Source organism: Synechococcus sp. UW179A (assembly GCF_900473965.1).
Lineage (GTDB): Bacteria > Cyanobacteriota > Cyanobacteriia > PCC-6307 > Cyanobiaceae > Synechococcus_C.
In genome coordinates, this window is the sequence record NZ_UCNJ01000013.1 from 1 (window position 1) to 52,663 (window position 52,663).

Annotated in this window: 69 protein-coding genes (1 of these 69 cut by a window edge); 32 read left to right on the top strand and 37 right to left on the bottom strand. The window is 54.5% G+C overall.

Annotation, left to right across the window (positions count from 1 at the left end):
* Positions 1-564: 564 nt before the first annotated feature.
* The 5 genes from DXY31_RS07120 to DXY31_RS17345 form a co-directional block, all read right to left on the bottom strand.
* Positions 565-744 (bottom strand): hypothetical protein, encoded by a 180-nt coding sequence (locus DXY31_RS07120; protein ID WP_170953596.1) that lies wholly within the window; start codon positions 742-744, stop codon positions 565-567.
* Positions 745-759: 15 nt separating this feature from the next.
* A complete protein-coding gene (locus tag DXY31_RS07125; protein ID WP_244279620.1) occupies positions 760-957 on the bottom strand; it encodes a hypothetical protein in 198 nt (65 codons plus the stop codon).
* Positions 958-1,134: 177 nt separating this feature from the next.
* Positions 1,135-1,278: a chlorophyll a/b-binding protein gene (locus DXY31_RS07135; RefSeq protein WP_066907841.1), complete on the bottom strand. Its 144-nt coding sequence runs from the start codon at positions 1,276-1,278 to the stop codon at positions 1,135-1,137.
* Between the two features lie 45 nt (positions 1,279-1,323).
* Positions 1,324-1,497 (bottom strand): conjugal transfer protein TrbI, encoded by a 174-nt coding sequence (locus DXY31_RS07140; protein WP_114993139.1) that lies wholly within the window; start codon positions 1,495-1,497, stop codon positions 1,324-1,326.
* Positions 1,498-1,640: 143 nt separating this feature from the next.
* Positions 1,641-1,781: a hypothetical protein gene (locus tag DXY31_RS17345; protein ID WP_206749801.1), complete on the bottom strand. Its 141-nt coding sequence runs from the start codon at positions 1,779-1,781 to the stop codon at positions 1,641-1,643.
* Here DXY31_RS17345 and DXY31_RS17350 point away from each other — a divergent pair.
* From DXY31_RS17350 to DXY31_RS07165, 5 genes are all read left to right on the top strand, one after another.
* Positions 1,775-2,008, top strand: coding sequence for a hypothetical protein (locus tag DXY31_RS17350; RefSeq protein ID WP_137024931.1), 234 nt, complete (start codon positions 1,775-1,777; stop codon positions 2,006-2,008). The two genes, DXY31_RS17345 and DXY31_RS17350, sit on opposite strands and share 7 nt — an antisense overlap.
* Entirely contained in the window at positions 1,974-3,926 is a 1,953-nt protein-coding gene (locus DXY31_RS07150; RefSeq protein WP_114993141.1) for a DNA polymerase, read from the top strand. Before DXY31_RS17350 ends, DXY31_RS07150 begins: the two co-directional genes overlap by 35 nt.
* A gap of 178 nt (positions 3,927-4,104) precedes the next feature.
* Positions 4,105-4,473 (top strand): AbrB family transcriptional regulator, encoded by a 369-nt coding sequence (locus DXY31_RS07155; protein WP_067093102.1) that lies wholly within the window; start codon positions 4,105-4,107, stop codon positions 4,471-4,473.
* Between the two features lie 134 nt (positions 4,474-4,607).
* Positions 4,608-4,850 carry a hypothetical protein gene (locus DXY31_RS07160; protein ID WP_114993142.1) on the top strand — a complete coding sequence of 81 codons (243 nt, stop codon included), beginning with the start codon at positions 4,608-4,610 and terminating at the stop codon, positions 4,848-4,850.
* 204 nt (positions 4,851-5,054) lie between these two features.
* The gene (locus tag DXY31_RS07165) at positions 5,055-5,495 is read left to right on the top strand and encodes a DUF3750 domain-containing protein (RefSeq protein ID WP_244279621.1); all 441 of its coding nucleotides are present in this window, start codon (positions 5,055-5,057) and stop codon (positions 5,493-5,495) included.
* A gap of 444 nt (positions 5,496-5,939) precedes the next feature.
* Here the strand turns inward: DXY31_RS07165 and DXY31_RS16850 are convergent, their stop codons facing one another.
* Both DXY31_RS16850 and DXY31_RS07170 read right to left on the bottom strand, forming a co-directional pair.
* A complete protein-coding gene (locus DXY31_RS16850; RefSeq protein WP_170953597.1) occupies positions 5,940-6,116 on the bottom strand; it encodes a hypothetical protein in 177 nt (58 codons plus the stop codon).
* A complete protein-coding gene (locus tag DXY31_RS07170; RefSeq protein WP_114993143.1) occupies positions 6,113-6,592 on the bottom strand; it encodes a hypothetical protein in 480 nt (159 codons plus the stop codon). The genes DXY31_RS16850 and DXY31_RS07170 overlap by 4 nt, the downstream gene beginning before the upstream one ends.
* A gap of 270 nt (positions 6,593-6,862) precedes the next feature.
* On the opposite strand from DXY31_RS07170, the gene DXY31_RS07175 reads away from it, so the two are divergent.
* Positions 6,863-7,096 carry a Nif11-like leader peptide family natural product precursor gene (locus DXY31_RS07175; RefSeq protein ID WP_114993144.1) on the top strand — a complete coding sequence of 78 codons (234 nt, stop codon included), beginning with the start codon at positions 6,863-6,865 and terminating at the stop codon, positions 7,094-7,096.
* 13 nt (positions 7,097-7,109) lie between these two features.
* On the opposite strand, the gene DXY31_RS16855 is transcribed toward DXY31_RS07175, so the two are convergent.
* Positions 7,110-7,286 (bottom strand): hypothetical protein, encoded by a 177-nt coding sequence (locus DXY31_RS16855; protein WP_170953598.1) that lies wholly within the window; start codon positions 7,284-7,286, stop codon positions 7,110-7,112.
* A gap of 516 nt (positions 7,287-7,802) precedes the next feature.
* Positions 7,803-7,967 (bottom strand): hypothetical protein, encoded by a 165-nt coding sequence (locus DXY31_RS16860; protein ID WP_170953599.1) that lies wholly within the window; start codon positions 7,965-7,967, stop codon positions 7,803-7,805.
* A 625-nt stretch (positions 7,968-8,592) separates the two neighbouring features.
* Between DXY31_RS16860 and DXY31_RS07190 the strand changes: the two genes are divergently transcribed.
* Entirely contained in the window at positions 8,593-9,477 is an 885-nt protein-coding gene (locus tag DXY31_RS07190; protein ID WP_114993147.1) for a GNAT family N-acetyltransferase, read from the top strand.
* 113 nt (positions 9,478-9,590) lie between these two features.
* On the opposite strand, the gene DXY31_RS07195 is transcribed toward DXY31_RS07190, so the two are convergent.
* Both DXY31_RS07195 and DXY31_RS07205 read right to left on the bottom strand, forming a co-directional pair.
* Positions 9,591-9,776 (bottom strand): chlorophyll a/b-binding protein, encoded by a 186-nt coding sequence (locus DXY31_RS07195; RefSeq protein WP_114990956.1) that lies wholly within the window; start codon positions 9,774-9,776, stop codon positions 9,591-9,593.
* A 508-nt stretch (positions 9,777-10,284) separates the two neighbouring features.
* Positions 10,285-10,995, bottom strand: coding sequence for a Coq4 family protein (locus tag DXY31_RS07205; protein WP_114993149.1), 711 nt, complete (start codon positions 10,993-10,995; stop codon positions 10,285-10,287).
* A gap of 113 nt (positions 10,996-11,108) precedes the next feature.
* Between DXY31_RS07205 and DXY31_RS07210 the strand changes: the two genes are divergently transcribed.
* Entirely contained in the window at positions 11,109-11,375 is a 267-nt protein-coding gene (locus DXY31_RS07210; RefSeq protein WP_114993150.1) for a hypothetical protein, read from the top strand.
* Between the two features lie 29 nt (positions 11,376-11,404).
* Here DXY31_RS07210 and DXY31_RS07215 read toward each other — a convergent pair whose 3' ends face one another.
* Positions 11,405-11,590 (bottom strand): hypothetical protein, encoded by a 186-nt coding sequence (locus DXY31_RS07215; protein WP_114993151.1) that lies wholly within the window; start codon positions 11,588-11,590, stop codon positions 11,405-11,407.
* Between the two features lie 104 nt (positions 11,591-11,694).
* Here DXY31_RS07215 and DXY31_RS16865 point away from each other — a divergent pair, with 104 nt between their 5' ends.
* The gene (locus tag DXY31_RS16865) at positions 11,695-11,871 is read left to right on the top strand and encodes a hypothetical protein (protein WP_170953601.1); all 177 of its coding nucleotides are present in this window, start codon (positions 11,695-11,697) and stop codon (positions 11,869-11,871) included.
* 367 nt (positions 11,872-12,238) lie between these two features.
* On the opposite strand, the gene DXY31_RS07220 is transcribed toward DXY31_RS16865, so the two are convergent.
* Both DXY31_RS07220 and DXY31_RS17355 read right to left on the bottom strand, forming a co-directional pair.
* Positions 12,239-12,535 (bottom strand): DUF1651 domain-containing protein, encoded by a 297-nt coding sequence (locus DXY31_RS07220; protein ID WP_244279622.1) that lies wholly within the window; start codon positions 12,533-12,535, stop codon positions 12,239-12,241.
* Between the two features lie 18 nt (positions 12,536-12,553).
* The gene (locus tag DXY31_RS17355) at positions 12,554-12,721 is read right to left on the bottom strand and encodes a hypothetical protein (protein WP_206749802.1); all 168 of its coding nucleotides are present in this window, start codon (positions 12,719-12,721) and stop codon (positions 12,554-12,556) included.
* A gap of 206 nt (positions 12,722-12,927) precedes the next feature.
* Between DXY31_RS17355 and DXY31_RS07230 the strand changes: the two genes are divergently transcribed.
* A complete protein-coding gene (locus DXY31_RS07230; protein ID WP_244279623.1) occupies positions 12,928-13,869 on the top strand; it encodes a M28 family peptidase in 942 nt (313 codons plus the stop codon).
* Between the two features lie 401 nt (positions 13,870-14,270).
* On the opposite strand, the gene DXY31_RS07235 is transcribed toward DXY31_RS07230, so the two are convergent.
* From DXY31_RS07235 to DXY31_RS07245, 3 genes are all read right to left on the bottom strand, one after another.
* Complete coding sequence (locus DXY31_RS07235; protein WP_137024933.1) at positions 14,271-15,212, bottom strand: PspC domain-containing protein; 942 nt, start codon at positions 15,210-15,212, stop codon at positions 14,271-14,273.
* Positions 15,213-15,666: 454 nt separating this feature from the next.
* The gene (locus DXY31_RS16875; protein WP_170953603.1) at positions 15,667-15,804 is read right to left on the bottom strand and encodes a hypothetical protein; all 138 of its coding nucleotides are present in this window, start codon (positions 15,802-15,804) and stop codon (positions 15,667-15,669) included.
* 631 nt (positions 15,805-16,435) lie between these two features.
* Positions 16,436-16,993, bottom strand: coding sequence for a hypothetical protein (locus DXY31_RS07245; protein WP_114993156.1), 558 nt, complete (start codon positions 16,991-16,993; stop codon positions 16,436-16,438).
* Between the two features lie 117 nt (positions 16,994-17,110).
* On the opposite strand from DXY31_RS07245, the gene DXY31_RS16880 reads away from it, so the two are divergent.
* From DXY31_RS16880 to DXY31_RS07260, 3 genes are all read left to right on the top strand, one after another.
* A complete protein-coding gene (locus DXY31_RS16880) occupies positions 17,111-17,281 on the top strand; it encodes a hypothetical protein (protein ID WP_170953604.1) in 171 nt (56 codons plus the stop codon).
* Positions 17,278-18,198 carry an alpha/beta hydrolase gene (locus DXY31_RS07250; RefSeq protein WP_114993157.1) on the top strand — a complete coding sequence of 307 codons (921 nt, stop codon included), beginning with the start codon at positions 17,278-17,280 and terminating at the stop codon, positions 18,196-18,198. The genes DXY31_RS16880 and DXY31_RS07250 overlap by 4 nt, the downstream gene beginning before the upstream one ends.
* Before the next feature lie 557 nt (positions 18,199-18,755).
* The gene (locus tag DXY31_RS07260; RefSeq protein WP_114993159.1) at positions 18,756-20,534 is read left to right on the top strand and encodes an amidase; all 1,779 of its coding nucleotides are present in this window, start codon (positions 18,756-18,758) and stop codon (positions 20,532-20,534) included.
* Here the strand turns inward: DXY31_RS07260 and DXY31_RS07265 are convergent.
* Together DXY31_RS07265 and DXY31_RS16885 are read right to left on the bottom strand one after the other, a co-directional pair.
* On the bottom strand, positions 20,528-20,761 hold the full coding sequence (locus DXY31_RS07265) for a hypothetical protein (protein ID WP_114993160.1): 234 nt from the start codon (positions 20,759-20,761) through the stop codon (positions 20,528-20,530). The two genes, DXY31_RS07260 and DXY31_RS07265, sit on opposite strands and share 7 nt — an antisense overlap.
* A gap of 478 nt (positions 20,762-21,239) precedes the next feature.
* Complete coding sequence (locus tag DXY31_RS16885; RefSeq protein ID WP_206749803.1) at positions 21,240-21,407, bottom strand: hypothetical protein; 168 nt, start codon at positions 21,405-21,407, stop codon at positions 21,240-21,242.
* Positions 21,408-21,696: 289 nt separating this feature from the next.
* Between DXY31_RS16885 and DXY31_RS07270 the strand changes: the two genes are divergently transcribed.
* Both DXY31_RS07270 and DXY31_RS07275 read left to right on the top strand, forming a co-directional pair.
* A complete protein-coding gene (locus tag DXY31_RS07270; RefSeq protein ID WP_114993219.1) occupies positions 21,697-22,203 on the top strand; it encodes a DUF3828 domain-containing protein in 507 nt (168 codons plus the stop codon).
* 101 nt (positions 22,204-22,304) lie between these two features.
* Entirely contained in the window at positions 22,305-24,041 is a 1,737-nt protein-coding gene (locus DXY31_RS07275; RefSeq protein WP_114993220.1) for a gamma-glutamyltransferase family protein, read from the top strand.
* Positions 24,042-24,225: 184 nt separating this feature from the next.
* Here DXY31_RS07275 and DXY31_RS16420 read toward each other — a convergent pair whose 3' ends face one another.
* Positions 24,226-24,456, bottom strand: a complete 231-nt coding sequence (locus DXY31_RS16420) for a hypothetical protein (protein ID WP_137024934.1) — start codon at positions 24,454-24,456, stop codon at positions 24,226-24,228.
* A 205-nt stretch (positions 24,457-24,661) separates the two neighbouring features.
* On the opposite strand from DXY31_RS16420, the gene DXY31_RS07280 reads away from it, so the two are divergent.
* Entirely contained in the window at positions 24,662-27,391 is a 2,730-nt protein-coding gene (locus DXY31_RS07280) for a DUF1254 domain-containing protein (RefSeq protein ID WP_114993161.1), read from the top strand.
* 51 nt (positions 27,392-27,442) lie between these two features.
* Here the strand turns inward: DXY31_RS07280 and DXY31_RS07285 are convergent, their stop codons facing one another.
* The 3 genes from DXY31_RS07285 to DXY31_RS07295 are packed head-to-tail and all read right to left on the bottom strand — an operon-like array spanning position 27,443 to position 30,896.
* The gene (locus DXY31_RS07285) at positions 27,443-29,077 is read right to left on the bottom strand and encodes an FAD-dependent oxidoreductase (protein WP_114993162.1); all 1,635 of its coding nucleotides are present in this window, start codon (positions 29,075-29,077) and stop codon (positions 27,443-27,445) included.
* A gap of 45 nt (positions 29,078-29,122) precedes the next feature.
* Positions 29,123-30,088, bottom strand: coding sequence for an SDR family NAD(P)-dependent oxidoreductase (locus DXY31_RS07290; RefSeq protein ID WP_114993163.1), 966 nt, complete (start codon positions 30,086-30,088; stop codon positions 29,123-29,125).
* A complete protein-coding gene (locus tag DXY31_RS07295) occupies positions 30,081-30,896 on the bottom strand; it encodes an SdiA-regulated domain-containing protein (protein WP_244279624.1) in 816 nt (271 codons plus the stop codon). The genes DXY31_RS07290 and DXY31_RS07295 overlap by 8 nt, the downstream gene beginning before the upstream one ends.
* A 144-nt stretch (positions 30,897-31,040) precedes the next feature.
* Here DXY31_RS07295 and DXY31_RS16890 point away from each other — a divergent pair, with 144 nt between their 5' ends.
* Positions 31,041-31,187, top strand: coding sequence for a hypothetical protein (locus DXY31_RS16890; protein WP_170953607.1), 147 nt, complete (start codon positions 31,041-31,043; stop codon positions 31,185-31,187).
* A 94-nt stretch (positions 31,188-31,281) separates the two neighbouring features.
* On the top strand, positions 31,282-31,476 hold the full coding sequence (locus DXY31_RS07300) for a hypothetical protein (protein WP_066907954.1): 195 nt from the start codon (positions 31,282-31,284) through the stop codon (positions 31,474-31,476).
* Between the two features lie 71 nt (positions 31,477-31,547).
* Here the strand turns inward: DXY31_RS07300 and DXY31_RS07305 are convergent, their stop codons facing one another.
* Positions 31,548-31,967 (bottom strand): DoxX family protein, encoded by a 420-nt coding sequence (locus tag DXY31_RS07305; protein ID WP_114993164.1) that lies wholly within the window; start codon positions 31,965-31,967, stop codon positions 31,548-31,550.
* A gap of 69 nt (positions 31,968-32,036) precedes the next feature.
* Between DXY31_RS07305 and DXY31_RS07310 the strand changes: the two genes are divergently transcribed.
* Positions 32,037-32,513, top strand: a complete 477-nt coding sequence (locus tag DXY31_RS07310) for a cupin domain-containing protein (protein WP_170953608.1) — start codon at positions 32,037-32,039, stop codon at positions 32,511-32,513.
* A 49-nt stretch (positions 32,514-32,562) separates the two neighbouring features.
* A complete protein-coding gene (locus tag DXY31_RS07315; protein WP_170953609.1) occupies positions 32,563-33,303 on the top strand; it encodes a class I SAM-dependent methyltransferase in 741 nt (246 codons plus the stop codon).
* A 21-nt stretch (positions 33,304-33,324) separates the two neighbouring features.
* Here the strand turns inward: DXY31_RS07315 and DXY31_RS07320 are convergent, their stop codons facing one another.
* Positions 33,325-33,861: a cupin domain-containing protein gene (locus DXY31_RS07320; RefSeq protein ID WP_244279626.1), complete on the bottom strand. Its 537-nt coding sequence runs from the start codon at positions 33,859-33,861 to the stop codon at positions 33,325-33,327.
* A 54-nt stretch (positions 33,862-33,915) separates the two neighbouring features.
* On the opposite strand from DXY31_RS07320, the gene DXY31_RS07325 reads away from it, so the two are divergent.
* Positions 33,916-34,305 carry a putative quinol monooxygenase gene (locus DXY31_RS07325; RefSeq protein ID WP_114993166.1) on the top strand — a complete coding sequence of 130 codons (390 nt, stop codon included), beginning with the start codon at positions 33,916-33,918 and terminating at the stop codon, positions 34,303-34,305.
* Between the two features lie 496 nt (positions 34,306-34,801).
* The gene (locus DXY31_RS07330) at positions 34,802-35,566 is read left to right on the top strand and encodes a GAF domain-containing protein (RefSeq protein ID WP_114993224.1); all 765 of its coding nucleotides are present in this window, start codon (positions 34,802-34,804) and stop codon (positions 35,564-35,566) included.
* On the opposite strand, the gene DXY31_RS07335 is transcribed toward DXY31_RS07330, so the two are convergent.
* Positions 35,567-36,772 (bottom strand): glycosyltransferase family 2 protein, encoded by a 1,206-nt coding sequence (locus DXY31_RS07335; RefSeq protein ID WP_114993225.1) that lies wholly within the window; start codon positions 36,770-36,772, stop codon positions 35,567-35,569.
* Between the two features lie 86 nt (positions 36,773-36,858).
* Entirely contained in the window at positions 36,859-37,041 is a 183-nt protein-coding gene (locus DXY31_RS07340) for a hypothetical protein (RefSeq protein ID WP_114993167.1), read from the bottom strand.
* A 256-nt stretch (positions 37,042-37,297) separates the two neighbouring features.
* Between DXY31_RS07340 and DXY31_RS07345 the strand changes: the two genes are divergently transcribed.
* Positions 37,298-37,717 carry a lipocalin-like domain-containing protein gene (locus DXY31_RS07345; RefSeq protein ID WP_256359619.1) on the top strand — a complete coding sequence of 140 codons (420 nt, stop codon included), beginning with the start codon at positions 37,298-37,300 and terminating at the stop codon, positions 37,715-37,717.
* A 7-nt stretch (positions 37,718-37,724) separates the two neighbouring features.
* On the opposite strand, the gene DXY31_RS07350 is transcribed toward DXY31_RS07345, so the two are convergent.
* From DXY31_RS07350 to DXY31_RS07365, 4 genes are read right to left on the bottom strand one after another with little or no spacing between them, the layout of a single operon-like run.
* Complete coding sequence (locus tag DXY31_RS07350; RefSeq protein ID WP_114993169.1) at positions 37,725-37,985, bottom strand: hypothetical protein; 261 nt, start codon at positions 37,983-37,985, stop codon at positions 37,725-37,727.
* Positions 37,986-38,037: 52 nt separating this feature from the next.
* Entirely contained in the window at positions 38,038-38,847 is an 810-nt protein-coding gene (locus tag DXY31_RS07355) for a VanW family protein (protein ID WP_114993170.1), read from the bottom strand.
* A 25-nt stretch (positions 38,848-38,872) separates the two neighbouring features.
* Positions 38,873-39,922, bottom strand: coding sequence for a WD40 repeat domain-containing protein (locus DXY31_RS07360; RefSeq protein WP_114993171.1), 1,050 nt, complete (start codon positions 39,920-39,922; stop codon positions 38,873-38,875).
* Complete coding sequence (locus tag DXY31_RS07365; RefSeq protein WP_114993172.1) at positions 39,910-41,247, bottom strand: GTP-binding protein; 1,338 nt, start codon at positions 41,245-41,247, stop codon at positions 39,910-39,912. The genes DXY31_RS07360 and DXY31_RS07365 overlap by 13 nt, the downstream gene beginning before the upstream one ends.
* Before the next feature lie 128 nt (positions 41,248-41,375).
* On the opposite strand from DXY31_RS07365, the gene DXY31_RS07370 reads away from it, so the two are divergent.
* From DXY31_RS07370 to DXY31_RS07395, 6 genes are all read left to right on the top strand, one after another.
* Positions 41,376-42,392, top strand: a complete 1,017-nt coding sequence (locus tag DXY31_RS07370) for a metal ABC transporter solute-binding protein, Zn/Mn family (RefSeq protein ID WP_114993173.1) — start codon at positions 41,376-41,378, stop codon at positions 42,390-42,392.
* Between the two features lie 6 nt (positions 42,393-42,398).
* Positions 42,399-43,169: a metal ABC transporter ATP-binding protein gene (locus DXY31_RS07375; protein ID WP_114993174.1), complete on the top strand. Its 771-nt coding sequence runs from the start codon at positions 42,399-42,401 to the stop codon at positions 43,167-43,169.
* Positions 43,162-44,019, top strand: a complete 858-nt coding sequence (locus DXY31_RS07380) for a metal ABC transporter permease (RefSeq protein WP_114993175.1) — start codon at positions 43,162-43,164, stop codon at positions 44,017-44,019. The genes DXY31_RS07375 and DXY31_RS07380 overlap by 8 nt, the downstream gene beginning before the upstream one ends.
* A 39-nt stretch (positions 44,020-44,058) precedes the next feature.
* Complete coding sequence (locus DXY31_RS07385) at positions 44,059-45,321, top strand: cytochrome P450 (protein ID WP_114993176.1); 1,263 nt, start codon at positions 44,059-44,061, stop codon at positions 45,319-45,321.
* Between the two features lie 381 nt (positions 45,322-45,702).
* On the top strand, positions 45,703-46,689 hold the full coding sequence (locus tag DXY31_RS07390; RefSeq protein WP_114993177.1) for a GRP family sugar transporter: 987 nt from the start codon (positions 45,703-45,705) through the stop codon (positions 46,687-46,689).
* A gap of 30 nt (positions 46,690-46,719) precedes the next feature.
* Positions 46,720-47,601 carry a ribokinase gene (locus DXY31_RS07395; protein ID WP_170953610.1) on the top strand — a complete coding sequence of 294 codons (882 nt, stop codon included), beginning with the start codon at positions 46,720-46,722 and terminating at the stop codon, positions 47,599-47,601.
* 56 nt (positions 47,602-47,657) lie between these two features.
* Here the strand turns inward: DXY31_RS07395 and DXY31_RS07400 are convergent, their stop codons facing one another.
* From DXY31_RS07400 to DXY31_RS17365, 5 genes are all read right to left on the bottom strand, one after another.
* Positions 47,658-47,882: a hypothetical protein gene (locus DXY31_RS07400; protein WP_114993179.1), complete on the bottom strand. Its 225-nt coding sequence runs from the start codon at positions 47,880-47,882 to the stop codon at positions 47,658-47,660.
* Positions 47,883-48,036: 154 nt separating this feature from the next.
* Positions 48,037-48,264, bottom strand: coding sequence for a DUF1651 domain-containing protein (locus DXY31_RS07405; RefSeq protein ID WP_114993180.1), 228 nt, complete (start codon positions 48,262-48,264; stop codon positions 48,037-48,039).
* Between the two features lie 295 nt (positions 48,265-48,559).
* Positions 48,560-48,709, bottom strand: a complete 150-nt coding sequence (locus tag DXY31_RS16900; RefSeq protein ID WP_170953611.1) for a hypothetical protein — start codon at positions 48,707-48,709, stop codon at positions 48,560-48,562.
* Positions 48,710-48,795: 86 nt separating this feature from the next.
* Entirely contained in the window at positions 48,796-48,969 is a 174-nt protein-coding gene (locus tag DXY31_RS17360; RefSeq protein WP_206749804.1) for a hypothetical protein, read from the bottom strand.
* A 695-nt stretch (positions 48,970-49,664) separates the two neighbouring features.
* Positions 49,665-49,925: a hypothetical protein gene (locus DXY31_RS17365; protein WP_114993182.1), complete on the bottom strand. Its 261-nt coding sequence runs from the start codon at positions 49,923-49,925 to the stop codon at positions 49,665-49,667.
* A gap of 308 nt (positions 49,926-50,233) precedes the next feature.
* On the opposite strand from DXY31_RS17365, the gene DXY31_RS07420 reads away from it, so the two are divergent.
* Complete coding sequence (locus DXY31_RS07420) at positions 50,234-50,854, top strand: DUF3598 family protein (RefSeq protein ID WP_114993183.1); 621 nt, start codon at positions 50,234-50,236, stop codon at positions 50,852-50,854.
* 11 nt (positions 50,855-50,865) lie between these two features.
* Here DXY31_RS07420 and DXY31_RS07425 read toward each other — a convergent pair whose 3' ends face one another.
* Positions 50,866-51,246 (bottom strand): hypothetical protein, encoded by a 381-nt coding sequence (locus DXY31_RS07425; protein ID WP_179949438.1) that lies wholly within the window; start codon positions 51,244-51,246, stop codon positions 50,866-50,868.
* A gap of 507 nt (positions 51,247-51,753) precedes the next feature.
* Here DXY31_RS07425 and DXY31_RS07435 point away from each other — a divergent pair.
* Positions 51,754-51,954: a chlorophyll a/b-binding protein gene (locus DXY31_RS07435; protein ID WP_114993185.1), complete on the top strand. Its 201-nt coding sequence runs from the start codon at positions 51,754-51,756 to the stop codon at positions 51,952-51,954.
* Positions 51,955-52,092: 138 nt separating this feature from the next.
* A protein-coding gene (locus tag DXY31_RS07440; protein WP_114993186.1) for a DUF4114 domain-containing protein crosses the window boundary here: on the top strand, positions 52,093-52,663 show its beginning. Its footprint extends 1,355 nt past the window's final position; only the first 571 of its 1,926 coding nucleotides appear in the window; its start codon is at positions 52,093-52,095; its stop codon lies off the right edge, out of view.

Genomic DNA, 52,663 nt, shown 5'->3' on the forward strand with positions numbered 1-52,663 from the left:
TCGACGCTGAACTCAGGGAAGGCGAAGCCGAACCCGCCAAGCTCGAAGGCTGATCGATTGATCAGTCTCTAAGCCCAGCAACAAGCCTCGCTTTGAGCGGGGCTTTTGTCTTGCGCTGGTTCCAGCGAAAGGCGCATGCCGGCCGTCACGAGCGCAACAGCTTGAAAAGCGCCCACAGTGCTGCCGCCGCAAGCAGCTAGTACAGCCATGACCACTGCAGCAAAATTGCCGCCAAGAGGCCCACGACAAACAGCACAAGAAATCTGCCGAGGGTCACACCAAGCTGAGTAAGGTCTCACCATCTAAGCCAACCCCATTGGCCGCATCGCCATGGCTGTGGTCCGTAGGGTTCTCACCAATGACTGCTGTTTAGATGAACGTGGACAAAGACTTGCAAAAGCAGGCACGCAAAAGCCTGCTTGGCACTGACCCCTCAATCGCCAAATACATGCAGGTGCTTGAGCATGAGGTCTGTCACCTCAAAAACTCAACTCACACTTAAGCCAGAAGATCGAGGTTCTGCAACAGCAGCGTGCAGGCTGATGAAATCAATGAGCCATCAGCTCAAGCAACTCTGAGGATCGCGCTGATCAGATTCGGGCGCTGCCGCAATTCAGAGGTGAACTCGCGGGCCAGGTTTCTGGCTTCCATCGCATCGGAGGCGTAAACGCAACCTTCTAGGGTTGCACCGCTGAGATCCCGGTAGCGCACCAAGTAGCGATTGATCGTTTGCAATGGTGTCATCAACTGGCTCCTGACCTAAGCGAACCCGAAACGGCGCGCGGCGCTCGTTTCAAACTCGCGTCTGATTTGCACAATCGCTTCGCGGGCGAAGGCTTTCTCGTTTTCCTGCGCTGTGATGATCTGTTTGGTGAGCTGACGTAACTGCTCAATGTCCTCACAGGCATCGATCTCACGAAACGACGATTCAAGGTTGAATTTCTGCTCAACCGACAAGTGATGGTTGGTCATGGTGCAGAGATGGCAAAAGCCTCACGTAAGTGAGACGTTGATTAGCTTGCCTCCAACGATCGCCACTCCTTGGCTCGATCGTGACAGTGAAATCCGCCCTGGGCCGAACACACGCTCAGGCTCAGGGCTTGATAAGCCAACCTTTGCAGGTGGCAGCGACGCTCAGAAACCGAGCTGATTGAGGATGCCCTGGCCGGTGAGCAGTTCGGTGCCCAGGCCTATCACGAAACCAAGCATGGCCAGGCGGCCATTCCAGGTTTCAGCGAAATTGACAAAGCCAAAGCGGCGTTGTGTGGTGTCAGTCATGGTTTTAGGTGCAATGGTTTCAGATGCAGAAGTGAATCAGGGAGATCAACCAGCGCAGTTGCAACCGCAGGGCTCATGGCCATGGCATGGCTCCCTATTGAGATGACCATTGGCGCAAGCTTGCGAACAGAAGAGCTGGTTGCCACGCCGCATGGCTTTGGCTTCCTCAACTGCGCAGCTGCAACCAGGACAGGCGCACTGAACAAGAACTGCTGTCATGGATGTCTCCGAGAAGGACCTTTTCTTTCTATGCCTGCCTCACTGCGCTGAGCAGAGGGGACAGCCGACCTCAGAGGTACGGTTTCAGGATCTTTCCGGACGAGTTGCAAAGAAGCAGATTCACAGGTTTTTTTTCATTTGACTCATCCACGCATCACAGAGGGCAACACATCCATCGGGTATCCGTAGCCGTTGTCACCGACGCGTGCATTTGCGCTGGCCAGCATGAGTGCATCTACATCGTTGGAGTTGGACTGATGAAAGCCAACAGCAACCGTTGCCAAGACCTGAACAAACAGCTGGCCATGTACCGCGCCTTCCGCGACATGGATGGCGTGGCAGCCGTGACCCGCGAGCTGCAGATGGACGCCTGCGCCTGCCCAGTCAAGAACTGAGCCTGATCGAGAGACCCAAAATCGTCCGGCACTCCTCAATCGCCGGAACCAGTCGAGACTGCCTGGAGAACGTCAAAGTCGTTGTTCGATCAGCAACTGCTATTTCCAAGGCCTGACGCCATCCAAGCGGCTGACCCGGTCCCTTTCTCCGGGGAGCCTCCCAATGGCATCCATTACATCGACAAGCCGGATGATCTGCCGGATCCCGACTCGATGGCACTGTCCATTGGCTTTGATCTGGAGACGTTCAACCGGCGCACCGATCTCTGGCGACACAAGGCCAGCCTCAGCCCATCTCTCGGTGGAGAAATTCGTCTGGCTCAGCTGAAGACGGCTGACAGCAACAGCACGCTGGTGATTGATGTTGCGGTGATCGGCCAACCGGCCGTTGATTGGCTGTGCACACTTGTGCGCAACCCTGAGCGCATGTTGGTGGGCCACAACCTCCTGTTTGAAGCCACTTTTCTGATCGCTGCCGGGATCAGACCGCTTTGCCAGTGGTGGGACACGATGCTGGCCTGTCAGATCATCGGCGACTTGCCGAGCAACAGCCTGGCCGCCGCGACTGCTCACTACCTGAAGCGTGCACTCGACAAGGGAGAACAGACCAGCGATTGGGGCAATGGCCTCACCGCCAGCCAGCTGCGCTATGCGGGTCTGGATGCCGAGATTGTTCTGCCTCTTGGGCGTGCGCTGCATCAGCAACTTGTGGCCACTCAACAGGTCGCGGTACACCGGCTTGATTGCTCCATGATCAGTGCCTGCGCCGATGGTCAGGTTCGAGGTCTGGCAGTTGATATGGAGGCTGCACTCCAATCCAGAACGAGGGCTCTAAGCGAACGGGAACGCTTGGCATCGGAGGTGCAAAAAACACTCGAGATCGAGAATTACAGGAGTCCGGACAAGTTGCAGAACGCCCTGAGTCTTCACCTGGGCGAACCGATCGACAACACAAAAGACCGGACTCTGAACTCTTTCCTGCCCGATCCTGTGATCGGGCAGCTGCTTCAGCTGAAGGCGCTGGATCAGGAACTGAAAGAGGTGAACTGGCTGCTTGAAGAAGCCAGGCTCACGGATGGCCGGGTCCGTCCCTACTACCGGATCATTGGTGCCAGCACTGGTCGCATGAGCACCAGTGCCCTGATCCGCGAAATCAGCAGTCACGTTCCCTCCGATACCGAGCGGTTCAAAACAGGCCAGAGACAAGGCGAACCCAAAGTCGTGAAACTCGGGCAGTGCGGGTTCAACTTCCAGGGCATCACCGGCGATCGCAAAAAAGCACTGGGCACCGGCAACCCCAACAGCGTGCTGATGGACCTCGACTGGTCATCCATCGAGATCCGTCTCCAGGCCAGTCCAAAGCTTTACAACGACGATGGTCAGCGCAGGATCCTGCTGGAGGGAATCGACCCGCACGCCTACATCGCCAGTCAGGCCTGTGGACGCGAAATCACCAAAGCGGATCCGGAGCGCTCAACGATTGGGAAACGCGCCAATTTCGCCCTGGCTTATGGCTGTGGGCTTTCTGGTGTTCGCCAATTGCTCTCCCGCGCTCGCGGTGAGCAGGTCACGGAGATGGAAGCCCACAAGGTTTACGAGGCTTGGCATCGCTTACACCCTCAGATGAGCCAGGAAATGGAGAAGTTCTCGAGCGGAAACCTAACCGAAGTGCGCAGTATTGCCGGGCGGCGAATGACATTCCGCAGCAACCAGGCGGGCCCGGACGGCATCAGACCAATGCAACCGCTGGGACGAACCAACGGAATCAATTTCCCTGTTCAGGGCTCTGGTCGTGATCTGCTTGCCGCTGCGCTTGGTGACCTTTGGCCTGCGTTGGATCGCTTCGCAGGTGTTCACATCGTTGGCCTGATTCACGATGAGATTCTTCTCGAGGTTCCACGGGATCTGGTGGAGGAAGTGAAGGCCGTCGTCTTGGCCACGATGACCTCAGAGAAGCTTCAGAACCAGTACCTAGGTGACATTCCCCTGGAGGCGGATTGCAACATTGCAGAGAGCTGGGGAGAGGCTCACTGAGAAAGTCGCGTTCATCGACTAAGCCAATTCCTTACAAGCATCGGACAGGTTTATGCGAGTTCATCTGCTACATCCGCCACAGGCGAGATCCACGAAAGGTTCAGGGCAAGACAAGCCCAAGACTTGTTATTCATGGCAGGCAAGGTATAAATATGGTTGACGAATTCTTTTATCTGAAATGCTCACTGGTGCCGATCTACTGGCCAAGGTCAAAGAACTGGGCGATGTGTCCAAAACTGATCTGGCAACTGCTTGTGGGTATGTCTCAAAGAAGAAAGACGGTTCTGACCGGGTGAACTTCACCGCTTTTTACGAAGCACTGCTGAATGCCAAAGGCATCGAACTGGGTGGTGGTTCTGCTGGCATGGGCAAAGGTGGTCGCAAACTCAGCTACACCGCCAAAGTTCAAGGCAATGGCAACCTCCTGGTTGGCAAGGCTTATACAGCCATGCTCGACCTTGCTCCTGGGGATGAATTCGAGATCAAGCTCGGCAAGAAGGCGATCCGCCTGATTCCTGTCGGAGGGGAGGAAGAAGGAGAGGAGTGATCAGGCCACTAGGGCCAATCACCACTTAGTCGTTAGAACGCAGGGTTGCTGGTCAGCCCTGCTTTTTTGTGCTTCAGCCAACCGAAGCGGCCTCAGGGCCTATCAACTAAAGTGCTGCACTAAGCGGATTTTCGGTGAGCACAGAGAAACTCCATTGGAAAGACTTATCTCTTCAAGAGCTGGAGCTCGTTCTGAAATCGGAGGACGTCACAGGTGAACCAGAAGATTATGAATACATCAGGCAAGGCGGAACCTTGCAAGTGCTCAACGACGAGTGTTCCATCGAAATTTCAGTTTCTCTGGGAAAAGAGCAACCAGACGGATTAACTCAGGTTGAGCCAAAGGCCAAAGCCATTGAAGACAATCCACCAAGCTAGAGTTTTAACAAGCTTTGAGTAGACTTTGTTAAGCCTGATTCCTCCTTATTACCTGGCGGCACTCGGACTGGGGCTGGCAGCAATTGTTGTGGTCCTCTTTTATTCCTTCACTCGAACAACCAACTATGAAGTGCAAGAAAAGCTAAAGAAAGCTCAGCTCAGGAAGCAACGGCAACAGGCCAAAGATCTTTAAGCCTTGAACTCTTGTTTGATGATCCAATTCTAAAGGTTGAGCTCCGGGCAGCGAAAATTCCTGGGTTACCAGGATTGGTTGCTGACCATAACTGGCTACTTGTGATTCGTTGTAATGAAGCAACCGGCCATCAGACATGTGATCGCTGGGAAATCTGGCAATTCGCGCGCCAGAATCATTGCTGCTGGGGACATCTTCACAAGAACCTTTTGGCTCCTTGCCAGGGTGTTGGCAGTGGTCCATCGCATTTGATCAAGCAATGGATTGGCGATGATGCTCTGAGTATGGCTGAGAAGATTGAATCCTCACCTAGCAACTACCCCTTCAAAGAGACCTACAGGTACTGGCCCGGCCCGAACAGCAACACGTTTGCGCAATGGATCGTTCGCGAAAAAATGAATCTTGGTAACCGAGCAATTGGAAAAAGTTTCCCTGTTCCAGGCACCGTCTGACGACAATGCCAGCTAGGTGATCGGAGGCATCACTGCTCAAGCGCCTGGATCATCCGATCTTTTGCCTGAATGATCTCAGTCATCTGCTCAGCAGTGCCACCCAGATCCGGATGAGCCGTCCTGGCCGTCAGCTTTTATGCAGCCTTGATGGCCTGCTCAAAGATGTTGCCATCGGCTGGTAAGCCCAACTGTCGGCGATCCACCTCACTGCCTGGCCTGCCAGCCATCCTGTCCGTGAGATCAGACCAAGTTGCGCGGGATTTCGATCTCGCTCGGATTGACGAACGGAGAAACCGCCCCCCGCCAGACACTCTGCGGTGTCTGGCGGGGGACCTCCTTCAAGTGTTGCCAGACGCAAAGCGACACCCCAGAACAAACAGTGACGGATGAAGTTCTGTTCGGGAGAGCCACTGGAGGTGAAGTCGAAGACTTCTCCATAGGGGATCAGATTTTCAAGTTTTGACCAAAAACCTCATCGATCTTGTCGTGACCGTTGAGACCAACAGTTTCAAAAATATCCAGCAGGAAACACGCTGCTGCATCGAGGGTCGTCATCTGCGGAGCAGCTTCAACAGCGCCGTTGATCGCCCTGAGCCGATCCGGTGTGGCCAGCTGCTTCATTCGCTGAATGTGTTCAGGCAGCCGAGCAGCTTCTTCCTGAACTTGACGTCTGTGTTTTCAATCAAATCAAGCAGCGCCTGCCTGCCTGCATCTGACAAGGATCGGTCACGGTCCATCTTCTGCTCGATATTGAAAATATTGATCTGCTTGGCAGTGACACCCGGCAAGTTACTGGCGTCTTTTCTGCAGATCTCCCATCGCCTGGCCTGAAGACGGGCTGCATCCCAGGCGTAGAACTCCGAGCGGTCAAGACGGGCCTGCTTTGTAACGTGCCGCTCAGCCCGGGGCGGTTGTGCTGGAGAAGCCGAACAGCCAGTCACCAGCTGATCGACAACCTTGCCGCAAGTCACGCCCCCTTGTTGAGCAAGACAGTCCAGCAGCTTGATGGTCCGGGGCTGGAGCCAGACCTTAAGGCGTCTCGCCCCAGGACTGGCCGATGGATCGAAACGACCACTAGCACTGTGTTTTGAGGGCATAGTATTCATCGTGATCTCCCGGATCAACTCAACCGATCCGACGACTACTGATCGAACCTGCTTGTCAGCTCAAAGAAAGAACTGGGGGCTGCCGTCAGCCAGGCTGCGCTGGTCTGAGCTGCGGCTGGCCGTGATCCGCTCACCAAGAGAATACAAAAGGGCATCACGGCCAAGACATCAAACAGATGTGCCATAGATGGTTTCCCTGGCAATCATCTGATCATTAAAAACGAAAAGGCCAAGTAAATTCGGTCTACCTGCAAGCATCACATGTCGATGGAGGAATTGAAAAGATTTTTAGTTGCCATGAGAGCCGACAAGACGCTATATGAAAAGGTTTCAAGTTTTGCGACTGCGAACGAGATCGCTTCGATCGCCACCAACCTGGGATTTGAATTCACTGAAACCGAACTGAAATCAATCTCCAATCAGAATGTTGAAGGTGTAAAGATCAAGACACAAGACACTACACCTTCGTATAATTTTGGCGAGGGCGGCAACTGAGACCCCACAAGCATCAATCAGGCATCAGGTATTCCAGAAGCAACGAAAAACTCCACAGCCCAGCAATAGCGATCAATCCCAACAGAATCAAAGTAGTGGGATTCACCACATCGACAGCCTCTTCAGGCAATTCCTTAATTGCATTGCTTTCCATTTGATTTTGCACAAGACTATTAACAACTAAACACATGCTATGCCATGACTCAAGATTTAAGTATTGCCCGATACTTTCGACACTTTTAATGCGGCATTGAGCGGCAATTCAATTCCGGGCTAGTAGCTTTCGATAATTTTTCTTGTCGCTTCCTGTCAAGCTCTTCACAAAGAACAATGAACAAGCCTGTTCATCCAGAAGACAGTACGGACAAAGGTCTTCAGCGAACTCATCAAGCCTTCAGTGGACAATCAAGTCGCCATGGCGAAGAACAGAGGGCTCCCAGCCCCTACCGACGTCGGCGGTTCATTTCATGCTTTGAGGTCTCGCTGAAAGCCGTGAATAAAACAACAACCACCGACGCAAGGCCAAAGCCAAGAAAAACAAGATAATAAGAAGGAAGAATACTTAGCATTTGAGTCGGTGTTTTCATTATCTTAACCAAAACTCAAAAACCAAACTGCACATTGCTACTCAATTCCGATTAATCTATTTCATGAATTTGCATTATTTTTTAGGGGTCTGTCGACGATGTGTTGTCTGGCTTGATCATCAGTACGGCAGCAGCAATAGCTGGGAAAGCACTGTTGCGGCGCCGGTCAGGGCCAAACATCCGTACAGGCGAAGCAGAACTGATCCGCGCCGGCCGACCACCACGTCATGATCGATCGCTACCTGCAGATCTTTCGCATCATCTCCCAGGATTGGATTTGACACACCTGAACATCCAGCAGAAGAGCTGACAAACACTGATGCCATGTTCAACGTGTGGGGACCTGGGCCATCCCAATGCTTCCACTAAAATCACCCGCTCTCGCCTTGTTTGCCGTTGCGCAAGCCTTCACTGTTGGTGTGTTGCCAGGCCAGGCAGCTCAAGACTGTGGACCAGGCGCTCATTGGGTTCAGACTGGACCCATGCTGGGTTCTGGTTATTGCAAGCCCAAGCACCACAGAGACCATTTCGTTTGCGCCATCGGCTATCACTACGCAGGACAAGGACGTTGCGTTCGAAATGGTCCCTGGTGGACGGGCCGCAGACCTGTGAATTGGGGGCCTCATTACGAGCCACGAAACAAATCAGGCAGCGTCACCTTTGAAGGGCCAAATGGAGGCGAGGTCAAGCTGAGATGGTGATCCGCAGCATCAATGAGATGAACCCCTTTCAGGTCGTGTCTGGAGGCTCATATTGTGATTTGATTATTGCAAAAAGAGACCAAGTGATTCACTAATAACAAACCTGCCTGATCAAGAAATAAATCATCGATTAGTTATTATTTGCGACAATCTATAGCAGCCATGAAATCTTCTTGCGACGCCAGGAATATTGATTCAGGCTGAAGGCATGGCCTCTGAATTCACGATTCGCCCCGTCCAACCGGTTGACATTCCACTGATCAACAACTGGGCGCGCAGTGAAGGATTTGCCCCTGGTAGTGGTGACATTGGAATTTATCGCCAGACGGACCGCCAGGGAATTTGGACGGGTTGCCTGGGTGAAGAACCGATCGGATGCATCGCAGGCATTCGTTACAACCATGCCTACGGTTTTATCGGGCTCTACATCGTGCGCCCGGATCAGAGAGGCCGAGGCTATGGAGTGAAACTGTGGAGAGAAGCTCTCGATCACCTCCATGACGTGAGCTGCATTGGGCTCGAGGCAGCAGAAAACAGAATTGATGATTACTTCAACTGGGGCTTTCAACCCGCTTCAACAACGACACGTTGGCAGCTTGAGGTTGACTCACTTCCCCACCAGCTCAGATCGGGGGAAGAACCGGAAGAGCTGAGATTGATGCATGGAGATGGCATCCCTGAACCCAAAATCCAGATTTACGACGCCGATCGTGAGCTCAACCCCAGACCACACTTTCTGTCGGACTGGCTGAAGCACCCAGCCGGCACTGTGACGGCACTGCTCGACAGCAGGCATGACTGCCATGGATTTGCCCGAATCCGGCCATGCCTACTCAAAAATGAAACAGGCTGGCGCATCGGCCCCTTATTAGCGGATTCCCCTGAACTGGCGGAGTTGTTGATCAGGGATCTCCTCAGTGCAAGACAGGGATTAGTGATCATTGATTCGCCGGGGGGCAATGCACTGGCCGCACCGTTGCTGCAGAAACTTGGTTTCACAGTTTCTGGACGCACGCTGCGGATGTATCGAGGAGTGATGCCATCCCGACAACTGGATGAGGTATACGGGCTCGCCTGCCTTGAGCTTGGGTGAGACCTGCCAAAAACAGCAAGTCAGACCTCCGGTCAAGGGCGTAACGGATTCAGCGGATTGGGCTCAGACCGACGAGCAGAGGGGAGCAGCTCCAACGGTCTGAGCGCATCGGATCAGAGACCCAGCGCCATCAACAGTCCTTGGTGGAGCAAGGCCTCGGTACCGATCAGAGCTACAAAGCCGAGCATGGCCAGACGTCCGTTTAGGCGTTCAGCTTTCGCTAGTCGCTCACGGCGCATCTGAGCTGCAGCAAGGTCCTGCCAGTACCGCTCATCAGCCAAAAGGGTTGCAGTTGTCATGGGTGTCTCCGAGTGGGACCAGACCGGTCTATGACCACTGGAGCTGGTTCGGAAGCCGGGACAGCCGCCCTGGAAGGTTCGGTTTCAGGACCTTACCCAGTCGGATTGAAGGGGAGCAGGATGGCCGCTTCTGATCTACTGCTGAGCAGGAATGCATGGACTTGTCAGCCATTATTCATCCTCTGAATGATGTCGGCGACACATCGACTGACCCAGCTGAGGTGGCAGCTTTGAAGTCCAATGAGTCAGAGGTGGCTGATTGGTCGTTCGGGCGCTGGTGGGACAGCGCCAGGACGTTATGGCATCCGCAAATGATTCACTGGCATGGATGCATTTCATCAGCACTGATGATTCAGGTGATGCAAGGCTTTTCGGGCAGCTGTTGCCAGGTTGTAAGTCCAATCTGATGGTCGATTGGTCGCCTAGGTGGGACCGGTGCTGAACGACTCAGCGCCGGGCTAGGCCAGATGGATCCAAGCCTGAGCCGCCGATGGCCCAAGCAAATGCCCTATGCCGACTGAACAGGCATCCACTGGGATTGATGTTCAGCAAGAGGTGATCGTTCCAGAAGCCTGGAAACCCCCAGTTGTTCACGCCAGGCAATCAGTGATTGATCCCATTTCTCTTCCCAGCGAACAGACAACAGGGAAACCTGTAACTCGTGAGCCAGTTGAATTCCAAACTCCACACATCGCCAGATCAGTTGATTTTCAGAAGGCTGAATCAAGCCGTGCGCAATCCAGGTTGTCATTACAGCGAGAGCCCCAGGCGACCTGTAGCGACAGGCGTAATAGGCCGAAGCCACCGCCTCACCGGCGACGGTGTCAGGCAAACCGAAAACCAAATGATGAAAATCATGGGTTCTACGCAGACGATTCGCGAGATATTCCCAGTCTTCATTGGTTTCAGAAACGGATGGGGGCAGTTCCTCCAGATGTTCAGCATCCAGTCGCCGTTGCAGGCATGCCGCCAGACTTGCCGGGGGCGCACTGCGTCGCTCAGCTGGTGATGGCCACGTTGGGTCATAGCGATCTTTCAGAATCAGTTGATGATCTGATTCGCGAGCTAAATCCATAAATCCACGCTGACTCAACTCACTGGAGTCGATGTGCTTCAACATCCGAAAAAGATGATTTGTGGTGTGGTCGGGATCTTTGGCCGTTTGTAAAAAACCCACAGCTGCGTCAAGGGCTATGGCGCGGAATTCCTTGATTGCCAATTGGAAGCCATCAATCTCTTCAACGAATTATTGTTGCGAACACACCCAACCACTCACAAGCTGGCTGCTTGCACGAGCTCAGCCCAGGCCAGTGAATTCCAGTTGTGTGAGCTTTGCGAGAGTTCCCCTGCATCATTGAGGACGCAGTGCAGATTTTCGGACTCGATCAATCCCTGATCTTCGAATGGCTCTCTGCCTGGTTGGTGCTGAACTGGGGCGCACACCTTGCTTTGCGCCAGGGCCTTGCTGAAGACACCCGTGATGGTCATGCGCTAGGAGCGTTCCCCAAGCTCAGCAACCAGTTCACTTACGTGCTGCATTCGCTGGCCATTGCCTGGTTGATCCAGTGGTCGTGGAGGCTACTCCCGCCGATTGGATGATCGCGGAAGCCTGAGCACGATTGCCGGCATTAAACCGGATTGATCCGATGCGTATCGGGCAGATGTGAGACCTGAGCAGTGAGCATGCAGTCGACGATCCGGTGGATGTAGGCAGCCCGGCGCATGTTTTCCATGGTTTGCCATTTAGCTTCGCCCATGGATTGGCGGGCGACTGCGATCGCGGCGAGTCCGGCGAGATTCTGAGCGCGGTCCATGGGCAAAGCCCTATTGACCAGGATCTAACCGGCTGGCTTTTCCATGGCAATCCGCAGATCAGCGAACCCCATTAATCCGTACGAACAAGCTTGCGCATGCCCTGATGGCTGCGGAGATTCATGCCAATGCTTCAGATGCTGCAATCCATGGTCATTCCTCAAAAGTTGACGTCCAAATGACGGCCAGAAAGCTGATCAGCCCATCAACATCTGCGCTGAAAAAATCGGCCTCCGTGAGAACCGAAACGCCTTGCATGATCCAGTCTCCATCAACAAAATGAGACCCGGATAGAAAACTCAGGGATGAAGGAGTTAATCGTATATTTTGCGTCACTAATTTTAACCTTCAAAGCAAAAAATCAATTAGCCGAAATTTAAGCCGTTGAGATCGACAACGACAAAGACAACCTCCATGGATCCAGCTGAAAAGGCTGTAAGAGCAGATATGTATCTTTGGCGGAAAACTTGTTGCATCGGCGTGGAAGACCCGTGCGAATGGAGTTTGTGAAGCGAGCGCTTGCTGGATGAGATTCATTGCTTTGCATTTGTCTCCAAGCACTTTGCGAGGAGTTGGCCAACTCCCAGAGAGTCGACCAGGATCTGACATGGCGTTGTTGCCGGTGCTCGTCATCACCCTGATCAAGCCGATCAGCGCACCGGTGGGCGACAGCGCCTCCAGCCGACCTTCTGCATGTTTTGCCAAGCCTCGATGGCATTTTGCTCGAGCATCCGTCTCTGGCTCTGAGGCTCCGGAGGATGGGGTCTCACCCAGCGATAGGTGCTAAGGACCACCCAGCGACCATGGGCGGTTGAGTGACCATTGCTGAACCTCACCAGCAGCTGCTCATCACCATTCACCAACCAGCCATCTCTGCCGGTCTGCAGCGGTGGTTCATGGGTGGTGTAATCCAGGTTTGGCATACGGGGAGTTTCGCCGTGATCCATATCAACGCGGGGCAGAGTTCACAGAACCTCACTCCAGACGCTGCTCTGAAACGGGTGGGCAGCGGTAACTAGCCAATCAGCTGGGTCAACAGAGCTGCGGATCCCAGTCCCCCGAAAAACAGGGCTGTAGGCAGCATGGCTGGCCAGACCGATGGCTGAGTCGGATCGGACATCAGTTCCCTTCATCAATAACTCTGAGAAAATAAAAGGTTCTGCGATGACCTCGGGTGATGAGCTGATGGAGCGCAGGTCGTATTTGCTTGACTGCCTGGTATCTGAGTGATTCACAAGCCAATCGCTTGGACGACTGAAGTGGAGATCTCCGCACCAGGAGCAGGCGGTTGTCCCCCTGGAAGTGCTGAAAGCATTGCTCGAGATTGAACTGGCGTCGGGTGACGCGACAACCAACGGCACGGATCCCCGCCGTTGATCAAGAGCCTCCCCTGAGACAGGAGGCTTTTCCTGCCTGGATGTCTGCCTACCCGGCGAATCAGACTGAAGCAATGGCACTGCTGTCACTCGCCTGCCGCAAGGATCTGGAAGCCATCGCCATTCCCCGTCATGCCAGCTGGGATCCGGTGGGTCTGATGGCCGTGCGCAGTTATGTGCGCGAGCAGCTGGCCGCTCTCGGGAAGGTGGAGGAACAGCCGTTCAGGCGCAGCAGCCATCAGGGGGTGAATCTGATCCTGAAACTTCCCGGCCGCAACCCCGGGCGCCGGCCGCTGCTGGTGGGCGCCCATTACGACGGGCCCATCCAGTCGGTCGGAGCTGATGACAACGCCAGTGCAATGGCTGCTCTGCTGGAGCTGGGCAGACGCTGGAGCACGGCACCCCCGCGGCGACCCGTGTGGCTGGTGGCCTTCGATCAGGAGGAATGGGGGCTGCTCGGCAGCTCAGCACTGGCCGACCGGCTCAAGGCAGATCGGCAACGACTCAAGCTGATGGTGAGTCTGGAAATGCTCGCCTACACCAGCAACACGCAGAGCTACCCCCACCCCGCCATGGGCAGGCTCTACGGCAACCGCGGCGACTTCATTGCCCTGGTTGCGAATGCCCGTGCTGGCCTGATGCTCTCTCGGCTCACCCATGCCATGGGGCAACACGTGAGAAGCAAAGCGCTGCCGGTGCCGCGCGCTGGAATCGATGTGCCCGCAGTCCGCCGCAGCGATCACAGCCCATTCTGGGATCGGGGGTACAACGCCCTGATGGTGACGGACACCTCCTTCATGCGGAACCCGCACTACCACCGGATGAGCGACACGATCGACACGCTCGATCTGCCCTTCCTGGCCTCAGTGATTGATGGACTAGAGCTGGCGCTGGGGAGACTGTGAAGAATAGGAATGGAACTAGCTGAGTCAAGAGAGCCAAACCGCTTATTTAAACCAGGGAGTGCTACTTGTGAGAAGAATTAGATGATTGAGCAGATTGCACGCGAACAATTCAAACCAAGCAAATTTTTTTGTGACTAGCTTGCGGTTGCCGAACAAACCAATAAGATTTATACAAAACCCAACTCAAAATAATTGATTACCAGCCCCTAGGAAGCGAGTCAGCCTCAGAGACCAAAAAGACCAATTAATTACCACCATTAACAATTAAGTTTCAACACTGAAAAGGGCTATTCCCCTTGACGAAGAAAACACTTAATACAAAGAACATCTCAATTCCAACAACTGGCGAAAGCGCCTAGCCCCGGCCACAGCAAAAAGAAAAAGAAACATTCATTAATGCTCTATTCGCTTCGATTTATCAGCCTATCTTTTGCAGCAATGAACTCATCCTCTGAAAGGACTCCCTTACTACTAAGCGCTGCCAACTCTTGAAGCTCTGCCGCCAGGCCACCTCCTGAAAGCGAAGGCTTTTCGTGATACCTATCTATTTGCTCATCAATAAAGCGTCTGATAATATCGGCCTCATTATTTTTTTCAAGACCCGCAAACATAAAAGTATTCTCATCTTGAGCGGCAGCAAAAACACCTCCCCTAGACTCATTCCCACCCGGCAAAGTGAACTGTATAAATCCACTAAAAACGCTACCTGCTTCTCTGAACTGAATAGCAGTTACCGACCTAAACGGTATGGTTTTAGTACCACTTATTCCTTTGCTTAAAAACCCTAGAGCGCCTCTAGGCGTAATTGTAACTTTATCGGAAAAGACAACAAGATCCTCGCCTACTCCTTGAAGGAAAAACTTTGCCCCCGAGGGAAGCTCTACAGGCTTCTCAACAACAGGATTCAAACTACTGACAGAAGTATCCTGGCCTGAAATATTTCTCTCTTTTGACTTACTTGAGCGATTCAATCCCCTAGGAGCCTTCTCTTTCTGGGAACTTTTTACAGTGAAGGCCATGACCAAATAGGCAATCCAACCTACACCATAAAAAAAGCTAGTGACCACAAAAATGATTCGCCATACATTCGCCGATCCATATCCACTACTTTCAAGGCCAGAGCAGACTCCAGCAAAGACACTGTTTTTTCTTGACCTTGTGAGTGACATAAGACGAAAAGCCTCTTGGTTAATACTTACAATATTACAGCGACATAGAATAAAATCCCCCAAACGGGGGGTTTTATTCTGCTTGATTCTGCAATCATCAATGCAAGGAGAACGCTTCTCCTTCGCTCGCCTCCAACCAATGACCTTTTTCAGAATACTCTCACCAGTTCTCATAATAAGCTCACTTTCCTTCTGCGTTGACAGCCGAATACCAGCGCGTGCGTTCTGGGTCGACGAATGCAAGATTATTCGCGAACAGCATCAGCAGCATGCAAATGCCTCTTCTGCCATGGGAAGAGAAATGGATCGAATGATGGCTCGTGACGGATACTCAAGCTCTTACGCAGCTGACACAAGAGCCCTTAGCAACGCTATGTATAAATCAATACTCAGCGATAATGGATGCAAATAGAATGTTTATCAAGAAGCTTGCTTGGTTCATCAGCAAATAAAAGCATATTGGCAATTTTTAATTATAAACTGAAGACATATACACACCAGGATTCTCCATTTAGTGATTAATACAGGGAGTAATTGGAGCAGGTCTGCGGCGCAGAGAAGCAGAACAATATTCAGAAAATCATGACTACGAAATGCGATTTGAGGCGCTGACCCAACGGCACTATGCTCAGGCTGCTGTGCGAACTGAAGCTGGGATCCGGTGGGTCTGATGGCCGTGCGCAGTTAAGTGCGCCAACAGCTCGCCGCACTCGGGGATGTGGAGGAACACAGCTTCAGGCGCGGCAGCCATGAGGGCAGTGGCCATGGCAGTTAAGGAGGAATTCAAGCCATTGCATCCTCTAGCACGAATTCGTTCCAAAGATGCTGGGACTGATTGCTGTTAATGGATCAAAAAAAGGCCCGGCATCCCGAAGCCATCACGCACCATATGATTCGAGCTGCAGTGGTCCTTTTCATCACGGCTGCTGCTGCCGTGACGTATTGGTCAGTGCGCAATCTGAAGAACGATATCTCGGTACCAACGACCGAACCAATGACTCAACAAGCTATGCCCCGGAACTCATCTCGCTGAAGAGATTTCTTCGAATGATCGAAACCATTGTCTGCACATTGGACATCAGCAACTCGTTTGCGGAGGTTGCAGACAAATCCGATCACGAGGAGGCATCTGGTCGATTGTTTTTTGGGGGCTGGCCTTGATCTGGCAAGCCATTTCCTACAACCATCGACCAAAGCCGATTACCGAGGATGAGATCCAAAGCGAGATGAAGAAATTGGGTTCGTGATAGCTGTCGCAATCAATCCAGTCGTCAGGCGTTGTGCCGATTGCCAACCGAATCGGACTGTCGCCCGAGCAGAGGCACCTGGATCTAGCCGCTGCCTTCCAGCACTCGGCGAGACGGTCTCGCCGAGTGCTGGAAGGCAGATCTTTCGGATCAGAACAGCTTGATCCTGATGGACGGTGCCGACGGCTTGGACTTTGTTTTCGGCTCAGCAGGAGTGCTGTCCGAATCGGAATCGCTCGAGCTGCCGTACGTTTCGCCATAACAATCAGTGATCACAGCCTGATTTCCTGCTCGCACATCACTGAAGCTCACATTCAGATTGATCACTGAAGGGTTCAACATCACGGCCTGAGTCGACAGCACTGCATAGTTGCCCGGCTGAGTGCCATCAACAACGGTTCCTTTTGGAGGTGCCCAGGTGGCTGAAAACGTTCCACGGGTGACATTGGTGCGAATCGGTTCTTCGCAGTAACCGGCTTTGGTGAGATCGGCGCGAATCCTGGCCAGCAGTGCTTCAAGGGTGGTGTTTTGATGACGGCTATTCAGCGCCAATTGCCCCAGCGGGTTGGCACTGAACATCATCTCGGCATTGGATCCCAGGCTGGGAGGAAGGCTTTTGAGCAGCTGTTTGACCGGCTCCGCTGAGACAGGAATGAAGCCTCCGCTCAAAGCGGCGAAGAGCGATAACGCTGCGATTCTGCGAATCATGTGTCAATCAACCTGTGATCAAAAATCTAGGGATCCACCACCTCGATCACGGCCCCTTAACTTCTCTTATCCAGCGGCATCAAGAACGGTTTCGCTCCATTGAGTGGCCGATCAAATGTGAACCGACGATGGCCCCTGCGTCTGCCCGCTCTGGACCACAAAGCCCTGATGGTGACGGACATCTCCTTCATGCGAACTCCGCACGACCACTGGAGGGGCGACACGATCGGCAGGCTGGTTCCATCCTTTCCGGCCTCAGTGATTGATGGAGTGGAGGTGGCGGCATGAGCTATAGATCATCAAGAACGCCGAAATCGTGTTTTGTGGATTCCGCTGAATTGAAAGGGTATTTTTCCAAACGTGTCAGCCTGAGCAGTGCTGATTTAGCGGCTATGGCGCAATTATTTGCGCAATTGTATGGAGAGTTTCAAACCGAAATCGTCCATAGAGTTTGCTGCACTGATGCGATCGATCGGCCATACATATGGGTTGATCCGCTGGAGGGTCGCAGCTCACATGTGATTTTGTTTTTTCATGGTGGTGGATACACGATGGGAAGCTCGAAAGATCACATGCAGCTGATTGCATCTCTCGTTGAACTGTCTGGAAAGACATTTTTAGCGGTTGATTACCGGCTTTTCCCTGCAGTCACTTTTCCCGCTCCTCTTGACGATGCTGAAGCCTCTTACCGCTGGCTGCTTGAGCAAGGATTACCAGCATCCCGCATTGGTCTGGCGGGCATCTCAGCGGGCGCTGCCCTGGTGACGCAGCTGGTGCATCGTTGCGCAAAGAAGTCTCTGGGATGCCCTGCTGTGGCCATGGTGATGTCGGGCCTGCACGATTTTCGCTTTGATCGCCCATCAATGGCTTTCAATTCCTGCCTGGACCTTGTCTCCCTGAACAGACTGGAGTCGATCGTTGAATTCTATTTCCCTGATCAATCATCATTCGAATCTGATGATGTGCTTTGCATCAATCAAAATTACAACCACTATCCGAAAACATTATTTCAAGTTGGTGATCAGGAAATATTGTTGAGCGACGCCATTGAGATGCATCAATCCTTGAGATCACAAGGTCATGATGTGCATTTAAACGTTGTTCCAAAAATGATTCATTGTGGCCAGATGTTTGCTCGCGACTATCCGCCCGGACAGTCAGCTCTCGAGCAGGCGGCAGGCTTCATCAAAAGTGCATCGGAGTAATGCTCGATCCTGATCAAAAGGCGCGCGCGAAGCGCAACGCAAACGACACCAGAGCGGCAATCAGGTCAGCAGTAACACCAAAAAGATCCGGATGGAGGCTCAAGATCATGACGCGATTGATCTATGAAGGGTGGTCGCACGACGACGGGCCCGGAGGCAACAGCCAGACGGCCGGGCAGGTCGTCATCTCCACGGCTGGAACGCAGCCGTATCAACCAAGGCATTCGACCAGTCCATCAGCGCGAACCTGATGCTGTGCAGAAGCAGACTCACCGCTTCAGGTCAAGCTCAAGTGAGGTGTTCTGCTCACGGGCGAGGATCTCTGGACAAGCAGATCACTACAGCCTCTAACCACCATCGACAACCTTGCTGATCAGATCCTTTGATCTCCGCCGAGAGCAAATCAGCTAATGAAGAGATCAAAGAGGAATCAAACTGATCCAGCCTGGACCTGAGAACTTCGAGAAGTCATATGACCACTTCATTAACGAGCCGCTGTCATGAATAACACTTTGAGTAGAGTTGTGAAAGCAATATTCCCGCCTTAATCATTAGCCATGGGTCATTCCACGGGATCGAAGATATTCAACCAGGCCACATGGCTTGCACTGACTCTCAGCACAGCCTGTCTTCTGACTGAGAAGTCGGTGGCAAACCCGATCGAAAGCGGCAACTATCCGATCGAGGAGTCCACCATTGAATCCATCCACACCGCCATTCAAGAGGGAGTAATTGATTGCGAGCAATTAATTGAGAGCTACTTGAATCGGATCAAGAAATATAATTTCAGCCTTACAAGAGGAGCTCCTCTAAACGCATTTGTTGCACTGAATCCGAATGCAGTCAGACAGGCAAAGGCTCTTGATAGGCGCTTCCAACAAAACAATGAATTGACGGGCTTTCTTCATTGCATCCCGATTGCCGTCAAAGACAACATTGATACCGTTGACACTCCTTCCACATCCGGATCGCTGGCTTTACTTGGCTCTCAGCCAGTCAGCAATGCTTTTCTGGTGAATCAATTAAGAGCCGCTGGTGGCATCATTATTGGCAAAGCCGCCATGGATGAATTCGCTTCGGGTGGGGAGGGAATCAGTGGCCGTAGTGGAAGAATCGGCAATGCTTATGACCCCAATCAAAACTCCGGTGGCTCAAGTGGAGGATCTGCAGTTGCGGTGAGTGCGAACTTTGCAGTACTGGGGATCGGCACGGACAACAGCGGCTCGGTGAGAGTACCTGCAGTCTTCAACGGCGTTTACGCGATTCGACCAAGCACGGGGCTGATCAGTCATTCAGGGATTCTGCCGAGAGGCAACCGGGATGGAGTGGCAGGCGTGATGGCCAGGTCCATTCCTGACCTTGCTGCAGGCCTTGCTGCGATAGCCAACAGCTCTGATCCAGATGATGATTTAACGACATCAGTACCGCGCAAAGATTCCTATGCCAAGCATTTAAAAAATGCCTCACTTGATGGAAAACGAATAGGCGTCATTCGCAGCGTTGCAGGCAATGCAGTTTTTGACACCAACGACAAGCCTTCAGTGGCTGTATTCAATCAGGTCAAGGCCCGACTCAAGAGTCAGGGTGCATCTCTGGTTGAGATCGACCTGCCCTTGTTCGACTCGAACAGAGCTAACAACATGGCGGGCGAGGCGGAAGAAGTTAACCAATACCTGAGCTCTTTTGCATCAACCAGAAAGAGTTATCAGGACATATGCTCATCAGGCCGTACACGGCTGAGCGAGAAAACCTGCTTTGGACACATTGAAAGTCTTGCTCCCAAGTACAGCGAGCAATACGCTGCTGCGTTAAACACTTTTGAGAAGAACAAAAACTATCTGGAAGGGTTGATGAGAAAAGATAACGTTGATGCCTTACTGATGCCTCTCAGCTCCTGGCAGCCACCCAGCTATTACGATGATATGTATCGCACAGCTACAACGGAATCGCCTGTTGCATCGAACTCCGGATTGCCGGCCATTGCCTTGATTGCCGGTTGGACACCAGCAACTCCAGCGATGCCGATCGGTTTTGAATTGATTGGTTTTCAATATGGAGAGGGTGATCTGATCGGCCTCGCGCAGGCCTATTCCTCCGGACTTCCTGGCAGGCCTTTACCTGAATTGAAAGCAGGCAACGGTGACTTTTCCTTCGAGGAAATATGTGTTCAGGGAATCAATAACTTCATCACTGAGGCTGGCTGGCGCAGTTATCAGCAGTTCCTCAAGAATGGTGATGGTGAGACGATTCGGCCAGCTGCTTATCAGAGGTTTTTTAAGCAGCAAACACAACAATTCGCCCAAGACAATCAACAGTCTGTCCAGGCTTGTCAGTGACGGCACTGCTGATCCAAGTTGTCCCTGCCGCAGGACCCCTTACCGGAAGATCTCAACTTGATGCATTGGGCTGGCGGGCCTGTCATCACTGCAATGGTTGGACCTGGAAGCCATCGCAGTGATGCTGGATCCTGATCAAAAGGCGCGCAGCGCAACGCAAACGACACCAGAGCGGCAATCAGGTCAGCAGTAACACCAAAGAGATCCGGATGGAAGCTCAAGATCATCTCGCGGTTGATCTGTGAGGGGTGATCTCACGACGACGGGCCTGGAGGCAACAGCCAGAAGGCCGGGCACGTCGTTATGTGCGGGACTCGCATGGAACCGGGTCAGCTGGAGGCCTAAACAACTCACCAGAGAAGACCAAGAACAAGTTGGAACCATCAACAAGCACTGCAAAAGTGTTTGACAAAAAGCAAACACACCAAGTCCTCCCTGCGGGCTTTCAATCTTCATTGCAGCCATACTCAGAGCTCTGGTGCTGTGATGCATATCTGGAGTAGTGCCGATACAGCAGCAACTCCGAACTACCGATCAGGCTGATGTCTCCTTTCCATCAAACAAGTTCGTGAGCAGTTGCCAATTCTCCATTCCGTTGCCACCAAGGGTGAGTGGGAAGCGCTCTTGGTGGGGCGCCCACGTCATGAGGACGGAGGCGGCTTAGGTCGCCCCCCTCTTGATGCAATCAATTTGCGATTTCCAGCCTCAGGCGGCCTTGCTCTGCTCAGACTCCTCTGCTTCTGCTTCGGCGCGCAGGAAACGTTTACGCTGAGCTGATTCATAGCCAGACAGTTCAACCCGTTTCTTCTCGATTGGTTTGCGATTGGGCTTATCCAAACCCATCAGCAGGGGATGAATTCCTCTTCGGCTCATTGAATTTGTCCGTTTATTTGGATTTCGCGTCCTGGTCGGATGACCATCCACGTGAAGAAATAATGCCGCCCCCCAATCAGCAATGCGGTGTGATTGGAGACAAATGAAACTAATCTTCGATCACTTTGGAGTGATTGATCTCCAGTCGCAAAACCTCTTTGAGCTGACACTTTCACCCACTTAAAACATCTTCAGCCGTTTTGACATCCAATCACGGGCTTGATGAGCTGCTCCAACAACAGTCTTGGGTGGTTGTCGCAGTCAGACTGCCCCCAACCGCACCGCAACGATGCTGACTGAGCTGGCCACCAGCCTGATCGCCATGGCGGTTCCGACAACCATGGGCACTTGCCCTCAGGGAGTGATCGAACAGCTCGATGGGCTCTACCGCTGGCAGGTGCAGCGTATGGACAGCAACGAAGACCGGGTCAAAGCGCTCTCCAGCCAGCGCCAGCGTTTCACACCATCACTGTTCAGGTTGCTGATAGAGGCAAGACAGCTCACACCCTCAAGCGATGGTCGCTTCCTCGATTTCGATGTGTTCAGCAACACTCAGGTTGCCACCTTCGGAGCCAAGGTCAGCGGCTGCAGTGCAGAAAACGGAAACAGCATCCAGGCAAGGGTGGATGTGGAGGCCGGCCTCACCGGCAGACCCAGCGGAACCCCACGCCGGCTGCTGTATGAGATGAACCAGGACGGCGCAGGCAGCTGGCGCATCAACAACATCACCTATCTCGATGGGAAGGTCTTTCAGCTGAGGAGCTTTCTGCAGGAGCTGGTGCATCCAACGCACTGAACCACACCCCCACGCAGACGCTCAGCAACGGCCAAGCTGATGTGCAAAGCCAACGTCGCCGCTTGCCTAGCCCTGTTCCACTACTCAGAGCTCTGCTACTGATGCTTAGTGCCAGCAGCCTTGCGGCAGCTGCAGCAGCACCGGTCAGCCGTGACGATCCGGAATCCGCCGACCCAGACCGCAAGCCCATCTCCACAGCCGCTGGCTCTGCGGTTGTCGTCACCGCCAATCCACTGGCCAGTGCGTCGGCACTGAGCGCCCTCAAAAACGGCGGCACAGCCGCGGATGCTCTGGTCACAGCTCAGGCTGTACTGGCCGTCGTTGAACCACAGAGCTCTGGCCTCGCCGGTGGTGGATTCCTTCTCTACTGGGATGGACAGCACCAAACCTTGGAGGTGCTAGATGGTCGCGAGGTCGCTCCCGAACGTAGCCGTCCTGGAGACCTGCTGACGCCAACCGGACAACCCATGCCTTGGCGAGACGCCACGGCCAGGCTCAATGCAATCGGCATCCCCGGAACAGTGGCGCTGCTCTGGGACGTGCATCAACAGTTCGGGCGCCTGAGCTGGGCAAGCACGCTGCAACCGGCGATCAAGCTGGCCAGGGATGGCTTCAGCCCAAGCCCGCGACTGCTGCGCTCCATCAGCCTGGCCCAGCGCATCGGAGTGAGTCACAGCAAAGCGTTTCAGGAGCTTTATCTACCCGGCGGCAAGCCACCGCCTGCTGATCAGCCCTTCCGCAATCCTGCCCTGGCACGCACTCTGGTGTCACTGGCGCATGACGGCGGACCTGATTTCTATCGAGGCGCTTTAGCCCAGCAGATATTGAGGGAGATGGCCACGCTGCAAGCCAGCGAAGCTGAATTCCGCGGCTGGAGTGACACCGATCTAGCCACTTATTCCGTGCCGCGTCGCCAACCGCTTTGCAGCGAGCAACTGAAGCACCAAATCTGCACCATGCCACCACCGAGCAGCGGCGGCGTGGGCATGTTGCAGACCCTGGCCCTGCTGAGCCAGGCCACGGATCTGCCCGGATCCAGCGCCGCTGATCCACAGACCTGGCGGCAACTGGCCAAAGCCCAGACCTGGGCGGATGCCGACCGCCTCTATTGGGTGCATGACCCGACCGATGGGGGTGTTCCCGCCGCGGCCTTGCTCGATCCGACCTACATCAAGACCCGCGCCGAATCCATGCAAGCCACACCCGCAGTCCAACCCAAACCGGGGCTACCAGCAGGACTTAATCACTATCCCTACGGCCGCCCAGACAAGGGCCGCGAACAGGGCACCACCCAGGTCACGATCGTTGACGGGTTTGGCAACATCGCCAGCTACACCTCGTCGGTGGAGACGGTGTTCGGCAGTCGGCACCTGGTGGCCGGCATGGTGATGAACAATCAGCTCACCGATTTCGCTTTTGAGCCACTGGTTGACGGACTATCGGTAGCTAACCGCCGCCTGCCGGGCCGGCGGCCGATGTCGTCGATGGCACCGACACTGGTGTTCAAGAACGACCAGCCGGTACTAGCACTCGGCAGCCCCGGCGGTCGCAGCATTCCCCATCTGCTCAGCCGGGTGCTGCTCTCCTCACTGATCTGGAGGGAACCACCACAGCGGGCCGTGGGGCTTCCCCATCTCTCCAGCCGCGGCCGCACGCTGGTGCTGGAGCAAGATCCACCGCTGTCCTGGCCGCTGCCACCCGACCAGCTCCAGAGCGAAGCCACAGACATACGCCGTCAACGCGTCGGCAGCGGCACTGCCCTGGTGCAGAGGATCAACGGCCGCTGGCATGGGGCAGCGGACCCCCGCCGGGAAGGCACATCCCTGGCGCTGCCTTAAACCACCTCTTAATCAGAAAGTCGGTTGCCGTGAACTTCTGCCCTCCACGGCAAATGCAGCCCTGGACCTCGCCGGCGTCGAATCCCCGCAGCGATGAAGACTTGCTGGCCTTGCGGATAGCGCCATAGTTGCAGCGTTTCACCTGCACGCTGTCACAGCTGCGCAAGGCCTGAGACAGCGGCGGCTATTCGGCCAAGGCCCCGGGCTCAGTTGAATCCGCGCCGCCAGCAAGCTCCCCGGCAGGATCTGTTGAAACCACTGCACTGGCCGAGCGAGGGATACAAACGGTGCTACTACCCACAGTGATGTAACCAGAATCCAGGGCGCACCTGCCTGGGTCCGTATGAGGACGCCATTGAGCCTGGGCCGGAAGTATGGAAGTCGCGGCCAGAACGGCCAACAGGTACCGAGCCATGCATGACAGGACAGGGGACTTTTCTATGTGTGCATCTCTGCATTTGTGATGTCAAGGACTCTCAGCAACACCTCACCACGCGTTCAACCAGTCTTCAAACCCGGCAGGTCGAGGCTCTGATCTGGGTTCAAGCCAGTGAGCCAGACCACTAACTGCGAAACACCAGCTGCCTCGCTAGAAGATTTCGTGACTGCTGCTCCATGCCATGAGCTCCCGTGCTTGGTCCGATGCATACGTCACAGCCGATGGAAGCGATCTGAATGCCGAGGCACTGCTTGAGGCCTTTCAATCCAGCAGCGGTCTTGGCGACCTGAGCGACGACGAGACCGACATCGTCCTCTCCGCCATGGCAGCGACGCTGTGGTCCTATCCACTGAATGAAACCCATCGGTTTTACAACCTCGACACGGTTGCCCAGGCACCAGCCAATGAGCTGTTCAAGCCAGCATTTGCTGCCAGCTGGCTGAACAAGAATTCAGCGCCAGCTCCGAATGCCTCGGTGCTCTACATGACCGCCTGGCTGGACCTGAGCCAGCTGAGTGACAGCGATCATGGAGAGCAGGTGTTGCATCTGCCTGCGAACCCGGATGATCACTACTACGTGCTCGCTGTTCTCGACAGCTACATCAACACAGTTGGTTCGTTTGGGACAAGAGATCCCATCGACGGTGATTCCAAGACCCCCCAATTGATCCTTCTGGCAGGCCCTGACAGCCCCTATTACGACCAGGCCGGCTCAACGGTGGAGATCACCGATGACACAGGGAATCAAACCAGCATGCATGTGCTCCAGGTGGACACCTCGCGAGGATGGATCACAGCGCGGATCAACACCAACACTCTGGATGCAGAGACGATGGAGGCAACCCGTTCCTTCATCAATGGCAGCGAGAATGGGGCCAGAAAGGGCTTTCAACTCACCTCACTGAGCGACTTCAAGACCAGTGGAACGGTGCCTTACGCATCGCCGATCACCGAATCCTCCTCCGGTGACGATGTGGATGCAGCAAGTCGCAGATGGGGGGACATTCCGAAGTCCGCCTTCAGATTCTTCGAGCAGGTCGATCAGGCACTGACGCTGAATCCTGTGCCATCCGAACTGGATGCTCAGACCAGCACCACACCCGCGTCGTATCAGATCTGGGTCGACAACCAGAACGTCAACCAGGATGCTGTCGACAGCAGACGCTCCTACCAGCCACCCTCCGCTCTCGGCGCTGAGAAGCAGGCCGCACTGAACAGGCGCTTTGCCGCAATTGGCCTCAACCTCAGCACAGGGTTCACCAAACCCAGCTGGTCCGCCAGGGACGAAGTGATCTTCGAAGCGTCCTACCAGGCCGCCCTGGAGCTGCTTCGTGCGGCCACAACAGAACTTGTGAGAGGCGAGAAAGACACCAACAACGGTTGGAACATCACCAACGACAACATCGGTGTCTACCCCAACGACTGGAGTTCATGGCTGGTTCGAGCCGGCACTGCTGTGGATGGTGGTGCCGCCAACATTCCCAATGACGCGGTGTATCCCACCACTGAAATTGATCAGCACGGTGAATCACTGACAAGCACCTACACCTACAGAATCACCATCCCATCATTCCGGCCGGAATCAGAAAATCCTGTTGAAAGCAATGGACCGGCGCAGGGGTTCTGGGCTTACACGATTTATCAGCCGAATCCCGGCAATGCCTACCAGCCGTTTCTGATCGAAAACGCCATCAGCAACACGACCTATTCGCCGATCAGTGCCACCGCCACGCTCACAGTCGACGGCAAACTCAAGACAAGCACACCCGGCAACTGGAATTCAGGCACAGCCGAGGGCACAGCCTTGATCACAGACTCAGAGATCGACGTTGAGGGCTTGGATCCCGACACCATCTACTACGTGAAATCAGCGGAGTATCTGGATGACGGCAGCAATCTGCTGCTCACCTTGTCGTCCGACTACGAGCCTGAGTTCAGCAGGCGCGGCATCCCCATCGGCGGAGGCGGCTCGGCCGGGGATCCGACCAATATCACCGGCTCAACAGGCAGCTCCATCGGCTTCGGCTGGATCAATCCTGTGGCTCAGCTCGGCTCCAATCAGCAACAAGGGATCAGCAGCTCTGACACCACGCTGCAGGCGCAAAGCGATGGTTCAATCCGCCTGCATCTCTCCAGCCTTGAACCGCAGAGCGACCCACAGAACTGGCTGCCCACACCGCTGGCCATTGGCTCAGGGTCATCCGATCCAAAAGAAGCCAGCAAATTCCAGGTGATGGCGCGTTACTACTGGCCCACGAGCGATGGACAGTCGATTCTCAACAAATCCGCCCCTGAGCTGTACCTGCCGCCGAAGGTGGAACGCCTGGGGCTGAACCGGCTCGAAACCTGGAGTCTCCTGAGCGACTCCGCTGAAGAACGGGTGAAAGCCGAAGATGCCGCATTCGGATCCACCACCCCCCTCCACATCACATCGCCGTTCAACGGCGATGTCGTTGGAGCCCTGATCGACCTCAGCATCCTGCCCCAGGCCCTCAACGGCCAGACCGCAACGGTGAATTACAGCTACTCCCAAGACAGCGACGACGACAACAGGCTCTTCTTCTATGCCATCGACGACCTCACCGGCAGCATTGACGGTGTCCTGCCCGATGACAGCAGCTACCTGGACAAGGCTTGGGAGAGGCGGATGAACCCCGAGTCTCCGATTGAAACGAGCATCGGTTCGATCCAGGAAGGGGACATCCAGCTGAAGGCCGGTCAGCTCTACGCCCCGATCGTGCTCAACGGTGAAGGGTTGATGTTCACGGCATTCGACAGCGCCAACGCCAACGGCTACCGACATTTCGATCTGCTCAGCGGCAGCAGCTTCGCCTTTGAGGATCAGCTCTACGGCAGCAGTGAACACGACCGCAACGACGGCTTGTTCTCGATTCATTCGATTGACCTTTAAGCCAAAGCGCCACCTCCGTTCGTCTTGACGATGGCAGAATCGGTCTGGGACCTAGCGAGCCAGCCAGGGCCACTCGATGCCGAGGGTCTCCAGCGGATCCATCACCAGCTTGTTGAGCGCACGCCCCAGCAATACTTGCGGCTCATCGGAGCGGATCGGGATCACGGGATGCTGCTTTGTTCTGGGTACGCCGTCACCGAGCACGATGCCGCGCCGCAGCAGCGAGTTGCCCGCCTCCAGACCACACACGTAAGCGCGTTCCTGGCACAGCCCCTTGGCACCATGCTCTCTTGCGCCCATCCGCACCCAGTCGCCGGCGCAGACCACCGGTGCCAGGGACGTCTCCAGCGGTGGTCGCTTGCTGAAACTCCCCGGCGAGAACAGCGACACCGAACCCGGATAGCGCCGCACCTCCTGATCCACCACTCGGGCCTCAGCGAAGGCAGGCTGCGCCATCGGCAGCAGATCCTGCATCAGGCAGTCGACAATCTGCTGATCACTGAGCTCCGCGATCGCCGAGGCGTTGTAGAAGTCGCTGGCGATCACTGATCCCTGTGGCGTCTGACCGCCCCAGAGCGCCGACTCGGCACCCTTCTGCAACTGATCGAGCATGAAGAAGGTGGCACCGGAGCCTTGCAGTGCATTGAAGCGCGAAAACACATTGGCGGGATCGGCAACCGCCACGTAGCGATCCAGCCACAGACGCACCGACACCACATCGATGCTTCCGAGCGTGCCGGCCTGCAACAGCTCCGGCGCCAGCACGCCGCACTGCGGCGACTGCGCCATCAGGGCACCCATACCCTTGGCTCCCACCGCCAGCACCACCGCATCCACTTCATCGAGCACAGCGCTGCTGCCTGTCATCAGGTTGCGGGTCTCCAGCGAACGAATGCTCTGGCCGTCGGCAGACATATTCAGCCTGGTGGCTAGCGTTCCGCCCAGCACCTCCAGTTGGTGCTGAGCTTGCAGTTGAGCACTCAGCGGTGCAATCAGTTGTTCAGCGATTGTCTTGCTGCCGATCCAGCGCACATCAAACGAATCCTGATGGGCCAGGGCGTAGTAGTAGAGCAGCTCCATGGTCACCGCCGCCGAGAGCTCTTCCGGCGGCTTGAACAGCCCCACCAGCAGTGTGGGCCGCAGGAAGTCGTCGATCATGCGATCACTAATGCGCAGTTGTTTGAACAGCGTCAGCGCATCGATTGCGTCGTAGCTCCTATACACCGCATCGCTGCGGTTGAGATCAAGCATGGCGTAGAGCAGGCCGGCGATACTGAGCCGGTCAGGCAGCGGCAGCCGCTTGAAGTTCTTCACCGTGGCCAGCACCTGCCCCACCGGACTGGGCAGCTGCGGCGCATCACCAAATACGGGTGCCGTGGCCTCCAAACCTTCCGGCGACCAAAAAGCACTGGTGGTGAAATCGGTGTAGATCGGGCCGAGCCCCAGCTCATCGGTGAGTGAATTGATATTGGGGTAGTCCTTCCAGAAGCCGCGGGTGCCGGCTTCAAACGGTTTGCCACTTTCGGTGGTGATCGGCTCACTAACGCTGGGATCCGCCATCCCATCGATCAAGGTCACGCGCACACCGGCTTCACAGAGCGCCTTGGCCGCACCCCAACCGCCCCAGCCAGCGCCCACCACCACCACATGCGATTGCTGTTTTGCTGAAAAACCCGTCTCGGCCATGGCGCTGCTGTGCGTGGACACAAGTTAGGGAGATCAGCCGGTGCTTCAGGTGCTGAGGCTGCGCGTGATCAACTGCGCGGAGAGCTGCCAGAGGGCTTCTGCCTTCTGCAGATCGGCCCCCTCGACACTGGTGTCGGTCGGCTCCAGTCGATGCCCACCGAAGCTCACGACTTTGTTGGTGAAATAGCTGAATCCGGTCGGGATCTCAGGATCATTCACCAGCTGTGCCAGCAATCGGCCAGCGTTGTCAACGGATTCAGTGATGCGCAACAGATCACGAGCCACAAACGCGAAGGCCCCCATGCCCAGCGGATTGCTGCGCTTGTTGTACCGAAAAAAGCCGCCGCTGTTGCGGGTGATCACCAGCCCTGGGCTCCAGGCGATCACCGGCATGGCAGCATCCAGCTGCCGGTTGAGCTCGCGCGCCATCAGCACGTTGCAGAGCTTGCTGTCCTTGTAGGCCTTGTTGCCGTCGAAGCGGGCGCTCCCGTTCAGCATCGCGAAGCCAGCGCCGGCCCGCAGACCCTCCAGCTCTCCGAGATCCGCAGGCTTGCCCACCTTGCCGGCACCGCTGCCGGGGTTGTGCACCTCTGATGCGGTGATCACCAGCCGCGGGCGGGCTGCCCTCTGAAGCAACGGCAGCAGCCTCATCGCCATCAGCTGATGAGCCAGCTGGTTTACCGCAAAGGTGAGTTCGATGTTCTGCGCCGAAAACTGTGCTTCGGAAGCACCGGCGTATTGCAAGCCAGCATTAAGCACCAGGGCATCCAGCGCTGTTTCGTCTGCCAGCAGCTGGTTGCAGACCTCCTCGACGGCAGAGAGATCAGCCAGATCGCAGGTCACAGAGCGCGCCGAGCCGGAAAGCTGGCTCAGCGTCTGATCGGCCGTGGCCTGGTTGCGGCAAAGGATCGTGAGCTCATGCCCCTGGGCGCTGAGAACTTTTGCGGCCTCGAATCCCACACCAGAACTGCCTCCAGTGAGCAGCACTCGTTGGGATGCAGAATCAGCCATGGAGCTGGAACACGTAGAGCTCGGCGTCACGATCGCTCACCACATAAACCCTGTCACGTGCTGAATCCACGGCAATGCCTTCGGCTTTGCGCACAGCTTTGGATTTGCCCCCTTCATGGAGCGTCAGATCAAGGCGCTGCAGCACCCGATTGCGATGCCAGTCGTAATGGAACAGGCATTGCCCCTGATCGCTGGCGATCCAGAGCGTGTCACGCCGGCTGTCGTAGCTCAGTCCGGAGAAGTCCAAGCGGCGAGGCCCCACGTTCGGATGGGAAAAACCGTTCTCCTGATTCAGCAATCTCGACGACAGGATCGTGCTGCAACCGGCATCAAGCTCAATCAACAGACCGGGACGGCCTTCCTTGACCACGAACACGTGCTGATTGCTGGTATTGACGGTGATCCCCTCCAGGCCCTTGTTGTCGGGCTGAGCGGGGAAGTGCATCGCAACGCTGGCGTAGTTAGCCATCTCAGACAGGGGGCGATGCTGCAGTTCGCGGCGACTGGCGAGATCAATGCTGATCACGGCGTTGGCGTCTTCCTGCACCGCGAATAGCCGGCGGCCATCACCACTCAAGGCGAGACCTTCCAGATCCAACACGCTCACGAAGAACGACTCGCTGGTCATCAGCCGACCCTCGAGATCCATACAAAAGATGGCCTTAGTGTCGTCACTAACGGTGTAGAGCGCCGTGCCATCTGCATTCAGGGTGAGGCCCGAGGGTTCATTCAGGCCGATGCCTGAATCACCGATGTTGTGCCTGTTGATCAACTCGAGGCGAAATGCCCCCATCAGCGCCCGAGCCAACAACTGAGCTGATTGTGAATCCAGTTCAGGCCAGCCATGGGCGTTGAACCGCTGGGCGCAACACAATGTGAACGCTAATGAGAATCACTTGCTCTAAGAGGAACGGCCATGCTTTGTTGAGACTGAATCTCAGATGCAAGGGCAATGCTTCGGCTGTTCGGCGATCGTCAATCCCTGCTGGAGGCACTGATGCAGGACTGGGCCGAAGCCCAGCTGCAACTACCAAGTGCAAGCGAAATCCCTCAGCGCCTGCGCATCCAGCCCAAGCCCGCACGCTCCTCCGGAAACTGAGCTCAACGGAAGAATTACCAAAATTGCTCAGCTCCTCCCCCAGGCTCTCTAATGTCTGGACATCAGGAATTCGTTCTGCAGGAGGAATTGCGCGATGTCTGATGGCAAGCACAAGTTCGAGGAGTATGAGTTGCCTTACGGCACCAACGAAAAGCATTCATCTGAGGAGTTCGACCCCAAAAAGGATGCGGGTGTTAACAACCCCGACAGTCGACACCGCGACAAGGTGCTCGACGAGATCTGCGACACCCATCCCGGTTCACCGATGTGCAAAGTGTTCGACGAGTGAGGAGTTGAACAAGCGTTACGACCCCCACCCTCAAGTGGGGTTTTTTTATGGCCTTGGCCATCAGACCAAACTCAGCGAATGCTGTCGAAGGCCTTGGCGCGCACCTTGCGGAAATTAGGCGTGGCATTGGCCGTTGAGCGGGTAATAGCCAGGATCAGACCACCGATCAGCGCCAGGTTCATATAAAGGCCTGTGTCGATCGGGAAGGTATGGAAGATCAGGGTGGTGGGCACCAGAAACACCAGCAACAGTGCGGCACCCAGGATTGTGTCGCCGCCGAACACCAGCAGGATCGAACCGGCGATTAGCACCAGAATCGCTGCGAACAGCAGCACATTGGCCAGCGGTTCAGGAATCCCTTTAGAGGCGATGAAACCCGCATTGCCAGTGAAGTCGGTGAGCTTGCCGGGCAGCGCATGCACAAACACAGCAGCAAGAAACAAGCGGCCCAAAAAATCCAGAACCCGAGAGGGCGAGACGGGGGTAGTCATATCGATCGTGCGGTCGCGGGCAACGCCTTAGTAGTGGTTGAAACAATAGTGACCGATTCAAGTGAGGCCATGCGAGCTCCCGTCCTCTCACTGATCACCTTCGCCGGCTTGCTACTTCCGGGCGCAGGGGCTCTGGCGCACGGAAACCACAGCCCCCAGACCGTGACGCCCGCCAGCGAACAACGCACTGCCCCCCGTGATGCTCCGTCCACAACCGAGAAGGTAAGCGTGGAACCCCTGGGCAGCCTGGATCTTTCCAGGGAATTCGCCGCACTGCAAGGTCGAGTGCTACGCACCCGAAGAATCACCATTGCTCCCGGTGGATCGGTGGCCTGGCATCAGCATCAGCAACGGCCCGGTGTCGCCTACCTGATCAATGGCTCCCTGATCGAGATCCGCGATGACGGATCCGGGCCACGTTCCCTCCAGCGCAAAACCGGAGATGCGGTGTTCGAGTCCACCGGGGTGCTCCACGGCTGGAGAAACGACTCGGATCAACCAGCCACCGCCGTGGTGATCGATCTGGTACCGCAAACACAACCATGAATGACCTGATCACAGCATTCATAAGCTGAAGGCCCGCGGACTCGGCAGCGTGAGCGACTATCAGGGACATGCCGCCGACTATCAGACAGCCAAGCGCCAGCCCTGGCGCACCTACCTTGAGCAACCCTCCGCACTGGCGCTGCTCGGGGACCTGAGTGGCCAGTCCGTCATCGATCTTGGCTGTGGGGAAGGTCACTATTCCCGCTTGCTGAATCAGCTCGGTGCCGCCGAGGTGCTGGGGATCGACCTATCCGGCGACATGGTGGAGCTGGCACGATCCCAGGAACGGAGCCATCCCGTCGGGATCCACTACCAGGTCGGTGATGCCGCCGACCTGGTGCTGGAGCAGCCGGTTGATCTGGTGTTTGCGGGCTACCTTTTCAACCATGCCCGCAACCGCGAAGAACTGCGAGCCCAGTTCCGCACTGTCAGCAGCCTGTTGCGCCCGGGGGGTCGGCTGGTGGCCCTCAACAACAATCCCGACGACCACCCTTCGAACTTCAAAGCGGGTCGCCCCTACGGATACAGCAAAAGCATTGATGGACCTCTGGTAGAAGGGGCCGCGATCCATTACCGCTTCGTCTTGGAAGACGGCGGCGTCTTCGAACTCACCGATTACTACATCAGCCGTGAGGTGATGCAGATGCTGATGGAGGACTGCGGTCTGCAACAGGTGCGCTGGCCGCAGCCAATTCTGGCGGAAAAAGGGGTAGAGGCGCTGGGAGCCGATTACTGGACAGCAATCATGGCCACACCACCGTTCTGCCTGATCGAAGCCATCCGGGCCTGAACAGGAGGTGGCATCCGCGCGTCATTTGATCCATTCGGTGGTGGGCAGTCCTTCCACCGACGCCACCATCACCCAGATGACAGCAGGCTTATCGCTCTTGTTCTCCAAAAAGTGGGGTTCGGAGGAGCCCTCAAGGAAACTTTCACCGGGCTTGAAGACGCTGCTCACCTCGGTGCCATCCGGCTGAAGACGGGTGTTGAGAACATCACCGGAATCAACACCCTGCACGTACACCAGCATCGGAGCGGGGTGGGTATGCAGAGGAATCTTGCCGCCCACGGGAATCTCAACCTTGAAGAGACGCAGCTCCGTCTTTCCCTCCGGGTAACTCAGCTGAGTGCCGTTGAGCGTCTTTGAGCCTTTGAATACCTCTTCAATCTTGACCTCCGTTGAAGCGGCCAGTGCGGAACCAGGCGCAGCGGCGTTCGTGGTTTCAGTGCCGCGGTTCGAACAACCGGCAACACCCGTCATCACAACAGAGGCTGCCGCCAGGGCGGGAAGAACAATCTTGCGCATGGATAGGGAAGCCAAATCAGACACCTCGGTCAGTGTGACCATGATTCAGCAGCCAGTCTTGATTCAGGCCAAAATTAGCTCTCACTCTGGAAAGCGATGGCCGAATTCGATGCATCCACCCCGTTTATGTTGCTGGCGCGCATTCATGTGAAACCGGGCTGCGTGGATGACTATCTGAAGCTTGCTGAAGCCACCGATGCAGCAGTCCAGGCCAATGAGCCCGGCATGCTGCATCACACCTTTGATCAAGATCCAGCTGACCCCGAGGCTTTCGTCTGGTCCGAGGTCTACGCCAACGATGCGGCCTTCGCAGCGCACGTGAACAATCCACCGGTGCAGGAGTATCTGCAGAGGCATGCCGAATTGGGAGATGGCTTCAGCATCGAGGTGTACGGCACCGTCGGCGCCGAATGCCGCACCCTGATGGAGTCGTTCGGGTTACCGCTGAAGATCTTTGAAAGCCGACTGGGCTACAGCCGTTGTTGAACACCACCTTCAAACCGTTCAGAGCTTCAACAGGTTCAGACCTGGCGTGGCAATTCTCTGAAATTGAGCCGGTTTCAACTCGGCATGGCTTGAGTGCGTACTGAGTGGATCTTTTTCAGCTGATTTCAGAGATGCCGCTGAATTCTGAGATCGAACAATCCTCAGAATCTAAGGCTCATCTGAGAACACGGCATGAATAGACAAACGACCAATTAACGAGCCAAAAAGCCGAAAAAAATTTTTAATACGTTGGTACGGGGTAAACCAGCGTAGACCGCCTGAAAAAAGTCTTCATCAATCGTGCAAAGTTAGGGCGATTTCAGTTTCGTCCTACAACAATTTTTCGCCATCGCCAACACGCGGGAAGACCACAGAGCGCATCAATCAACCATTTATATTGAAACTTCACAGATGTATTGCAACGGCGTGAACTTCCATTGCTGCATCAGCACGGTTGCGGAACAACACATACCTTGGGGTGCAACTGGACCAGGTGATGAAAACCGCTCTCATCCCTGAATTCGAACAGGAACGCCTCAAGGCCCTGAGTGAATACAGGATTCTTGGCACACGCCCTGAGCAGTCGTACGACGACATCACCCACATGGCCTCACTGGTGTGCGAAACACCGATTGCACTGCTGAGCCTGGTGGATAGCGAAAGGCAGTGGTTCAAATCAAAGGTGGGCATAGAGGCCGAGCAAACCCCCAGAGATTGGTCGTTCTGCGCCCATGCCATCCATACCGACCAGCCCCTGATCGTGACCGATGCGTTGCGCGACGATCGCTTTATCGACAACCCGCTCGTCTGCGGTGACCCGAAGATCAGGTTCTATGCCGGCTTTCCACTCAACAACGAAACGGAGCACCGGATCGGCACCTTGTGTGTCATCGACCGAAAGCCCAACCAGCTCTCAACCAATCAGCTGCAGATCATGGAAGCCCTGTCCCGACAGGTGGTTTCGTTCCTTGATCTGAGAAAACGATCAATCAATCTGCTCGAGTCGTTCTGCTCCGAAAGCAAGCCTTCGGGAATCATCTCCACCTGCAGCTATTGCCGCAAAGCCAAAGATGAGCGGGGCGATTGGGTCCATCTCGATCAGTACCTCGCCAAACGCAGCACCCTGAACTTCTCCCATGGCATCTGCGACAGCTGCATCGAAGAACACTTCCCTGAAGTCCTGGAGGCCTGGCAGGCAGAGAGCAGGGAGTCTGGACAACACGCTGAGAAATCGGCGCAGGTGATCAGTGATGAGGTCTGATCAAGACAGCTGACGACCTTTCCAGGTCCAGCCGCGGCCAGTGAGCGTTCGCCACACCGACACCGGTCCGATCGCCCCCAACAGCAGGCCGCCGGCACCCATCAGCCACCAGTAGGTGAGCGGCACATCAAAGCGCCGGCGCTGCCAGAGACGCAGGACCAGCTGCTCCCCAATCCCCAGCGCCGACAACCCCACCAATAGCAGCCACCAGATCGACAGCTGGGGCAACAGCCAAAGCAACACAAGCGCCGAAGGCAGCAGCAGCCAGGGACCACTGAACATCAGCACAACCACAGCTGCGGCAGCGAGAGCCTTACCCACATCGCGATCGAGTCCGATCAACCAGTTTTTGGTCCACCCCTCCCAGAGTGAAGGCAGATCGGCATACATGCGCAGATCCACGGCATCAAGACCGAGCAGGTAGCGCAAGCGGAAGCCAGCAGCCTTAATGCCCCTAGCCAAGGCCAGATCCTCCACCACCTCGGCAGCGAGGGCGCGATGGCCGCCGACGGCCTCATAAGCGCTACGGCGAAACAGCATGAACGGCCCTGCCGCGAAGGCCACCACTGAATCAGGATCATTGGTGGCCTCGATCGGAAACCCCAGCCCCAGCAGACTGGCCATGATCGGTTGCACCATCCATTCCGCCAGGCAGCCGCAACCGAGCCGCGGGGCCAGGCTGAACAGATCCGCCTCCTCCCGGATCGCCTGAGCGAGTGCACGGCGCAAAGCTTCGGGCTGCAGACGCACATCGGCATCGATGAACAGCACCCAGTGGCTGCGCACCTGCTCCATGGCTCGCGTGCAGGCCCAATTCTTGCCCACCCAACGCTCACCGGCAGGGCGCGGACCAGCCCTGAGCAGCTCAAACGGCGGACCGTCAGCATTGTGTTCAGCCGCCGTTTGCGCTGCCCTTTCAGCGGTGACATCCGCGGAGTCGTCATCCACCACCAGCACCTGCCACTCACAACAGGGACGATCACTGGTAAGCACACTGCTCAAACAAGAACCAATGTTCTCGGCTTCGTTGTAGGCAGGGATGACCACGCACAGCGAGGTGTCCGGAGGGTCAAACTCGGTGGCGGCCTCCAGGCAAGGGGCAATCGAAAAAACCCGCTGCAACCCAACCAGGACAATCAACAGACCAGAGCAGGCAGCAATAGCGATGGCCACCAACACCAGGGCTGCGATCAGCAGAGGGTTCAAGGCAAGATCCGGATTGATCACTCCAGGAAATCACCCTGGGCTTCTGAACAACCGACGCGAGTCCACAAGCAGGGACATCCAATGACTCAGTTCAACAGCACAGCACCAGTTGCCAACAAATCTCGGCGGTAGCGACCGAGACCGGAGCGACTCACGTGGGCGACTTGGGAACAGCCGTTCATCCAGAACTGCACGCAAACCGACTCTTCAGCACAGCTGTTGATGGATGGACCAGAGGAAGAACTTTTAAGTCTGGAAACAGAACCCATGAAGCAGCCGCAGATGGGCGCATGACACCGCAGCTGAACGCAAGCTGATGTGTGATCGATCACAGATCAGAGATCAAGAATCGATGGCAGTGAATCGCTGGTATCAACGGCCACGATTCAACAGATTTGTTCCAGAAATCAGTGGATTCAGCAAGTCGACAAGGCTGTACAAGCTGCACAGCATCGGTAATTCTTTTGAAAAGGCCCTTCACCTGTTTTGACCTTCTCTTCTCTGAAGCCACGCAGAATAAACTCAGTGAAAACCGCCCATCTTTCTGGCGTCTGGCAACTGATGCGCTACGAAATCGAAGTTAAATCGAGCGGAACTATCTTTGAGCCAATGGGGAAAAAACCAACAGGTGTTGTGATTTTCACAACGGATGGTCATGTCTCATTCACGCTCACTGCTGAAGGACGAAAACCGCGGGAAAGCGAAAAAGACAGCGCTGATTTACTTAATAGTGTGATTGCTTACACCGGAACCTACAGGCTGGAGGCAGACCGATGGATCACCAAGGTGCATGTGGCATGGAATCCCGAATGGGTTGGGACGGAGCAGACCCGTTATTACCAAATCGAGCAGGATCAACTAAGTGTGCAAACTCCCTGGAGAGTGATGCCGAACTGGACAGAACAAGGGCTTAGCCGCAGCAACGTCACGTTTCGGCGTTGTTGATGAACCGTCAGGGCTTGCGTGAGCTACCGCCCTTGCCCCCTGATCCATGACGGTTCCGGTACCCCTGTGCCTCAGCGAGATGGCGCAGGAAAACGATTTGGTGACGATCGGGGAGACCAGCAGCAGCGATCAGACCCAGCAGCCCGAACACCAGGCCCGCAAGAAACCACATCCGGCTGTTGCGCGCCTTCTGCTGCGCAAGCGTCGCAGCGAGGAAGGCACTGGCCAGATGTGAAGCGGCAATCAACAGCAGCAGCATCCAGTCCATGGGCAGAGACACTCGTCACACCAACTAGCTAGCCACAACAACCGCCTACAGCTCAAGCCGCTGTCAACAAGGGCTCATACATCATCAGAGCATGGTTCTCGACAAGCAACTGTTCCGAGCTGGAGCCATCCATGTTCTGTTGAATCTGGAAAATCTGATTGTGCCTGGAATAGCCACCCCAGACCTGCTGCTTGATCTGGTGATGACGCTCTTCCAGGATGTAAATCGAGGAATAGTTGATGTCACAAAAGAGCTCACCATGCAGGTGGGTCTTATCCAGCCATAAATGAATACGAAAGCAATAGGGTGTGTGATTGGTCAACTGAAGGTCAACATAGTTGTAAGCCAGTGTTGCACCTGCCCCGAAAGGTATTGATCGATTCACATCAGGGAAAACATCAAATCCATGCCGCCAACGCTCTGTGAGTGTGAGAGGACTATGCCCTGCAATCCAAAACAAGAGATTTCCAAGCTGACAAAGTCCACCTCCCGGACCTTGAGCAATCGTCCCCTGTTTCAAAACCAAACCATCCAGATAACCTTTGCTTCTTGAGGGTCGACCAAGCAACTTCCACACTGAAAATGTGTCTCCAGGGCGCAAAACAACCCTGTCCAATCGGGCAATGGCCAGCTCGAGATTCCTGCGCTTGTTGTGTTGAAGCTGAAGATCAACGCCTCGCAAAGGGCGAAGAATCAACGACTGATGATGGAACTTCAGATGTTTGATCACCAGGGAGTCCGAACGAGTCGCCCAGGTCTGGCCACCCGTAAACCAGTGGATCTTTCTTTTTGCGATGTGGAACTCACGCCCCAGCACTTGCCGGATTCTGCTGCGTTGAATGGGTTGGGAAAGCTCAAACATTCCGAGCAGAGAGATCGATCACTGGTCAACCACGAATTTTGAACGGCCACACAGAGACCCGTCCGTCGGAATCGATTGCCGCCAATGCGGTGTCGTCCGGCTTCCAACACACTGCACTGATCTTCTCAGCGGTGAAGGCGCCTCCCAGTGGATTGCCATCACCATTGTGATCAAGCAGCCAGACGAACACCGAACCATCTCGTGCACCTGAGGCCAAAATCAGTCCTTCATGTGCAAAAGCCAGCGACGAAATCGGCTCAGGATGGAGTACAAGCTGCCCAGGCAATGATCCTTCTGGACCATCACCTTGAAAATTCCACACAATGATCTGGTCACTGCCACCGGTGGCCAGAAACTGACCGTTCTGATCAAACGCCAGTTGACTGGGCTTGCCTGGATAGCCGGTCATCTCGGCATCCAGCCCGGTTGAACGGCGCCAGAAATGCACTGAATTGTCCTGGCTACCGCAGGCCACGATGTCTCCATCGGGACTGAGCACCATGGAGACCAGTGATCCCTGCCATTTCAATTCCTGCGCAACTTGCTGCCTGGTGATGTCAAAGAAGCTGACCTTTCCATAGCAAGCAGTGGCGAGCTCATCAGGCTTGGACCAAGAGATCGAACTGACCGTGCTGGGGTGGTCCTCAGTGCACCATTTCTCAACACCATCAGGGTGATAGATGTGAACGTTTTTCGATGCGGCAACCGCCAACATTTCGCCGCTGCCTGACCAGGCCAGATGCTCAACCCAGCCTCGTCCAGGCTTGATCGAATGCAAGATTTCTCCTCGCTGACTATCCCAAATCAGCACGCATCCATCCTGGCCGGATGTGGCGAAACGATCCCCTTTCGGATGAATCGCCAAAGCCAGTAAACCGCCCTGGTGAATGTTGTTTTTGGTCCAGATCAGTTCGCCGGTCTTGCCTGCAAACAGAGACAGTCCACCAGCAACATCGCCGACCAGCAGATTGTCTCCATCGCCCGTCCATCCACAGGCCAGCGCGTAGTCATCAACCTGGGCAGTCCAACCCTCATGAAGCATGCCCTGGGGGGCAAACGTCTTCAGATCAGGCATTGGTCAAAGTCCTTGCGCATCTGAGCCTCATCAAGATTACGGCCGATGAACACAAGCTGATTACAGCGCGGTGCATCTCCCCACTCTTGCCCAGGCTGGGCGGTGAACAGCATGTGGACTCCCTGAAACACAACCCTCCGAGATTCGTTCTGATAGCTGATGAAGCCCTTGGTTCTGAAAATATCCACTCCTTTTTCTGCCAGCAGTGCTCCGATCCATTGATTGAGTTTTTCAGGGTCAACATTGCCCTGCCGTTCGATAGCAATTGAGCCGACCTCATCGTCATGCTCATGCTCTGCAACCCAGACGCGCTCTTTAACCGGGCTCACTGATTGACCTGCCTTGATGATCTTCAGGTCAAACTCTTCAGCCGTGTGCTGGGCATAGAACCCGATCGTTTTCTCGCTCTTGACTTCGAACAGAAAAGATTTAGTCCCTTTTGAATTCAACTGAAGGCTTAGATGCTGATTGGGCGCGATGGAATCACCTGGCTCAAGTGATTGAGCGGCCTGGGCAAACAGCCGAACGCACTGCTCTGCACTCTGCTTCAGTGCATCTTCATCAACTTTTTGTCCTGGGATAGCTACCAAAGACATCTCAGGATCAGGGCCCTCTTCGAGAGTCATCTCATACTGACCTGGCTCAAGTTTGTAGACCCCAGTCCATTCAAAGGGATATTCAGGTTCAAGGAAGGTGGGCCGACGCTCAAGGATCTGATCAAGATCGAAGGCGCTCAGATTGAGCACCGTCTCGACAGGTACTTCAGCCTGAGTGCTGCGCACCACGCGGGCCATGGTGTTCATATCCCGCAGGCGTGATTCCAACTTCACCAGTGATTCTTCAGGCACAAGGTCAGACTTGTTGAGGATCAGCACATCTGCGAATGCCACTTGTTCAGAGCTCTCATTGCTTCTCTCAAGTTGTTGGTCAATATGGGCAGCATCAATGAGTGTGACTATTCCATCAAGAGTGAATTCTTCCCGAATTTCATCATCCATAAAAAATGTCTGAGCAACCGGCCCGGGATCAGCAAGTCCGGTGGTTTCAACGAGGACGTAATCAAATTTGTCGCGTCGCTTCATCAGGTTTCCCAGAACTCTGATCAAATCCCCTCTCACAGTGCAACAAATGCACCCATTGGACATTTCAAAAACTTCCTCATCAGCATTGATCACAAGTCCCTGATCAATACCTACTTCCCCATACTCATTTTCAATCACGGCAATACGCTTGCCGTGTTCTTCACTTAATATTTTATTCAATAAAGTTGTCTTGCCGGAGCCCAAATAGCCGGTGAGAATCGTAACGGGTACTTTTTGATACATAGGTCTTGGGCGGCACTCTTTCAACAGGCTAGTGAGGCCAGCCAGCCGCTGCGATAATGATTATCATTCTTAAGCGCTGAGCTCTATCGAGCCTGCGTTATCAAATTCGTCTTAGCTTTCACAACTGAATGGCTTCTGTGTTTTCGCGCCTAGGCGCAATCTCTCTCCTGGTCGGCCTAGTGGCCTGCGGAGCACCGAATGCAACCAACAATGAGGCAAGCCAGGCCAAGAGAGTGAAAGTGGTCACCACTTTTCTGCCGATCACACTGTTCACTGAAGCGGTATCTGGCGACTGCGCAGAGGTCACGTCATTGATTCCGCCCAATCTGGGGCCCCATGATTTTCAGGCCACACCCTCCGACTTGGCAGATCTCAGCGGGGCGAATGTCCTGGTCAAAAACGGACTGGGAATGGAGGAGTTCCTCGATGATCTGATCAGTTCAGCTGACAACAAGGATCTGGTGGTGATTGATTCCAGCAGTGGCGTGGAGACAATCAAAGCGGCTGGTGGCGGACACCATGCTGACCACCACGACGATGACCATCACGACGGTGAACACCATGAGGGTGAGCACCATGACGATGATGATGACCACGATCACGGCCATGGACACAGCCATGGTGAATACGATCCCCACATCTGGCTCGACCCGGTTCGCGCTGCCCAGCAGGTCGAGAACATCAGAGACGGGCTTGTCAAAGCTGACCCCAGTTGCGCCGATGGATACAAGAAGAATGCAGACCAATACACCGCCAAGCTCGAGGAGCTGAACACGGAGTTCACTGCCAAGCTCAAGCCTTACAGCGGTAAGACATTCGTTGCCTTCCACGACTTCGCCACCTACTTCGCCAACCGTTATTCGCTGAAAGCGGAATTCCTGGTTGACCTGCCGGAGATGAATCCAAGCCCGGCCGATCTGCAACGGGTGGCCGCTCAGGTCAAGCAATCAGGCTTGAAAGCCCTGCTCAGCGAGCCTCAGGAGGGCAATCGTTCTTTCAATGCCTTGGCGAAAGATCTCGGGGTGAATATCGTTGAATTCAACCCGCTTGAGACCGGCTCAGCAGAGTCCGCCAAGAAGCCAGGAACTTACTTTGAGGTGATGCGCTCCAACGTCAACAATCTGATCAATGCCATTGGGGACTGACGTTTGATGCCCAACCCGGTGGTGGTGGTGAGCGACCTGTCGGTTGAACGATCAGGTCGCCTCGCGGTTGAACAGGTCTCGTTCGAACTCCCGAATGAGAGCGAGACTGCTGTGGTTGGACCCAACGGCGCCGGCAAAAGCACTTTGGTGGCCGCCTTGCTCGGACTGATTCCAAAAAAGGAAGGAACGGTTCAGATACTCGGAGAACAGCTTTCGGCCAACGGCGACCTGCCCGGTGCCATCCGGTCTCAGATTGCCTACGTTCCGCAGAGTCTGGCCCTACAGGGACGTTTTCCCCTGACGGTGGCCGAGTTCGTCGGCTACGGGTTTGATCCTCCAGGTCCGCGCTGGCCATGGCATCAGCATCAGAGACGCAAAGCCGCCGTTGAGAAATCCCTGGATCGCACCGGTTGCATCGATCTAAGAAACCGTCTTCTCAGTGAACTGTCGGGAGGTCAGCTCAAACGTGTGATGCTCTCGTTCTGCGTTGTTCGGCCCCGTCAGCTGCTAGTGCTCGATGAAGCACAGGCAGGCCTTGATGTGCCTTCGAACGAGCGCTTCCAGCAACTGTTGCTTGAGCTGCGACGTCAAGAGGGATGGACCGTTCTGCACGTCTCTCACGATCTCGACATGGTGCGTCGCAGCAGCGACCAGGTGCTGGGCCTCAATCGCCGCCTCTGCTGCAGTGGGTCACCTGATCACACCCTCACTCCTGAACGTCTCATTGATCTGTACGGGCCCAACATGGTTCCTTACAGGCATCAGTGTCATGGTTGACACTCAGGCACTGGCACTTGTCCTCGCCGAACCTTTCATGCAGCGCGCGCTGATTGGCGGTCTGCTCACGGGAGCGCTTGGAGGATTACTGGGCAGTGTTGCCGTGCTCAGGGAACTGTCCTTCTTCAGCGATGCGCTCGGTCACTCCGCCTTGCTTGGTATCACGATTGGAATCCTGATCGGCGTGAATCCCACGCTGGTTCTGATCCCCTTTGCGGTGCTATTCGCCATCCTGGTGAATCAACTTGTGGAAAGGAGCTCTCTCCCCACGGATGCACTGCTCAACATTGTCTATTCCACCTCACTGGCAGCAGCGATTCTGTTTCTCAGCCTGGTGGAGAGCTATCGGGGCGGGATTCGCCAGCTGCTGTTTGGCGACATTCTCGGGGTCAGCAGTCTGGACCTGATCGTGATCGGCATGCTGCTGGCTGCTGCTCTGATCTATCTAAGCCTGAGCCTGCGAGCACAGGTGCTGCTGACCCTGAATCAGGATCTTGCCGGTGCAGTCGGTGTCCAAACCCGCTGGCACCGGCTGGCCTTCATCGTGCTGCTCGCCGTGGTTGTAGCGGTCTCGATCAAGGCTGTTGGCGTGTTGCTGATCAGCGCCTTTGTCGTGATTCCATCCTGTGCGGGCCGTCTGCTCTGTCGTCGTTTCCCGCTCTATGTGTTTGTCTCATCGATCCTGGGAGGCACCTGTGCCCTGCTTGGCTTGCTGGCATCCGGACTCACCAACCTGCCATCAGGGCCCTCCGTGGTGATGGTCCAGTTTCTCGGATTCCTGATCGCCCTGATTCTCAGTTCACGCGTCTTCAGACGACCATCAACGACAGAACCTGCACCCCAGCCCTGACATGGGCCGATAGGTTCTCGGAGCAGCAGATCAGTCTTGATGACCGTGGCGACATGTCCGAGCACCGGTGCTGTCACGGGCCTCAGGGAGACGCTCGAATTTTTCAATGACCCTGGCTTCGCTAGCAAACGCTTTGCCGCCCATGGCGATGTCTTTGAGACCCGTCTGCTGGCCCAGCGCATTGTGTTCATCCAGGGGGAGCGGGCTATTTCCGATTTGCTGAAGCAGGGAGCAGCCCTCGAGGGCTGGTGGCCGGAGAGTGTGCGACAGCTGCTCGGCAGCCGGTCGCTGGCCAACCGCAGCGGTCCCGCTCACAAAGCACGCCGCCGCGTGGTGGGTCAACTGTTCTCCAGCGGCGCACTCTGCCGCTACACCCCATCGATCCAGGCTCTGATCGAGCAACTGATCTTTGAGCTGCAGGAAAGCCATACTCCCCAGCCTCTTGCAGCCCAGATGCGACGCTTTGCCTTTGCAGTGATCGCCACCACGGTGCTGGGGCTCGATGCCAGCGATCGCGATGCTCTGTTCACTGACTTTGAGATTTGGACCCAGGCTCTGTTCTCCATTCCACTCGCTATACCGGGAAGCCCCTTTACCCGAGCACTGGCTGCGCGGGAGAGGTTGCTCGCCCGCCTGAAATTGGTGCTGCAACGCAGCGACTCCAACCAGGGCGGACTAGATCTACTCAGCGGTGGGCTGGATGAAGACGACATACCACTGGATGACGACGACCTTGTGGAGCAGTTGTTGTTGCTGTTGTTCGCTGGCTATGAGACAACGGCATCATCGCTGAGCTGTCTGTTCCGTGCTCTACTACTCAACCCGGATGTAGAGCGCTGGTTACTGCCAGAACTGCTGAAATCTCCGTGGCCTTTCCAGGCCTCGCACCGATCACCCCGCCTGGATGCAACGGTTCTCGAGGTGATGCGGCTCACGCCGCCAGTAGGAGGATTCTTCCGCCGCAATCTACAACCGATCAGGTTGGCCGATGTGGAGGTTCCCAAGGATCGGGTCATTCAGGTGGTGCTGGGTTCAGTCAACCCTGAGCAAGCCAGTGACATCGCCGCATTCCGACCGCAGCGTCATCTAGATGGATCGTTTAATCAGACGCTGCTGCCCTTTGGCGGTGGTGAACGAGTCTGCCTCGGCAAGGCATTGGCCGAACTGGAGATCAGGCTGATGACCGTGGGACTGATGCAACAACTGCAACTGCGGCTGGTGGCCGATCAGGACCTCTCCTTGAAGCAGATCCCCAGTCCGACACCGCGTGATGGACTGCTGGTGAGCGTGGAGCCTCGTTGAAAGCGGATCCGATCCAAGATCCCTGAAAACAACAGGTCTGATCATGAACTAAGTGCTTGAACTGAATCTGATCGACATCTTTGGAACTCATATAGGCATCGGCGGAGTCAACTGGTAAAGCGATTTTGAATCACTTTGAAAAAGCCATTAACAATCCGCATCCATTGAACTGTTTTCACTAGCTCAGGGCATATCGTTGCAGGCTCCAACCTGAAGAGATCTACACATGTATTTAATAAACTCTTGAAGCATCAAAGATGACAAACAACAGCAGCTAATCCAGCAAACACCTATTCAAGTCAAAAAGAGCACCTCAGCAGGGATAAAGACTGGACAAGAACAAAATCCGACATACAGTAAAGAATAGAAAAAATATGAACAATGCTTGCCAATCAAAGCTATTCGGTAATTATCGCGATGATGATCCTGACCCTGGTGTGCTGGGGCTCATGGGCAAACACACAAAAGCTCGCAAGTACGATTAGATTTGAATATTTTTACCTCGACTACTCAATCGGCGTCACATTATCAGCTTTTTTAATTGGCTTTCTTGCCGGAGGAAATACTCCTACGGGCAAATCCTTCCTTGAAAATATAGCCAGCGCTGACTTCAAGCACGTGGTCTATGCATTAATTGGTGGCATCATATTTAATGTAGCTAACTTTCTACTTGTAGCGGCAATCGAAATCGCAGGCATGTCAGTTGCATTCCCCATCTCAATTGGAATTGCAACAATTCTCGGCGGAATCCTGAACTATATGATCGATCCTCAGGGCTACCTTCCGTTATTCTCAGCTGGAATGGTCATGATGGCCCTAGCCGTGATCTCGGCGTCTCTGGCCTATGGACGCATTAAATCTGGCAGCACCGTTCAAAAGCCTAAAGGCCTCGTCATTGCACTCGCCTGCGGGTTACTGATGTCACTATGGTCTCCGCTTGTAACCTTTTCCTATTTACCTGGAGAAGCAGCTCTTGATGTATTTGGAGCCTTCGCAATGATGGGAGTTGGCATCATTGCATCATCCATACTTCTTTTCCCATATGTTATCAAAAATCCGATCATTCCCACCAAAATCGATGATCAGACTCGATTCACAAAGCAACCCATTGCCCATCATGCTGGAGGCTTTTTAGGAGGAATAATATGGTCTGCAGGCACAATGAGTTTTTACTTGGCATCCACTCGCGCAGGCGCTGCCGTTGCGTACACCTTCGGCCAGGGAGCCCCCCTGATGGCAACCGCATGGGGCCTATTTGCCTGGAAGGAATTCAAGGGGGCGACAGGATCAGGCAAATACTTAATCGCTCTTTTCGCCTTTTACGCAGCGGGCCTAACCCTGCTTGCCAAGGCAGCATCTCAGGGATAAAGTTAAAAGATGCAAGGTTAAATCCATAGAGTGAAAAATTCCCAAATCATCTGCTACGGCTCTTTAAATATTGATTATGTTTATCAGGTTGAAGAGATCGCCTCTCCAGGAGAAACAATCAATAGCAAGTCACTACAAATCTTTCCAGGAGGAAAAGGCGCCAATCAAGCATTGGCTGCAGCTCGCGCCGGCGGACAAGTACACCATGCAGGAAAAATAGGTCATGACGGAGAATGGATGTTGCCTGACCTGCAAAACGATCAGATTGACACCAGCAATATCGTCATCTCAGATGGTGTTACGGGACATGCCATCATCCAGGTAGACAGATCCGGAGAAAACGCCATCGTTCTATTTGGCGGTGCTAATCAGAAAGTTACCAAGCAAGAGATTGAGAAGACTCTTTCAAAATTTGATAAAGACTCGATTCTGATGCTCCAGAACGAAACCAGTGAGATTGCATATATCCTGGAAATAGCAATTGAACAGGAGATGTTTATTTGCCTGAATCCTTCGCCCATTTCCAATACAATCCAAACACTCGACATCAGCGGCATCAGTCTGCTTGTAGTCAATGAAATAGAGGCTCGAGCACTTGGCGGCGATGCCTCTGATCAGATGCAGAATTTAAGAAACAAATGCCCGAGTGCCATCATCGTTAAAACGCAGGGTTCGAAAGGAGGAGTCGTATCGTTACCTGATGCTGGAGAAATCATTTCTTACCAATCCAGACAAGTCATTACTGTTGACACCACTGCAGCTGGGGATACGTTTTTGGGGTATCTCGTTGCAGGTTTGAGTAACGGTGTCGAGATCCGAGACGCGATCAACATCGCTTGCCGTGCAGCTGAACATTGCGTCACAGTGAAGGGAGCACAGTCATCCATTCCGCATCGAAAGCAACTTGACTGATGCCCTGGCGATCAATTCCACTCTTGATCAGCAAACACACAACACAGAACATGGCTTCATGCGATCCACTGATCGGCATCCATGATCGTTTTGATCAGCAATCCAAGTCGCTTGAACTCAGCGAAATTAAGATCTTTCACAGCTTGATCAAGGCCACAATCGACCCAGTCGCCATTACGTTTCTCGTAGATCGTGAAGTCCTGATCCAGCGACTCACGCTTGATGCAATAGATGAGTCCATCATCATTCAGGAACTCAGTGGATTCCAGTTGCAGGCCCATGCCTTCAAGCCCCTCAAGGCCTAGCGCGAATCTAAAGATTAAAAGGCGAGATGCTTTACCTCGTGCGGATCAAGTGCACGTCGTTCTGACTTTCAGTCTCAGCGGCAGCAAAGCCAAAACTATGGGCATTGAGATCGGAGGTGCTGATGCAGGCTCACCAGACAGCTTCAGAGACGGTCCACCCAAGGGTCTGGAGCTGCTTCCAGAGGATCACAGCGTCCTCATATCTCATTGACCTTCGGCTCTTCAGCAATGCAGGTTCGTTACCGGGCATTGCCCGTCCATGATCAACGAACACCATGACGTCCTTCACCCAAGACTTGGGATCACGATGAAAGTGGCAGATCCAATACTTTTCACGATCCGCCAACCAGGCTTCCATTTGATACTGCCTCGACAGTTAAAGCTTACTGAGAGGGCTTGTCGCCCAGAGCACATCGGCAAATGCCAATACATGTGAACCACAAAAGATTATGCGTTTCACACTGGACCTAAAGAGTCCCATGCATTGCCGTCTTGATCCAGAACCTCAGCCACATCGCATGCCGCCAGAATTGCCTGTTGCCCTTTGCCAAAGCATCAACAGACTCAAGTTCGAAGTGTTCTGCGTATTGAGCAGTCATCAGCTAACCGGCAAACTTGCCCAACGATGACATTGGAAATCTACAGTTAACCGATTAATTTAAATCGTCATCCAAGCTAAATTCTTTATACAAAGCTTCTGCTTCTTCATCACTGTCAGAAGCATACAAATTTTCAATACGATTCTGCCACCATTCGCTGATCGTAGAAGAGCTTTCTTTTTCCCAGCCTGAAAGAGATGACATGTGTGAGATCCTTTTCGTTTTTATACCTGCTGCCAATTAACAAGGCAATGATTTCATTACATACGTTATGTAGCTATTACTACTGATTAGCCGTCCGATAGGCGGACAATCGGACTATTTCCTCCATCGCAAATATATTCAGAGAAAAGAGCTTGGGCTTCTTCTGGCATGCTGTCGTTCTGCAATGCTTTAATTCGATCCTTCCACCAAATCCCTGTCAGGCCAGAGTTTTTAGCTTCCCAAGATTTTGATAGATCCATTTTCAACCTCTTTTGATGTCCAACATATCCGGGGTTGCATTGAGCCAGGAGTAGCGGAGACTACGCTATTGAACATGCTTAACCTAGGCTTTAAAAGGAGCTGATACGAATCAGCTTGTGATGCCAAGGACAAACTTCCAGAGCTTTTTAATTTCTCTACTCCTTACCTCATTCTGTATGTTGCTTAATACTCCTGAGTAATCTTTGAACCAGTTTCAGAGCTATGAACGGCAATAACGTCCGTCTCTGGCACATCACATTTGGCACTCTTTACAAGGATGCAATAGCCATAACGAGCACAGTGAGGAGGGCGGCTTGGGTCATTAAAAAGAGACTTGATCTTCTGTTGCCAGTATTTCTGTTTAGTCCTTACTACCTATTTGGAATCAGTTAGCTGTAACTCTTTTGGCGTTTAGATCATGACGCAGGAAACAAAAGCCTTTGAGCTCCAATATTTAATTTTGTTGGTCATTACACTGAATTAGTCATCGAGCATCAACATGTCTCCCCATGGGTTGGCAGCCCAATGCAAAAACTCAACCAATCGAAGACTGGTGAGACACATCAGGAACCCTGCGTGACAATCAGTCTTGATGACATTTAGCTCTTGGTTCATGAACTCCCTATGTGCATCAAGCTTTTCACTAAAAGAGAATAGGCGAAGTTATAAAATAGGTGAAAAGGAGCGTATTCTTCTAGAGCAAAGACGGGAAACACAGCGGAGAGCTTTTTAAACTGCCCTTCACTGAAACGTCTTTCATCACCTGTTCTTGCGGTTTTATCCACTGCTGAATGATCTTTTTGGAGATGTCAGCAGATGGCTGGGTTGTTGTCGTAATATCAATTATCTCTACCGCCTCTCTGTTCTCTTGTAGACCCTTTGACTTCATTAAAGCTTGTAATTTCTTCTCTAGCTCTGCATAAACCTTTCCCGTGGCGGAACAAATCCATAGCATTATTCGTGGTTCCTAGAGGCGGGTCAACCGTGTTTTGACTAATTGCTCACATCAAACAGGAACAACAATCAGACAGGCATACCAGTTGTCGGACCGACTAGAGGCTTTGGTGAAACAATGACGCCTGCTGCCCACTCGATCAGTCAAGAAATAAGTCAGCACTGAAGGTGCAGACCGAGTTTCTGCAAGAAATTTGAGCTTAAAACTGTCTCTTCGATCCGCAAGGGTCGGCTTTCCGTTTCTGTACGCATCGCGGCTACCCGTTCCGGCAGCCACGATTGTTGGTTGATTAACCCCCACTTGAAGCCATGCATGACCCCCGCGCTGCACTCCTGCAGCACAACAGCGGACACTGGAAGGGTTGTTTCATTCGGCTTGGCAGCAGCGGCAAGGAGGAAGATCGTTTCCCGACATCGCTTCAGGTTGAGGAACGCGATGGTGTGATTGAAAACTGCCTCACCTACCGGTCCACCGGTCAGCAGCGGTCGATGAATTTCGAAAACGTGCCTTTCACCATGCAGGTGAATTCACATGGAGCATGGTCACTTGGCCCGAGTGCGATCACTCCGCTCGCTTGGGTGGGAGAACTGAGCGTTGTCCATGGCGAAGAGCGGCGGCGGGTTGTTGCACGCCATGGATTCCATGGTCTCGATCAGGTTGTCTACATCGTTGAAACAAAAGCAGGCGGCGAACCCACAACACCAGCACAGCCGCTGCAGTGCACAACAAGGACCAGCGGCAACTGGATGATCTGGCAACCAGAGTCGAATGTTGAGCTGTTGCTCGATGCGAGAGATCGGCAGATGGGAGATGCCACGGCCTGTGGCCTGCGCTGGATCAGTCCCCAGGGTCAGACCCATCAGATCGTGCGGCGCTACGACACCAGTGGATACCTCGAGAACCTCTCGGAAGCAGAGCTCTGGAGATGACGGTTCAGGGGCTATCTGCTGCAGAAATCATCAAGCATGGATTGTTTGCACTCGGAGAGCGTCATGCCGTAAACGATGGCGTTTCCGTTGGCTGGATTGCGCAGACCGAATGAACCTGCAAATCCCCGCAGCATCCACTCTCCACCGCGAGTGTCCTTGTAGAAACCCACATTGCGCGCAACTCCATCCTTGAAGCGAGTAAACACATCACTCGCGCCGTCTTTCCACTCCAATCGGAAGACGCCGCATGGAGCACCAGGGCAAAGAAACGTTCGCCTGCAGCCAAGACTTCGATTGTTGTAGAGGCAGCTCGACCACTGATTGGCCCTGGCCGATCCCAGTGAGCCAAAAGCAATCACAGGCAAAGCAAAGGCAATCAACAATGCGCGCATAGTTGACGAGCTCAATCCAGGTCCCAGCATTCACTGCCATTCCTAGTCATCAGACAAACCAGACCCGATTCCCTGCTGATCACCCGATAGGTATGACCATCTGCGTCACTTTTGGACCGTGCGTGCCACAGAGCATGATCCTTGGTGTCATGCAAATCAGTCTGATGCCAACCAGCGTCGGTTAGCTCTTCAATCTGAAACACGGAATCATGATCAATCTCTCATCAAGATGTGTACTTAAGGCAAACATCTTGAGAAGCAACGGAAAGATCTCGGGATTGGTTCATCTCAAGTCGCAGTTGATGGTTCAAGCAGGCTGAACAGACCTGATCAGAAGACGATCACGGGGGCATACTTTTAGAGACAAATGCACTGCGCCGCAGATGGTCTCAGCGAACAGCGGATTATTGAACCCAGACCGCCTACCAGCCGCCCACCCCAGCACCCAGGAAACACTTTGCAGTCCGTTACAAATTGGCGTAACATTGCTTCATACGCAGAAATTCCATGAGCTCCTCAGCCTCCACCCAAGATCAGTGGTATCAAGAAGCAGCTGCGAGCCAGATCAAAGGCGAGCGTCTTGTGCGTGCAGAACTGTTGAATGGTCGCGTCGCAATGATCGGCTTCGCCGTCGGTGTGCTCACCGAAGCACTGACAGGTCACGGCATCATCAGCCAGATCACTTTCGGGGTGTTAGGCCTCAGCTGAGCTCTGTTTGTTAATAGTTCACTCGAAGCACCACCCTAGCGATAACTAAAGTGGTTCTTTTTTGGTGGGATCTTCAGATCAGCCCCTGGGAAAAACCAGTGATGTTCCCTAACTTTCGATCGAAAGCTTGCTCACACGATGGTGCTTGTTTACAGCAAGTGGGCCAGTCCGCTGCTTGACAGCATCAACGCCGACATCGCCAACACATCGACACTGGCGTCGAGTCTGCTCACATCCATCGTCTACGGAGCTGATCTGTTCGGCAACGAAGCGATGTTTTTGACCGGCAACTTCGGCTTCGACGGGTACATGGGCGTCCCACGCCTGATGGGCGCCAATGCAAAACAGGCGGCTGCGCAATTCAATGTGGCCTGGCAGAGCATTGATCCGGCTCTGAACCCATCCCTCAGGGCACTCACATCCGCCGCGAGCCTGGTGGGCGCGAGCGGCACCTATGCCACCAGACTGCTGCTCGCTGACACCATGCCACTGGTGTTCAGCTTTCCCGTGCTGCCCTCGTCCCTGGATGCCGACGGCAGTGACTTTGAAGTAACCCTCAGTGACGGCACAACGGTGACCCCCCAGATCGCGGGTCTGTTGCCGAACCTCGAGTACAACGAACGCCAGACTGTCGTGATCGATGGCGACTTCGGCAATCGCATCACACCTGGCAGTCCCGGTGCCAGGTACCCGATATCGGTGGCAATCG

Excerpts from the sequence above, each read along its gene's own strand:
- DXY31_RS07120 (WP_170953596.1), bottom strand. The coding sequence starts at position 744 with ATGACACCATTGCAAACGATCAATCGCTACTTGGTGCGCTACCGGGAT.
- DXY31_RS07135 (WP_066907841.1), bottom strand. The coding sequence starts at position 1,278 with ATGACTGACACCACACAACGCCGCTTTGGCTTTGTCAATTTCGCTGAA.
- DXY31_RS07140 (WP_114993139.1), bottom strand. The coding sequence starts at position 1,497 with ATGACAGCAGTTCTTGTTCAGTGCGCCTGTCCTGGTTGCAGCTGCGCA.
- DXY31_RS07155 (WP_067093102.1), top strand. The coding sequence starts at position 4,105 with ATGCTCACTGGTGCCGATCTACTGGCCAAGGTCAAAGAACTGGGCGAT.
- DXY31_RS16850 (WP_170953597.1), bottom strand. The coding sequence starts at position 6,116 with ATGAAGCAGCTGGCCACACCGGATCGGCTCAGGGCGATCAACGGCGCT.
- DXY31_RS07170 (WP_114993143.1), bottom strand. The coding sequence starts at position 6,592 with ATGCCCTCAAAACACAGTGCTAGTGGTCGTTTCGATCCATCGGCCAGT.
- DXY31_RS07175 (WP_114993144.1), top strand. The coding sequence starts at position 6,863 with ATGTCGATGGAGGAATTGAAAAGATTTTTAGTTGCCATGAGAGCCGAC.
- DXY31_RS16855 (WP_170953598.1), bottom strand. The coding sequence starts at position 7,286 with ATGTGTTTAGTTGTTAATAGTCTTGTGCAAAATCAAATGGAAAGCAAT.
- DXY31_RS07190 (WP_114993147.1), top strand. The coding sequence starts at position 8,593 with ATGGCCTCTGAATTCACGATTCGCCCCGTCCAACCGGTTGACATTCCA.
- DXY31_RS07195 (WP_114990956.1), bottom strand. The coding sequence starts at position 9,776 with ATGACAACTGCAACCCTTTTGGCTGATGAGCGGTACTGGCAGGACCTT.
- DXY31_RS07215 (WP_114993151.1), bottom strand. The coding sequence starts at position 11,590 with ATGGACCGCGCTCAGAATCTCGCCGGACTCGCCGCGATCGCAGTCGCC.
- DXY31_RS16865 (WP_170953601.1), top strand. The coding sequence starts at position 11,695 with ATGGCTGCGGAGATTCATGCCAATGCTTCAGATGCTGCAATCCATGGT.
- DXY31_RS07220 (WP_244279622.1), bottom strand. The coding sequence starts at position 12,535 with ATGGATCACGGCGAAACTCCCCGTATGCCAAACCTGGATTACACCACC.
- DXY31_RS17355 (WP_206749802.1), bottom strand. The coding sequence starts at position 12,721 with ATGAAGGGAACTGATGTCCGATCCGACTCAGCCATCGGTCTGGCCAGC.
- DXY31_RS07235 (WP_137024933.1), bottom strand. The coding sequence starts at position 15,212 with ATGAGAACTGGTGAGAGTATTCTGAAAAAGGTCATTGGTTGGAGGCGA.
- DXY31_RS16875 (WP_170953603.1), bottom strand. The coding sequence starts at position 15,804 with ATGGCCACTGCCCTCATGGCTGCCGCGCCTGAAGCTGTGTTCCTCCAC.
- DXY31_RS07245 (WP_114993156.1), bottom strand. The coding sequence starts at position 16,993 with ATGATTCGCAGAATCGCAGCGTTATCGCTCTTCGCCGCTTTGAGCGGA.
- DXY31_RS07250 (WP_114993157.1), top strand. The coding sequence starts at position 17,278 with ATGAGCTATAGATCATCAAGAACGCCGAAATCGTGTTTTGTGGATTCC.
- DXY31_RS07260 (WP_114993159.1), top strand. The coding sequence starts at position 18,756 with ATGGGTCATTCCACGGGATCGAAGATATTCAACCAGGCCACATGGCTT.
- DXY31_RS07265 (WP_114993160.1), bottom strand. The coding sequence starts at position 20,761 with ATGATCTTGAGCTTCCATCCGGATCTCTTTGGTGTTACTGCTGACCTG.
- DXY31_RS16885 (WP_206749803.1), bottom strand. The coding sequence starts at position 21,407 with ATGAGCCGAAGAGGAATTCATCCCCTGCTGATGGGTTTGGATAAGCCC.
- DXY31_RS07270 (WP_114993219.1), top strand. The coding sequence starts at position 21,697 with ATGCTGACTGAGCTGGCCACCAGCCTGATCGCCATGGCGGTTCCGACA.
- DXY31_RS07275 (WP_114993220.1), top strand. The coding sequence starts at position 22,305 with ATGCTTAGTGCCAGCAGCCTTGCGGCAGCTGCAGCAGCACCGGTCAGC.
- DXY31_RS16420 (WP_137024934.1), bottom strand. The coding sequence starts at position 24,456 with ATGGCTCGGTACCTGTTGGCCGTTCTGGCCGCGACTTCCATACTTCCG.
- DXY31_RS07280 (WP_114993161.1), top strand. The coding sequence starts at position 24,662 with ATGAGCTCCCGTGCTTGGTCCGATGCATACGTCACAGCCGATGGAAGC.
- DXY31_RS07285 (WP_114993162.1), bottom strand. The coding sequence starts at position 29,077 with ATGGCCGAGACGGGTTTTTCAGCAAAACAGCAATCGCATGTGGTGGTG.
- DXY31_RS07290 (WP_114993163.1), bottom strand. The coding sequence starts at position 30,088 with ATGGCTGATTCTGCATCCCAACGAGTGCTGCTCACTGGAGGCAGTTCT.
- DXY31_RS16890 (WP_170953607.1), top strand. The coding sequence starts at position 31,041 with ATGCTTCGGCTGTTCGGCGATCGTCAATCCCTGCTGGAGGCACTGATG.
- DXY31_RS07300 (WP_066907954.1), top strand. The coding sequence starts at position 31,282 with ATGTCTGATGGCAAGCACAAGTTCGAGGAGTATGAGTTGCCTTACGGC.
- DXY31_RS07305 (WP_114993164.1), bottom strand. The coding sequence starts at position 31,967 with ATGACTACCCCCGTCTCGCCCTCTCGGGTTCTGGATTTTTTGGGCCGC.
- DXY31_RS07310 (WP_170953608.1), top strand. The coding sequence starts at position 32,037 with ATGCGAGCTCCCGTCCTCTCACTGATCACCTTCGCCGGCTTGCTACTT.
- DXY31_RS07320 (WP_244279626.1), bottom strand. The coding sequence starts at position 33,861 with ATGGTCACACTGACCGAGGTGTCTGATTTGGCTTCCCTATCCATGCGC.
- DXY31_RS07325 (WP_114993166.1), top strand. The coding sequence starts at position 33,916 with ATGGCCGAATTCGATGCATCCACCCCGTTTATGTTGCTGGCGCGCATT.
- DXY31_RS07330 (WP_114993224.1), top strand. The coding sequence starts at position 34,802 with ATGAAAACCGCTCTCATCCCTGAATTCGAACAGGAACGCCTCAAGGCC.
- DXY31_RS07340 (WP_114993167.1), bottom strand. The coding sequence starts at position 37,041 with ATGGGTTCTGTTTCCAGACTTAAAAGTTCTTCCTCTGGTCCATCCATC.
- DXY31_RS07350 (WP_114993169.1), bottom strand. The coding sequence starts at position 37,985 with ATGGACTGGATGCTGCTGCTGTTGATTGCCGCTTCACATCTGGCCAGT.
- DXY31_RS07355 (WP_114993170.1), bottom strand. The coding sequence starts at position 38,847 with ATGTTTGAGCTTTCCCAACCCATTCAACGCAGCAGAATCCGGCAAGTG.
- DXY31_RS07360 (WP_114993171.1), bottom strand. The coding sequence starts at position 39,922 with ATGCCTGATCTGAAGACGTTTGCCCCCCAGGGCATGCTTCATGAGGGT.
- DXY31_RS07365 (WP_114993172.1), bottom strand. The coding sequence starts at position 41,247 with ATGTATCAAAAAGTACCCGTTACGATTCTCACCGGCTATTTGGGCTCC.
- DXY31_RS07370 (WP_114993173.1), top strand. The coding sequence starts at position 41,376 with ATGGCTTCTGTGTTTTCGCGCCTAGGCGCAATCTCTCTCCTGGTCGGC.
- DXY31_RS07375 (WP_114993174.1), top strand. The coding sequence starts at position 42,399 with ATGCCCAACCCGGTGGTGGTGGTGAGCGACCTGTCGGTTGAACGATCA.
- DXY31_RS07380 (WP_114993175.1), top strand. The coding sequence starts at position 43,162 with ATGGTTGACACTCAGGCACTGGCACTTGTCCTCGCCGAACCTTTCATG.
- DXY31_RS07385 (WP_114993176.1), top strand. The coding sequence starts at position 44,059 with ATGACCGTGGCGACATGTCCGAGCACCGGTGCTGTCACGGGCCTCAGG.
- DXY31_RS07390 (WP_114993177.1), top strand. The coding sequence starts at position 45,703 with ATGCTTGCCAATCAAAGCTATTCGGTAATTATCGCGATGATGATCCTG.
- DXY31_RS07400 (WP_114993179.1), bottom strand. The coding sequence starts at position 47,882 with ATGGGCCTGCAACTGGAATCCACTGAGTTCCTGAATGATGATGGACTC.
- DXY31_RS07405 (WP_114993180.1), bottom strand. The coding sequence starts at position 48,264 with ATGGAAGCCTGGTTGGCGGATCGTGAAAAGTATTGGATCTGCCACTTT.
- DXY31_RS16900 (WP_170953611.1), bottom strand. The coding sequence starts at position 48,709 with ATGTCATCTCTTTCAGGCTGGGAAAAAGAAAGCTCTTCTACGATCAGC.
- DXY31_RS17360 (WP_206749804.1), bottom strand. The coding sequence starts at position 48,969 with ATGGATCTATCAAAATCTTGGGAAGCTAAAAACTCTGGCCTGACAGGG.
- DXY31_RS17365 (WP_114993182.1), bottom strand. The coding sequence starts at position 49,925 with ATGCTATGGATTTGTTCCGCCACGGGAAAGGTTTATGCAGAGCTAGAG.
- DXY31_RS07420 (WP_114993183.1), top strand. The coding sequence starts at position 50,234 with ATGCATGACCCCCGCGCTGCACTCCTGCAGCACAACAGCGGACACTGG.
- DXY31_RS07425 (WP_179949438.1), bottom strand. The coding sequence starts at position 51,246 with ATGCGCGCATTGTTGATTGCCTTTGCTTTGCCTGTGATTGCTTTTGGC.
- DXY31_RS07435 (WP_114993185.1), top strand. The coding sequence starts at position 51,754 with ATGAGCTCCTCAGCCTCCACCCAAGATCAGTGGTATCAAGAAGCAGCT.